At 60.4% G+C, this 55,382-nt stretch carries 52 protein-coding genes and 3 tRNA genes (2 of these 55 only partly in view); 22 read left to right on the forward strand and 33 right to left on the reverse strand.

Annotated features, from left to right (window positions below; translation table 11 throughout):
• Nucleotides 1–480 carry the 5' portion of a helix-turn-helix transcriptional regulator gene (locus Q1A63_RS20865; RefSeq protein ID WP_298975998.1) on the reverse strand. Its footprint begins 318 nt before the window's first position, so the window shows 480 of its 798 coding nt (coding positions 1–480); the start codon lies at nucleotides 478–480; its stop codon lies beyond the left edge, outside the window.
• A 267-nt stretch (nucleotides 481–747) separates the two neighbouring features.
• Between Q1A63_RS20865 and Q1A63_RS20870 the strand changes: the two genes are divergently transcribed.
• On the forward strand, nucleotides 748–1,092 hold the full coding sequence (locus Q1A63_RS20870; protein ID WP_298975997.1) for a hypothetical protein: 345 nt from the start codon (nucleotides 748–750) through the stop codon (nucleotides 1,090–1,092).
• A 7-nt stretch (nucleotides 1,093–1,099) separates the two neighbouring features.
• On the opposite strand, the gene ilvN is transcribed toward Q1A63_RS20870, so the two are convergent.
• The 5 genes from ilvN to Q1A63_RS20895 form a co-directional block, all read right to left on the reverse strand.
• The gene (gene ilvN, locus Q1A63_RS20875; protein ID WP_298975995.1) at nucleotides 1,100–1,660 is read right to left on the reverse strand and encodes an acetolactate synthase small subunit; all 561 of its coding nucleotides are present in this window, start codon (nucleotides 1,658–1,660) and stop codon (nucleotides 1,100–1,102) included.
• A 72-nt stretch (nucleotides 1,661–1,732) separates the two neighbouring features.
• Entirely contained in the window at nucleotides 1,733–3,484 is a 1,752-nt protein-coding gene (locus tag Q1A63_RS20880; RefSeq protein ID WP_298975994.1) for an acetolactate synthase 3 large subunit, read from the reverse strand.
• 327 nt (nucleotides 3,485–3,811) lie between these two features.
• Nucleotides 3,812–4,531, reverse strand: coding sequence for a methyl-accepting chemotaxis protein (locus tag Q1A63_RS20885; RefSeq protein WP_298975993.1), 720 nt, complete (start codon nucleotides 4,529–4,531; stop codon nucleotides 3,812–3,814).
• Between the two features lie 113 nt (nucleotides 4,532–4,644).
• Nucleotides 4,645–5,292 (reverse strand): response regulator transcription factor, encoded by a 648-nt coding sequence (locus Q1A63_RS20890; protein WP_298975991.1) that lies wholly within the window; start codon nucleotides 5,290–5,292, stop codon nucleotides 4,645–4,647.
• Nucleotides 5,289–6,716 carry a cache domain-containing protein gene (locus Q1A63_RS20895; RefSeq protein WP_298975989.1) on the reverse strand — a complete coding sequence of 476 codons (1,428 nt, stop codon included), beginning with the start codon at nucleotides 6,714–6,716 and terminating at the stop codon, nucleotides 5,289–5,291. Before Q1A63_RS20895 ends, Q1A63_RS20890 begins: the two co-directional genes overlap by 4 nt.
• Before the next feature lie 251 nt (nucleotides 6,717–6,967).
• On the opposite strand from Q1A63_RS20895, the gene Q1A63_RS20900 reads away from it, so the two are divergent.
• The 3 genes from Q1A63_RS20900 to Q1A63_RS20910 all read left to right on the forward strand — a co-directional run bounded on the left by Q1A63_RS20900 (nucleotide 6,968) and on the right by Q1A63_RS20910 (nucleotide 11,514).
• A complete protein-coding gene (locus Q1A63_RS20900; protein WP_298975987.1) occupies nucleotides 6,968–8,056 on the forward strand; it encodes a TRAP transporter substrate-binding protein in 1,089 nt (362 codons plus the stop codon).
• 128 nt (nucleotides 8,057–8,184) lie between these two features.
• Nucleotides 8,185–9,117 (forward strand): TRAP transporter small permease subunit, encoded by a 933-nt coding sequence (locus tag Q1A63_RS20905; protein WP_298975985.1) that lies wholly within the window; start codon nucleotides 8,185–8,187, stop codon nucleotides 9,115–9,117.
• 42 nt (nucleotides 9,118–9,159) lie between these two features.
• Nucleotides 9,160–11,514: a TRAP transporter large permease subunit gene (locus tag Q1A63_RS20910; RefSeq protein WP_298975983.1), complete on the forward strand. Its 2,355-nt coding sequence runs from the start codon at nucleotides 9,160–9,162 to the stop codon at nucleotides 11,512–11,514.
• Nucleotides 11,515–11,626: 112 nt separating this feature from the next.
• Here the strand turns inward: Q1A63_RS20910 and Q1A63_RS20915 are convergent, their stop codons facing one another.
• The 4 genes from Q1A63_RS20915 to Q1A63_RS20930 form a co-directional block, all read right to left on the reverse strand.
• On the reverse strand, nucleotides 11,627–12,019 hold the full coding sequence (locus tag Q1A63_RS20915) for a GFA family protein (RefSeq protein ID WP_298975982.1): 393 nt from the start codon (nucleotides 12,017–12,019) through the stop codon (nucleotides 11,627–11,629).
• A gap of 130 nt (nucleotides 12,020–12,149) precedes the next feature.
• Nucleotides 12,150–12,968, reverse strand: a complete 819-nt coding sequence (locus Q1A63_RS20920; RefSeq protein ID WP_298975981.1) for an arginyltransferase — start codon at nucleotides 12,966–12,968, stop codon at nucleotides 12,150–12,152.
• Between the two features lie 77 nt (nucleotides 12,969–13,045).
• Entirely contained in the window at nucleotides 13,046–13,480 is a 435-nt protein-coding gene (locus Q1A63_RS20925) for an RDD family protein (protein WP_299632431.1), read from the reverse strand.
• A gap of 58 nt (nucleotides 13,481–13,538) precedes the next feature.
• On the reverse strand, nucleotides 13,539–13,955 hold the full coding sequence (locus Q1A63_RS20930) for a DUF2852 domain-containing protein (RefSeq protein WP_298975978.1): 417 nt from the start codon (nucleotides 13,953–13,955) through the stop codon (nucleotides 13,539–13,541).
• Nucleotides 13,956–14,218: 263 nt separating this feature from the next.
• Here Q1A63_RS20930 and Q1A63_RS20935 point away from each other — a divergent pair, with 263 nt between their 5' ends.
• The 5 genes from Q1A63_RS20935 to Q1A63_RS20955 all read left to right on the forward strand — a co-directional run bounded on the left by Q1A63_RS20935 (nucleotide 14,219) and on the right by Q1A63_RS20955 (nucleotide 19,884).
• Nucleotides 14,219–17,008 (forward strand): glutamine-synthetase adenylyltransferase, encoded by a 2,790-nt coding sequence (locus Q1A63_RS20935; protein WP_299632432.1) that lies wholly within the window; start codon nucleotides 14,219–14,221, stop codon nucleotides 17,006–17,008.
• Nucleotides 17,005–17,274 carry a hypothetical protein gene (locus Q1A63_RS20940; RefSeq protein WP_298975976.1) on the forward strand — a complete coding sequence of 90 codons (270 nt, stop codon included), beginning with the start codon at nucleotides 17,005–17,007 and terminating at the stop codon, nucleotides 17,272–17,274. The genes Q1A63_RS20935 and Q1A63_RS20940 overlap by 4 nt, the downstream gene beginning before the upstream one ends.
• 123 nt (nucleotides 17,275–17,397) lie before the next feature.
• On the forward strand, nucleotides 17,398–18,072 hold the full coding sequence (locus Q1A63_RS20945) for a DUF6778 family protein (protein WP_298975975.1): 675 nt from the start codon (nucleotides 17,398–17,400) through the stop codon (nucleotides 18,070–18,072).
• A 39-nt stretch (nucleotides 18,073–18,111) separates the two neighbouring features.
• Nucleotides 18,112–19,335 (forward strand): RSP_2647 family RNA methyltransferase, encoded by a 1,224-nt coding sequence (locus Q1A63_RS20950; protein WP_298975973.1) that lies wholly within the window; start codon nucleotides 18,112–18,114, stop codon nucleotides 19,333–19,335.
• A gap of 3 nt (nucleotides 19,336–19,338) precedes the next feature.
• Nucleotides 19,339–19,884 (forward strand): RSP_2648 family PIN domain-containing protein, encoded by a 546-nt coding sequence (locus Q1A63_RS20955; protein ID WP_299632434.1) that lies wholly within the window; start codon nucleotides 19,339–19,341, stop codon nucleotides 19,882–19,884.
• Nucleotides 19,885–19,888: 4 nt separating this feature from the next.
• On the opposite strand, the gene Q1A63_RS20960 is transcribed toward Q1A63_RS20955, so the two are convergent.
• The 6 genes from Q1A63_RS20960 to Q1A63_RS20985 form a co-directional block, all read right to left on the reverse strand.
• A complete protein-coding gene (locus Q1A63_RS20960) occupies nucleotides 19,889–20,578 on the reverse strand; it encodes a M48 family metallopeptidase (RefSeq protein ID WP_298975970.1) in 690 nt (229 codons plus the stop codon).
• Between the two features lie 90 nt (nucleotides 20,579–20,668).
• Nucleotides 20,669–21,856: a VWA domain-containing protein gene (locus tag Q1A63_RS20965; protein WP_298975968.1), complete on the reverse strand. Its 1,188-nt coding sequence runs from the start codon at nucleotides 21,854–21,856 to the stop codon at nucleotides 20,669–20,671.
• A 9-nt stretch (nucleotides 21,857–21,865) separates the two neighbouring features.
• The gene (locus Q1A63_RS20970; RefSeq protein ID WP_298975967.1) at nucleotides 21,866–22,033 is read right to left on the reverse strand and encodes an apolipoprotein acyltransferase; all 168 of its coding nucleotides are present in this window, start codon (nucleotides 22,031–22,033) and stop codon (nucleotides 21,866–21,868) included.
• 52 nt (nucleotides 22,034–22,085) lie between these two features.
• Complete coding sequence (locus tag Q1A63_RS20975) at nucleotides 22,086–23,450, reverse strand: DUF2927 domain-containing protein (RefSeq protein WP_298975966.1); 1,365 nt, start codon at nucleotides 23,448–23,450, stop codon at nucleotides 22,086–22,088.
• On the reverse strand, nucleotides 23,447–23,902 hold the full coding sequence (locus Q1A63_RS20980) for a GNAT family N-acetyltransferase (protein ID WP_298975965.1): 456 nt from the start codon (nucleotides 23,900–23,902) through the stop codon (nucleotides 23,447–23,449). The genes Q1A63_RS20975 and Q1A63_RS20980 overlap by 4 nt, the downstream gene beginning before the upstream one ends.
• 119 nt (nucleotides 23,903–24,021) lie before the next feature.
• Nucleotides 24,022–24,861, reverse strand: a complete 840-nt coding sequence (locus Q1A63_RS20985) for a MoxR family ATPase (protein WP_298975963.1) — start codon at nucleotides 24,859–24,861, stop codon at nucleotides 24,022–24,024.
• Nucleotides 24,862–25,030: 169 nt separating this feature from the next.
• Between Q1A63_RS20985 and dksA the strand changes: the two genes are divergently transcribed.
• Both dksA and Q1A63_RS20995 read left to right on the forward strand, forming a co-directional pair.
• Nucleotides 25,031–25,453: an RNA polymerase-binding protein DksA gene (dksA, locus tag Q1A63_RS20990; RefSeq protein ID WP_298975960.1), complete on the forward strand. Its 423-nt coding sequence runs from the start codon at nucleotides 25,031–25,033 to the stop codon at nucleotides 25,451–25,453.
• A gap of 76 nt (nucleotides 25,454–25,529) precedes the next feature.
• Complete coding sequence (locus Q1A63_RS20995) at nucleotides 25,530–26,678, forward strand: FAD-dependent monooxygenase (RefSeq protein ID WP_298975958.1); 1,149 nt, start codon at nucleotides 25,530–25,532, stop codon at nucleotides 26,676–26,678.
• Between the two features lie 89 nt (nucleotides 26,679–26,767).
• Here Q1A63_RS20995 and Q1A63_RS21000 read toward each other — a convergent pair whose 3' ends face one another.
• From Q1A63_RS21000 to rocF, 3 genes are read right to left on the reverse strand one after another with little or no spacing between them, the layout of a single operon-like run.
• Nucleotides 26,768–27,817: an ornithine cyclodeaminase gene (locus Q1A63_RS21000; protein ID WP_299632436.1), complete on the reverse strand. Its 1,050-nt coding sequence runs from the start codon at nucleotides 27,815–27,817 to the stop codon at nucleotides 26,768–26,770.
• Nucleotide 27,818: 1 nt separating this feature from the next.
• The gene (gene ctlX / locus Q1A63_RS21005; RefSeq protein ID WP_298976079.1) at nucleotides 27,819–28,742 is read right to left on the reverse strand and encodes a citrulline utilization hydrolase CtlX; all 924 of its coding nucleotides are present in this window, start codon (nucleotides 28,740–28,742) and stop codon (nucleotides 27,819–27,821) included.
• Nucleotides 28,742–29,662: an arginase gene (gene rocF / locus Q1A63_RS21010; protein ID WP_298975953.1), complete on the reverse strand. Its 921-nt coding sequence runs from the start codon at nucleotides 29,660–29,662 to the stop codon at nucleotides 28,742–28,744. Before rocF ends, ctlX begins: the two co-directional genes overlap by 1 nt.
• A gap of 110 nt (nucleotides 29,663–29,772) precedes the next feature.
• Between rocF and Q1A63_RS21015 the strand changes: the two genes are divergently transcribed.
• Nucleotides 29,773–30,198: an Lrp/AsnC family transcriptional regulator gene (locus Q1A63_RS21015; RefSeq protein ID WP_298975951.1), complete on the forward strand. Its 426-nt coding sequence runs from the start codon at nucleotides 29,773–29,775 to the stop codon at nucleotides 30,196–30,198.
• Here the strand turns inward: Q1A63_RS21015 and Q1A63_RS21020 are convergent.
• Both Q1A63_RS21020 and Q1A63_RS21025 read right to left on the reverse strand, forming a co-directional pair.
• The gene (locus tag Q1A63_RS21020; protein ID WP_298975948.1) at nucleotides 30,195–30,653 is read right to left on the reverse strand and encodes a disulfide bond formation protein B; all 459 of its coding nucleotides are present in this window, start codon (nucleotides 30,651–30,653) and stop codon (nucleotides 30,195–30,197) included. The genes Q1A63_RS21015 and Q1A63_RS21020 overlap by 4 nt on opposite strands.
• Nucleotides 30,650–31,228 (reverse strand): YqaA family protein, encoded by a 579-nt coding sequence (locus Q1A63_RS21025; protein ID WP_298975944.1) that lies wholly within the window; start codon nucleotides 31,226–31,228, stop codon nucleotides 30,650–30,652. The genes Q1A63_RS21020 and Q1A63_RS21025 overlap by 4 nt, the downstream gene beginning before the upstream one ends.
• A gap of 132 nt (nucleotides 31,229–31,360) precedes the next feature.
• On the opposite strand from Q1A63_RS21025, the gene Q1A63_RS21030 reads away from it, so the two are divergent.
• Both Q1A63_RS21030 and Q1A63_RS21035 read left to right on the forward strand, forming a co-directional pair.
• Nucleotides 31,361–31,444: transfer RNA gene (locus Q1A63_RS21030), tRNA-Leu, on the forward strand.
• A 625-nt stretch (nucleotides 31,445–32,069) separates the two neighbouring features.
• Nucleotides 32,070–33,851 carry a Hint domain-containing protein gene (locus Q1A63_RS21035; RefSeq protein ID WP_299632437.1) on the forward strand — a complete coding sequence of 594 codons (1,782 nt, stop codon included), beginning with the start codon at nucleotides 32,070–32,072 and terminating at the stop codon, nucleotides 33,849–33,851.
• Nucleotides 33,852–33,953: 102 nt separating this feature from the next.
• Here the strand turns inward: Q1A63_RS21035 and Q1A63_RS21040 are convergent, their stop codons facing one another.
• Together Q1A63_RS21040 and Q1A63_RS21045 are read right to left on the reverse strand one after the other, a co-directional pair.
• Nucleotides 33,954–34,574: a nucleotidyltransferase family protein gene (locus Q1A63_RS21040; protein ID WP_298975941.1), complete on the reverse strand. Its 621-nt coding sequence runs from the start codon at nucleotides 34,572–34,574 to the stop codon at nucleotides 33,954–33,956.
• A gap of 41 nt (nucleotides 34,575–34,615) precedes the next feature.
• On the reverse strand, nucleotides 34,616–37,033 hold the full coding sequence (locus tag Q1A63_RS21045) for an FAD-dependent oxidoreductase (RefSeq protein WP_299632438.1): 2,418 nt from the start codon (nucleotides 37,031–37,033) through the stop codon (nucleotides 34,616–34,618).
• Between the two features lie 307 nt (nucleotides 37,034–37,340).
• Here Q1A63_RS21045 and Q1A63_RS21050 point away from each other — a divergent pair, with 307 nt between their 5' ends.
• Nucleotides 37,341–39,761: an FAD-dependent oxidoreductase gene (locus tag Q1A63_RS21050; protein WP_298975938.1), complete on the forward strand. Its 2,421-nt coding sequence runs from the start codon at nucleotides 37,341–37,343 to the stop codon at nucleotides 39,759–39,761.
• A gap of 101 nt (nucleotides 39,762–39,862) precedes the next feature.
• Here Q1A63_RS21050 and Q1A63_RS21055 read toward each other — a convergent pair.
• Nucleotides 39,863–39,937 (reverse strand) — tRNA-Asn (locus Q1A63_RS21055).
• Between the two features lie 80 nt (nucleotides 39,938–40,017).
• Nucleotides 40,018–40,929: an MBL fold metallo-hydrolase gene (locus tag Q1A63_RS21060; protein ID WP_298975659.1), complete on the reverse strand. Its 912-nt coding sequence runs from the start codon at nucleotides 40,927–40,929 to the stop codon at nucleotides 40,018–40,020.
• 48 nt (nucleotides 40,930–40,977) lie between these two features.
• On the opposite strand from Q1A63_RS21060, the gene Q1A63_RS21065 reads away from it, so the two are divergent.
• Complete coding sequence (locus Q1A63_RS21065; protein WP_299409381.1) at nucleotides 40,978–42,303, forward strand: ATP-binding protein; 1,326 nt, start codon at nucleotides 40,978–40,980, stop codon at nucleotides 42,301–42,303.
• Nucleotides 42,304–42,745: 442 nt separating this feature from the next.
• On the opposite strand, the gene Q1A63_RS21070 is transcribed toward Q1A63_RS21065, so the two are convergent.
• Nucleotides 42,746–42,822: transfer RNA gene (locus tag Q1A63_RS21070), tRNA-Ile, on the reverse strand.
• 131 nt (nucleotides 42,823–42,953) lie between these two features.
• Between Q1A63_RS21070 and purM the strand changes: the two genes are divergently transcribed.
• The 3 genes from purM to rnd all read left to right on the forward strand — a co-directional run bounded on the left by purM (nucleotide 42,954) and on the right by rnd (nucleotide 45,845).
• Nucleotides 42,954–44,000 (forward strand): phosphoribosylformylglycinamidine cyclo-ligase, encoded by a 1,047-nt coding sequence (gene purM, locus Q1A63_RS21075; RefSeq protein WP_299632439.1) that lies wholly within the window; start codon nucleotides 42,954–42,956, stop codon nucleotides 43,998–44,000.
• Nucleotides 43,997–44,590, forward strand: a complete 594-nt coding sequence (purN, locus tag Q1A63_RS21080) for a phosphoribosylglycinamide formyltransferase (RefSeq protein ID WP_298975654.1) — start codon at nucleotides 43,997–43,999, stop codon at nucleotides 44,588–44,590. The genes purM and purN overlap by 4 nt, the downstream gene beginning before the upstream one ends.
• Before the next feature lie 94 nt (nucleotides 44,591–44,684).
• A complete protein-coding gene (gene rnd, locus Q1A63_RS21085) occupies nucleotides 44,685–45,845 on the forward strand; it encodes a ribonuclease D (protein ID WP_298975651.1) in 1,161 nt (386 codons plus the stop codon).
• 21 nt (nucleotides 45,846–45,866) lie between these two features.
• Here rnd and Q1A63_RS21090 read toward each other — a convergent pair whose 3' ends face one another.
• Nucleotides 45,867–46,370: a hypothetical protein gene (locus tag Q1A63_RS21090; RefSeq protein ID WP_298975649.1), complete on the reverse strand. Its 504-nt coding sequence runs from the start codon at nucleotides 46,368–46,370 to the stop codon at nucleotides 45,867–45,869.
• 124 nt (nucleotides 46,371–46,494) lie between these two features.
• Here Q1A63_RS21090 and Q1A63_RS21095 point away from each other — a divergent pair, with 124 nt between their 5' ends.
• Nucleotides 46,495–46,905 carry a SufE family protein gene (locus Q1A63_RS21095; RefSeq protein WP_298975646.1) on the forward strand — a complete coding sequence of 137 codons (411 nt, stop codon included), beginning with the start codon at nucleotides 46,495–46,497 and terminating at the stop codon, nucleotides 46,903–46,905.
• Nucleotides 46,906–46,982: 77 nt separating this feature from the next.
• On the opposite strand, the gene Q1A63_RS21100 is transcribed toward Q1A63_RS21095, so the two are convergent.
• The 4 genes from Q1A63_RS21100 to Q1A63_RS21115 form a co-directional block, all read right to left on the reverse strand.
• On the reverse strand, nucleotides 46,983–47,639 hold the full coding sequence (locus Q1A63_RS21100; RefSeq protein ID WP_298975644.1) for a DUF1638 domain-containing protein: 657 nt from the start codon (nucleotides 47,637–47,639) through the stop codon (nucleotides 46,983–46,985).
• Between the two features lie 72 nt (nucleotides 47,640–47,711).
• A complete protein-coding gene (locus tag Q1A63_RS21105) occupies nucleotides 47,712–48,410 on the reverse strand; it encodes a B12-binding domain-containing protein (RefSeq protein WP_298975642.1) in 699 nt (232 codons plus the stop codon).
• A 214-nt stretch (nucleotides 48,411–48,624) separates the two neighbouring features.
• Nucleotides 48,625–51,762: an efflux RND transporter permease subunit gene (locus Q1A63_RS21110; protein ID WP_298975640.1), complete on the reverse strand. Its 3,138-nt coding sequence runs from the start codon at nucleotides 51,760–51,762 to the stop codon at nucleotides 48,625–48,627.
• On the reverse strand, nucleotides 51,762–52,919 hold the full coding sequence (locus Q1A63_RS21115; protein WP_298975638.1) for an efflux RND transporter periplasmic adaptor subunit: 1,158 nt from the start codon (nucleotides 52,917–52,919) through the stop codon (nucleotides 51,762–51,764). Before Q1A63_RS21115 ends, Q1A63_RS21110 begins: the two co-directional genes overlap by 1 nt.
• Nucleotides 52,920–53,000: 81 nt before the next feature.
• On the opposite strand from Q1A63_RS21115, the gene Q1A63_RS21120 reads away from it, so the two are divergent.
• Nucleotides 53,001–53,630, forward strand: a complete 630-nt coding sequence (locus Q1A63_RS21120) for a TetR/AcrR family transcriptional regulator (RefSeq protein ID WP_298975636.1) — start codon at nucleotides 53,001–53,003, stop codon at nucleotides 53,628–53,630.
• Between the two features lie 5 nt (nucleotides 53,631–53,635).
• On the opposite strand, the gene bmt is transcribed toward Q1A63_RS21120, so the two are convergent.
• Together bmt and Q1A63_RS21130 are read right to left on the reverse strand one after the other, a co-directional pair.
• Nucleotides 53,636–54,661, reverse strand: coding sequence for a betaine--homocysteine S-methyltransferase (gene bmt, locus Q1A63_RS21125; protein WP_298975633.1), 1,026 nt, complete (start codon nucleotides 54,659–54,661; stop codon nucleotides 53,636–53,638).
• Nucleotides 54,662–54,816: 155 nt separating this feature from the next.
• Nucleotides 54,817–55,131, reverse strand: a complete 315-nt coding sequence (locus tag Q1A63_RS21130) for a DUF1476 domain-containing protein (protein ID WP_298975631.1) — start codon at nucleotides 55,129–55,131, stop codon at nucleotides 54,817–54,819.
• 156 nt (nucleotides 55,132–55,287) lie between these two features.
• Here Q1A63_RS21130 and purC point away from each other — a divergent pair, with 156 nt between their 5' ends.
• Nucleotides 55,288–55,382, forward strand: the beginning of a protein-coding gene (gene purC / locus Q1A63_RS21135) for a phosphoribosylaminoimidazolesuccinocarboxamide synthase (RefSeq protein ID WP_298975628.1). 667 nt of this gene lie beyond the right edge of the window; the window shows 95 of its 762 coding nt (coding positions 1–95); the start codon lies at nucleotides 55,288–55,290; the stop codon falls past the right edge of the window.

The raw sequence follows: 55,382 nt of genomic DNA on the forward strand, positions 1-55,382 counted from the left end.
CTGTGCGGTGGCGGGGATGCCCTGCATCGCCATGGCGATTTTTGGTTCATACCCGCGCAGAAATGTATTGTCCCCGTCGCGCTTGATCAGCACGACACCCCGCACAAACCGGTCATCCTTGACGAAGCTGCGGCGTGCGAACTGGTAAAATCCGCTGGGCAGGCTGTCTTCGGAAACCGATTGAATGGCCGGGCCCATGAAGTCGCGCAGATACTCGCTGGAAATCGGGCCGGTGTCGCGCGCCACCTGATCGACGGGTTCTAGAAGCACGCGCGCATCAACGGCAAAAAAATCGCACATTCTTGCGAGAACGTCCGGGCGCGGGAAGCTTTCTCCGCTGAGATAGCGATTAAACTGCGTCCGGTTGATCCCCAGATCCCGTGAGAGCGCTGAAATTGAGGGGTAATCAGCAGAGAGTGTTCGCAGGTTGGAGCCAAACATATTGCGCAGTTGCGCTGGGGTTCGGGCGGTCACAGGCATCGTCGTCCTTTTGCCTCGTCGCTGCCGCAGCATATTAAGCAATATGTCGCGAATTAGCCAATGATTTACAGATAGACCACCGTTTTTGATGCTAAATAGCGTCAACAGTAGATCGTATTTGTGTCATTCATAGAGCGGGTCGACACAAATTCCAAGCGTACGGTGCTGATTTTATCATGTGCCGAACCGTTAACTTATTGGTACCAATAGGGGGGCGCGATGTTTGTAGGACCGGCGTGCGAGTAGGACCAGGGATAGGATAAAAATATGATAGGTGTAGTCCTATGGAGCGATGCTTCGGACCGAAAGGCTGTCATCTGGTGTGAAGATCAGGGTGATCTGGCTTTTCTGAATTCAGAAACACAGTTGTTTCAGTCAGATATTTTCTTTGACGCCGGGGATGTTGTCCAGTTTGACGTGGAAATTCAATCCTCTATGAGAACTGTCCACAACCCGCGTCTGGTATTGGAGCGCGCAGGGGCGGGCCTGCCAGAGGCCCTGCGCCGGAGTGCTGCAGCCAGCCACAGCACTGTTCAAACGGCTCAGATCATCCCGTTTGAGCCGCGCAGGGCGGAGACCCAAGTGCAGATGCCGCGCGTCTCTGGGGCCTAAAGCCGCGTTATTCGCCGCGTGACAGGGCCGCCACACCGGTTCTGGCGACATCAGACAGGCCAAGCGGGCGCATCAGATCTGCAAAAGCATCGATCTTGTCCGGCGCGCCGGTGATTTCAAACACGAAGCTTTCCAGCGTGCTGTCCACAACCCGCGCCCGGAAGATATCGGCCAGACGCAGGGCTTCGACACGCTTGTCGCCTGTGCCGCTGACTTTGAACATGGCCAGCTCGCGTTCGACACTTGCCCCTTCAACCGTCAGATCATGGACCTCGTGTACTGTAACGATGCGGCCCAGCTGTGCCTTGATCTGTTCGATCACCTGCGGCGTGCCGGAAGTGACGATGGTGATGCGGCTCAGGTGCCCGGTGTGATCCACCTCTGCCACGGTCAGGCTGTCGATGTTGTAACCGCGGCCGGAAAAGAGGCCGATGACGCGGGCTAGAACCCCGGGTTCGTTTTCGACAAGGACAGCCAAGGTGTGCCGCTCGACCACATCGGAAAAGGTGGGACGCAGGTTATAAGCGGAATGGCTGGTGGCGCCTTTTTTGATTTTGAGCGGGGACATGTTCGAAGCCTTATTGAGTGAGAGAGCGGCGGGGCCGGAAGGGCCCACGCCAGAACGAAACCGGGGTGGTCGTCAGACCATGACCGCGCCATCGGCTTTGATCACGCCTTGTGTCTGCGCCTCGCCCAGCAGCATTTCGTTGTGCGCCTTGCCCGACGGGATCATCGGGAAACAGTTTTCGTGTTTCTCCACCAGACAGTCGAAGATCACCGGGCCATCATAATTGATCATCTCCATGATCGCATCGTCGAGGTCCGCGGGATCGGAGCAAAGGATACCCTTGGCCCCGAAGGCTTCGGCCAGTTTTACGAAATCGGGCAGGGCCTCGGACCAGCTTTGCGAATAGCGCTCGCCGTGCAGCAACTCCTGCCACTGCCGCACCATGCCCAGACGTTCGTTGTTGAGGATGAACTGTTTGACCGGCAGGTTATACTGCACCGCGGTGCCCATTTCCTGCATGTTCATCAGCCAGCTGGCTTCGCCGGCCACGTTGATCACAAGCGCGTCGGGGTGCGCCATTTGTACGCCAATTGATGCGGGGAACCCGTAGCCCATCGTGCCCAGCCCCCCGGAGGTCATCCAGCGGTTGGGGTCCTCAAAGCCCAGGTATTGCGCGGCCCACATCTGGTGCTGGCCCACTTCGGTACAGATGTAGCGGTCGTGTTTCTTGGTCAGTTCCTCCAGACGCACCAGCGCATGTTGAGGTTTGATGGTCTTGCCGGATTGCGTGAACTTCAGACAATCGATGGCCTTCCATTCCTCGATCTGTTGCCACCATTTGGCCAGCGCTTCGGAATTCGTCTTGCGGCCCCGGGATTTCCAGACCTTAAGGATGTCTTCCAGCACATGGCCGACATCCCCCACAATTGGAATATCCGTCTTGATCACCTTGTTGATCGACGACGGATCGATGTCGATATGCGCCTTGATCGATTTCGGGCTGAAGGCATCGATACGCCCGGTGATCCGGTCATCAAACCGTGCGCCGATATTGATCATCAGATCGCAATCATGCATCGCCATATTGGCCTGATAAAGCCCGTGCATCCCCAACATGCCCAGCCAGTTTTCGCCAGAGGCCGGATAAGACCCGAGCCCCATCAGTGTGGAGGTGATCGGAAAGCCGGTGGATTTGACCAATTCGCGCAGCAGCTGGCTCGCCGCGGGTCCGGAATTGATTACACCTCCGCCCGTGTAGAAAACCGGTTTCTTGGCTTTCTCAATCGCGGCCACCAGCTCGGTGATCTCCTCCATATCGCCTTTTACCTTGGGCTGGTAATGAGAGACGGAGGGCTTGGGCTCGGCATAGGTGCCGGTGGCGAACTGAACATCCTTGGGGATGTCCACCAGAACCGGACCGGGGCGGCCTTGCGTCGCGACATGGAAAGCCTCGTGCAGCACGCCAGGCAGCGCATCCGTCTCCTTCACCAGCCAGTTGTGTTTGGTGCAGGGCCGGGTGATGCCAACGGTATCCGCCTCCTGAAACGCATCCGAGCCGATCATGAAGGTCGGCACCTGTCCGGTCAGGACCACAATCGGGATCGAATCCATCAGCGCGTCGGTCAGACCGGTGACCGCATTGGTGGCCCCGGGACCTGAAGTCACCAGCACAACGCCGGGTTTGCCGGTGGCGCGCGCATAGCCTTCGGCGGCATGTACCGCGCCTTGTTCGTGCCGCACCAGAATGTGGCGAATGGCATTTTGCTGGAAGATCTCATCGTAAATGGGTAGGACGGCGCCCCCGGGATAGCCAAAGACGGTGTCCACACCTTGATCGATCAAGGCTTGGACAATCATTTTTGCTCCGGACATCTGCCGTTTCATATCTTTCAACTCCGTATCGGGCCACGTTCTCGGGCCTGTTCTACCGTTTGCGCAAAAAAAAGCCCCCGTTCTAGCGGGGGCGCATGGGTCAGACTATGGTCTACCGTTACCGGCCCATGCGCGTTTTTCCTACAATGACGACTAGCGTGGTCATGGCCTGAGGCTCCTTGATGCTGGCGGGACATTATGGGCGTAGGTTGGGGGCGTCAAGCACCTAGTGCACAAAAAATCTGTCGCACAGATATAATTTTGCGCCATTTACTTGCGCTGTGGTGCATCATCACGAAATTTTCGCAAATTTCGTGGTCTGAAATGCCCGATTCTGGCCTAGTGGGAGGCTTCGATGCTTTCAATGTCCTCACGCGCAGAAAGAGTGAGCTGCTGCACTTCTTCGGCTAGAACCTTGAATTCCTGCGCGATGATCGCCAGCCCTTTGCCCGCTTCACCCGCACGCGAGGCTTCAACCGAGGCGTTGATCGACATGGAGCGGACGTATTTGCCGATCCGTTCCAGCCGGCTCAACCCTTCACCCAGACGTGTCGCGGATTGCATGGCAACTTCCAATTGCTGGCTTCTGCCATTCTCGACCTGGGCCCACACATGGTCCGTCAACCGCGTCACAGCGTCGAAGAATTCTGCCTGTCCCAGTGCGATATAGGACTGCAGGCTTGAGGCCGATACGCCATCCTCACTTTGGGCCGCGGCGGTCAGGGTATCGGTCAAATCGGCCATGCGTCTGATGATGCGCATGTGGTCGTTTTGATCCTGCGCCAGATGCGCCAACCAGAGGCTAAGCTCTTCGGGCAGATCCGAAAAGGTGCTTGTGCCCTGCAGCACTTCGAGCGTGTGGCGCAGCTTTTGCGTTTGCGCCTGCAACGTCGACAGCAGTTCCTCGCGGTTCGCCTCACGCTGTCCGCCCGACAGCAAGCTCACATTCAGGGCAATGCGCACGACCAAAGCGCGCGTTGTCGCAACGCGGTCAATGGCGTCGCGGTAGGGGAGCGCGTCGATGGTTGACGCGCTGGGAACCGAAAGAGAGCGCTGCATGTTCATGCGACCGGTTTAAGAAGCGGCCTTTAAAAAAGACTGAACATTCGGCGTGGTTTTGGTGAAATCTGCAAGCCTGGTCCACGGCAACGAATACCGCGTGACGAGGGCGGCTAAAATCGCGCGCCGGTGCCCTGCAACACCCCATGTTCCAGCGCATATCGGGTCAGTCCTGCGGTGCTGGAAATCCCCAGTTTGCGCTTGATGTTCTTGCGGTGGGTTTCAACTGTCCGCACGGAAATATCCAGCGCCAGTGCCACATCCTTGTTCGACTTACCCTGCGCCAGCTGCAGCAGGATCGTCTGCTCGCGCCCGGTCAGTGCTTCGCGCACGCCATCCGCTTTCGGCTCCAATGACCCGCGCGCACCGGTGCACAGATAGCGCTCCCCGGACATGACCACGTCAATCGCCTGCTTGATCTCATCTGTGGGCACGTCCTTGAGCACATAGCCCATGGCCCCGTGGCTGAGCGCGGAGGAGATGTATTCAGGGCTGTCATGCATCGACAGCACCAGGATTCGCGTGCCGGGGCGTTGTTCCAACACGATCTCGGTTGCCGTGAGCCCGCCCATATCGGGCATGTTGAGGTCCATCAGGATCACATCCGGATCCAGCACATCGAGCTGCTCAATGGCCTCGCGGGCCGCATTGCAGGTGCCGACAACGGTGATGTCATCATAGCTTTCCAGAATGGATTGAATGCCTTCGGCGACCATCGGGTGGTCATCGACGATCAGGACTTTGATGGGAGAGATGGTCATGCGGATACTTTGGCTTGGTGTGGTGTTTCGGGTTCCGGTGGCAGCAGATGCGACAGCGGGACGGTAACTTCGATAATCGTGCCACGGCCCGCGCGCGGGGCGGCGATGATCAGTTCACCTTCAAGCTGCTCCACACGTTCCTGCATGTTGCGCAACCCAAGCCCGCCGCCATGGCCGACGGTGTCATCAGGCATGCCGCGACCGTTGTCTTCGATCCGCAGGGTCGCCCCTTTCTTGTGGCCCCGCAGGTCGATACGCACGTGACTGGCCTGGGCGTGGCGTTCGATATTGGTGAGCGCTTCCTGCGCGATGCGGTAGAGCGCGATCTTGGCCTCGCCATCCAGCCGGTTGCGGAAGACAACCGTGTCAAATTCCGTGGTCATGCCGGTGCGCTCGCTGAAATCATCGGTGAGGGCCTTGACCGCGGGGCCAAGCCCCAGGTCGTCCAGAACACCGGGGCGCAGATCTCGGCTGATGCGGCGCACCTCGGAAATGGCCTCGCCCAGGGTTTCGATGCCCTTGGCCAAGGGCGCCGCGGCCGTCGGATCGCCACGGTCGAGCTTGCGCCGGGCGGTGTCGAGTGCATAGCGCACGCCCACCAGCAGCTGGCTGATGCCATCGTGCAATTCGCGCGCGACGCGGCCGCGTTCCTCTTCCTGGGCGTCCAGCACCCGTTGGGTGAGTTTCTTCAGTTTCGCATCGGCCAGGCGACGCTCGCGAATGTTCAGCACCATGCCGGTCAGGAAAACCGCCAGCAGGGCGGCCAGAGTGATCATCCCGATATAGAAAAACGTCTGCTGGACCCGCTCTTCGACATCTGCGCGCGCAGAGGCGACGGTGGCCAGCACGTCATCGATGAACACGCCTGTGCCCACGGCCCACCGCCAGCTTGGAAAGCTGGTGACATAGGTGATCATCCGCGCCTCTTCCCCGGTGGAGGGTTTCGGCCAGAGGTAGCTGTGATAGCCCGCGCCCGATCGGGCAATGCGGATGATCTCATCGGTGATGGGGGTGCCTTCGCTGTCGGCAAGGCCGGTCCAGTTGCGGTTGATCATCTCGGTCTGGCGCGGGCTGACAAGATTGGTGCCATCATAGTCGTAGACAAAGAAGAACCCTTCGGTCCCATAAATCATGGCCGACAGGATCTGCGCCACTTGATCGCGGGCGTCCTGATCGTCGGGCGCGGCATTGCCATAGATGAAGTAGAACCCGTTGCGCGCCTGCGTGACGTAATTGGCCAGTTCCACCTTCTTGGCTTCCAGCAGCTGTGTCTCCAGCGCCTTGATCTCGCGTTCGGCCAGCATGCGCGACTGATAGGCCACCAGAACGGCAATCGCAGCCACCGCCGCGATCAGCGGAACCGTGGCCACCAGCGACAGCTTTTGCGCGTAACTGGGCCGAAAAAATGCGCCAAACCGTTTCATGACAGTCTGATTACGTTGAAATCAGGGCGAATCAAAGTCTGATCCCGCGACACGCGCGCGGCGAATCCGACCCCGCGCAGTGTTTCAGCGCGAAAACCGGCCAAAAAATATGACCAAAATGGCGTAAATGCCGCTCATCTACGCAGTACTAGGTATTTTCATTGGAGCGCGCATCGCTAGTGTGGCCACACTCGAAACGACCTGCGCGTGATCCATACGACGTGGGCGTCATATTTGGGAGGAGTAACTAAATGGATCGTCGTTCATTCCTGAAGACATCTGCACTGGGCGGTTCCGCCGCCGCCGCCACAACGCTGGCAGCACCCGCATACGCACAAGGCAATCGCGCCCTGACCATGGTCACATCCTGGCCCCGTGGTTTCGCGGTTCTTGATGACGCGGCTACATATTTCGAAGAAATGGTTGGCGCCATGTCCGATGGCACGCTGACCATCGACAAAAAAGCCCCCGGTGAGCTGGTTGGCGCCTTTGAGGTCTTTGACGCGGTATCCTCCGGTCAGGCCGACCTTTATCACTCCGCTGACTACTACTTCATCGGTCAGCACCCGGGCTATGCCTATTTCACCGCTGTTCCCTTTGGCGGCACCGCGCAGGAAGTGACCAACTGGTACCACCACGGCGGCGGCCATGAGCTGCACAACGAGCTGGGCGAAATCTTCAACCTGAAATCCTTCATTGCAGGCAACTCCGGCTCGCAATCCGGTGGCTGGTTCCGCAATGAGATCAACTCCGCGGACGATTTCAACGGTCTGAAGTTCCGGATGCCGGGTCTTGGCGGCAAGGTTCTGGGTGAACTCGGTGCCTCTGTGCAAAACATCCCCGGTGGTGAGCTTTACCAAGCGCTGTCGTCCGGTGCTCTGGACGGTCTGGAATGGGTTGGTCCCTTCGCGGACGAACGCGCCGGTTTCCAGGAAGTGGCGAAGGTTTACTACACGGCGGGCTTCCACGAGCCGGGCTCCGCGCTGGCCTGTGGCGTCAACCTCGACGTCTACAATGACCTGTCGCCCGCGCATCAGGCGATCATCGCCAACGCGGCGATGGCCACCACGCACACCCAGCTGGCCGAAACACTGGCCAACAACGGTGCCGCGCTGGCGCGCCTGCAGGCACAGGGCGTGAAAACGCTGCAATTCCCGGATGATGTCTGGGATGCCTTCGGTGCAGCGTCCAAGAAGGTCATGGACGAGAATATGAACGATGAGCTCTTTGCCAAGATCCGCGCGTCCTTCGAGGAATCACTGGCACAAAGCTCTGACTGGCTGCTGAAATCGGACGGTTTCTACGTGGCACAGCGTAACCGCGTTCTGGCCAACGGCTAAACGCCTTACGAAGCTTCATGAGGGGCCGTTCATGGGTGAATGGCCTCTCATATGAGGAAGAATTCCAACGACCGGACACGGACGACACCTTGGAGCGCTAAAATGCGTACCCCAAGGGAGGGGGACATATGGAAAATGACGTAGACGCAGCAGGCGGTTCGCTATCTGTCATCTTTGACGGGATATTGTGGTTTTTCACGAATATCGGCTTGGCGGTTTACAACTTTTTCTACGCGGTCTCGCATCCCTCCCTCTGGCTGGACTGGTCTGACAAAGAAGCGATCATGCGCTTTGTCTACTACGGCGGTTCGGTGGAATTCTTTTTCGTGGTTTTCACCGCCTTCCTGATCATGTTTGCGGTCGGCCTTTGGCGGAACGACATCATGTGGGGCTACGTCCGCGTGCTCGAAGGTTTCGCCAATACGGTGGGCCGCTTCTTTGCCTGGGCGGGCCTCTTGATGGTCTTGCAACAGATCATCATCGTCTTCATGCAGCGGATCTTCACCCGGCCCGATATTTCCTTTGGCTTCGGCATTCCGCTGCGCTTCGACATCAGCTGGTTTGCCGAAGAACTCAAGCTCTACAACGCCTTGGTTGTCTGTCTCTGCATGGCCTACACCTTCGTGCAGGGCGGCCATGTGCGGGTCGATCTGATCTATTCCGCGGTCAAATTCCGCACCAAGAAGGTGATCGACATGTTCGGCGCCATCTTCTTCATGATGCCGGTTGCGGTACTGATCTGGATGTACGGCTGGTTCTTCATGTGGCGGCACCTGATCGTGCCCAAACCCTCCGCTTCCGACACGCTGGACCGGTTGGTGTTGAAATCCCGGGCGCTGCGCTGGAACGTGGAAACCATCGGTTTTAGCCCCAACGGGTTCAACGGCTATTTCCTGTTCAAGATCCTGCTCTGCGCCTTCACGGCGATGCTCTTCCTGCAGGCGATGGCCATGTTCTACCGCTCCTATCTGGAGTGGAAAGAAGGGCCCGAGAGTGAAGGGAAGTATCTGGACCGTGACAGCCTTGGTGACGGTGAAGAAGCCTATGAGGGCACACACTAATAAGACGCAGCGGAGCACGCAGCGCATGAGGGGACTAAGCCCATGTTTTTCGGTCTAGACGGCGTAGAAGTTGGCCTGATCATCGTTTTCATCTGCCTTTTTGGCGGTATTCTGTCCGGCTTTCCGGTGGCTTTCGCCATCGCCGGGGCAGGGATCATCTCCTTCGGGATCATCGCCGCCCTCGACAGTGCGGGGTTGCTGATCCACCAGGCCATTGACACCGGCAGCGCGGTCTACCGCGATCTGGTGAATTCTGGCGTCAAGGCCGATACGATATCGGTCTTCCGATACCCCGATTTGCCGCGGATCGAAGAGCCCGTTTTCCCCAGAGGTTGGGAAGTTGCCCTGGACCGCAACGTCTCCTTTGTTGTGAACCGGATGAACGAACGGGTGCTGGCGGGCCAGTCCATCGAGACCCTGCTGGCGGTGCTGATGTTCGTGCTGATGGGCATCACGCTGGAACGTTCCAAGATCGCCAACGATCTGCTTACCACGATGGCGCGCGTCTTTGGCCCGCTGCCCGGCGGTCTGGCCGTCTCCATCGTTGTTGTGGGCGCGTTTCTTGCCGCCTCCACCGGGATCGTCGGCGCGACCGTGGTGACCATGGGCCTGCTGGCGCTGCCGACCATGTTGCGCAATGGCTATTCACCGGAGCTGTCGACCGGGGTCATCGCGGCCTCGGGAACGCTGGGGCAGATTATTCCGCCCTCCATCGTGATCGTTCTGCTGGGCACGCTTGCGGGCGACCTCTATTCCGCCGCGCAGGAAAAACGCGCGGTGACGCAGGGCTGTACCGACGCGCTGACCTATCTGGGCGAGCCTGCGGTTCTGTCGGTGGGGACGCTCTTTCAGGCCGCCCTTTTGCCGGGCATCATGCTGGCGCTGCTCTATGCGCTTTACGCCTTTGGCTTTGCGCTGCTGAATCCGGACAAGGCGCCCGCGGTGCCGATGGGCAGCACCAATGCCGAACCCGTCACCCGCAATGAAGCGTTCACATGGTTCCTAGGCGCGCCTTTGGCGATCATCGTCGGCGCGGTGCTGCTGGGCAATCTCGGCGTCATCGGGGATCAGTCCACCAACGTGTCGCGCTACTCCGATATTGGCGAGGGCGCCGCGCTGCGCACCAACGTGAGTGCGGAATGTCAGGCCTCGATGATTGAGCTCCACGGGCAATCCGCCTGGGACGCAGCGGTGGCGCAGCAGACGGCCATCAATGACGCTGGCGGCATCCAGCAATCCGAACGCCTGAGCGAGGAAGAACTGGCGCAGGCCAGGGCGGACAAGATCGCGAATGCGGCCCCAATCGGAACAGGGATCGCCATCATTCTGGTGCTGACATCGCTGTTCCTGACCACGGCGCGGGGCGTGTCGCCCTCCAGCCCGGCGCAGCCCTTGCTGATCGGGGCCGTCGGGGCGGTGTTGATGATCCTTGTCGATATCATCCTCATCGGCCCGGCCACATCATCCGGGGCCATGGTTGCCCTGATGGCGCTGCCCTTCGCGGCGCTGATGTATGGTGTGGTGCATGCCACGAAGATCTGCGCCACGAATGAGCTGATCCGCGTGGTCTTTCCACCGCTGGTGCTGATCGTCGCGGTGCTGGGCTCGATCCTTGGCGGGATCACCAACCCGACTCCTGCCGCCGCGCTCGGGGCCGGTGGGGCGATCATGCTTGCAGCCTACCGCAAACTGAAAGATCAGGACCGCTCCCCCAAGGTGATCATCTGGTCGACGCTGGCGATCATCGTCTGCATCCTGGTGGGCATCAACTTCGACCTGCGCATCAACACCGGTGCGGTCGGCTTCCAAAGCTGGTTTGCCTTCTTTGTCGCCTATGCCGCGTACCTCTACGCGCTCTTTGGTCTGATCTTCTCCTGCTGGATCCTCTATACCTCCGGCGTGCTGAGCCCGGTGGTGCGGGAAACGGCGAAGGTGACCAGCATGGTCTTCACCATCCTGATCGGATCGCAACTGCTGAACCTGGTGGTGATCTCCTTTGGCGGTGAACACTACATCCAGCAGTTCCTGAAATCTTTCGACAATGAATTCACCGTCTTCTTGATCGTGATGCTGGTACTCTTCGTGCTGGGCTTCGTGCTCGATTTCCTGGAAATCATCTACATCGTCATCCCGATTGTGGGGCCGGTCATCTACGGCGGCACCTTTGACCCCAAATGGGTCACCATCATGATCGCCGTGAACCTGCAGACGTCCTTCCTGACGCCGCCCTTTGGCTTTGCACTCTTCTACTTGCGCGGGGTTGCGCCGCGAGAAGTGACCACCGGCCATATCTACCGCGGGATCATCCCCTTCGTGCTGATCCAGGTGGCGGGGCTGGCCCTCCTATGGACCTTCCCGAGCATTGTGACGATCGTCCCGGATCTGATCCCGAACTAATCTGATATGTCGATACATGAAGGAAAAAGGGGGCCGCGTGCCCCCTTTTTCGCGGTTGACCATCGGCAGCCCGGATCAGCAAGCAACAGGGGCCATGTGAGAGAAGCGCGGTCTATTTTGCGCCCACGTCAATATGCCACCACTTGGGGCGTCCGCCCTTGTAGGAATGGGCCAGCGGCATCAGGTCTTTGCGGTTGGCCTTGTCAAAGGTGCCAACCAGCAACGCAACCACCGGGTCATCATCAATCGCGCCCAGAGTACTGCCACAGGTCGGGCAGAACGCGCGGCTGGAATAGTCTGAGGATCGATAGGTCGCGGGCAGGCCACCAGCGCCTGTCCAGGTCACGGCCTCCTTCGGAAATTCGACCCAGACCGCTGTGAGCGCGCCGCTGTGCCGCTGACAGATTTTGCACGAACAGGTATGGGGCTTCAGGGCCGGCGCCCGCGCCTCAAACCGAATGGCGCCGCAAAGGCATCCGCCAAGGTGAACTGTCGCTTTCGCCATACCCCGTACCTCCTGACCTTTTCCAAACTATCAGAAAGACTGGCGAAACGGAGGGCAAAAGACATAGGCGCAATGGCGGGAAAACAGATTTGACGCCGGCGCCTAATTCATCGGCAAAGCGGGCACGCGTCTACTTGGTGGGACGTGTATCAGGCAGGTGAATGTTGGCCACCTGTTCGGCAATCGGATCGGTGGACAGCGGATGCGTATCCGCGCTGAAGTCATCGGGGCTTTTCATTTTCTGCCAGCTCCCGCCGACATAGACCTCAAGCCCGGAAAACTTGGCCTTGTAGCCCATCTTCTGGCTGCCCGGGACCCAGTAACCCAGATAGACGTAAGGCAGGTCCGCTTCCTGTGCGATTTTGATGTGATCGAGGATCATGTAGGTGCCCAGCGACCGTTTGGGGTCATCGGGCGCATAGAAGGAATAGACCATGCTCAGACCATCAGACAGGACATCCGTCAAGCTCACCCCAATCAGCGCGTTGCTGTTTCGGTCGGTGTATTCGACCACGCGGCTGCGGATGGGCGTCTCCTCGATCATTGCGGCGAATTCGAACACATCCATATCCGCCATGCCGCCCTCGGCGTGGCGACTGTCGAGATAGGTACGAAAAAGCTCGTATTGCTCCTCGGAGGCCCAGGGCGAAGTGGCCCGGCGATCCAGATCGTCATTGCGGTTCATCGTCCGGCGCTGGCTGCGCGAGGCGGTGAAGGCACTGACATCGATGCGGGCGCTGAGGCAGGCGGAACATTCCGCGCAAGAGGGCCGGTAGAGCACATTCTGGGACCGGCGGAAGCCCTGTTGGGACAGGCTGTCGTTCAGCTTATCCGCGTTCTCGCCCTGCAACGCTGTAAACAGCTTACGCTCCATGCGCCCGTCCAAATAGGGGCACGGCTGAGGGGCAGTGACATAGAACTGCGGAGCGATGGGCAGCGTATGGCGCATGAGATTCCAGCGGTTATCCGAAACAGGATAACAAGACAGACGCCAGCCGCCAAGACGTAGTTTCCGCTGTGTTAACGCTAGCTTGCGCGACGGTTGACCATCACCGTACCGAGCACGTGATCGCTCAGGCCCTGGCCACGTTCCGTGACCGCCATCAGCACAATCGAAATCAGTTGCAAGGGGAAGAAAGCCCAGCTGACGGTGTAGCCAAAGGTATGGGCAAAAGCGCCACCTGCGTCGAGCCGCGTCCCATCTGCCTGGCGCAATTCAATGGCAAAGAGGCGCATGCCCCAGGTCGCTGATCCATTCGCCAGCGTGATCATCCGATAGACGAATCCAACGATCAGAAAGAGCAGGGGAAAGAAGAAAATACCGGTGAAAGCCGTGAACGGCAGGATCACAAGGCAGGCGAGGAAGGTCAAAACCGCGTCAATGCCCCAGGCGATCAGGCGCTTGAAGGGCACGTCCTTGTAAAAATCCGGTTGGCTGTGGGGGTCGGGCGTGGCGGTCATGATGATCTACTTTGGTGCAATGGGTGACGTGCCGGGGACATTCCCCGGCACAGGTCTTTTAGGCCTCGGCGGTGCCGTTGTCTGCTTTTTCGGCGCGGTCGTTCATGAATTGGTCGAACTCCGCTTTGTCTTTTGCCTCGCGCAGACGCTCCAAGAAGGCTTCGAACTGTTGCTGTTCGTCTTCCAGACGGCGCAGCGTGTCGGCCTTGTAGGCATCAAAGGCGCTGTTGCCGCTGGGGCGCATGGCGCTCATGCCGGTGCGCATCGAGGCGGATTTGCGGCTGCAGGATGTGAACATGCGTTTGCTCCAGATCATGTAAAAGAGAAGGGCGAGACCAATGGGCCAGAAGAAGACAAAGCCAAGGACCATCGCGGCAATCCACGCGCCCTTGCCTTTGGAATCGAGCCATTGTTCAGCGCGGGTGAACCACCCTGGTCGGCTGGTCAGGGGGCTGGTTTGTGTGACGGTCGTCATTGCTGTGCCTTTCAGTTTGGGTTTGCGGGGCCGGGGGTGTCCGGGTATGTGAATGTCTTTCACATTGAATAGATTGGCACTTCTTGCCCAACTTGCAAGGCTTTATGTGAATGTTTTTTACATTAATCTTCTAAAGTGTTTTAATTCAGAATGTTAGGCCGCTATGAACAGAAGCTGATTTAACCGCTGACGTGGGCGTTCTCACGGCCTGAGACCCTCCAACGCCCATTGACCTTGGGTATCCCAGGGGCGAGAACACTGCTATGACACTGGTCGAAATGCTCACGCGCTGTCCACGCGCTCATGATCCGGAACGCGGTGCTGAAGCAGTGGCGTCCCTGCCGACCCTGCAAAAGGAGAGCGTTGACCTGATCCGCGGAACGGCCGGGTCCAGCCCCTATCTTGCCGGCCTGATCACCAAGGAGGCCACGTGGTTGCCAGAGGCGCTGGAGACACCGGAGGCGGCGCTGGCTGCGGAAATCGCTGCTGCCCGCACCGCCCCCTCAGAGGGGATTGCCGGGGCTTTGCGGCGGGGGAAACGCCGTGTGGCATTGCTGACCGCACTTGCGGATCTGGGCGGAGCCTGGCCTCTGGCCAAGGTCACGGGCGCGCTGACCGATTTTGCGGATGCCGCCTGTCACTCAGCCTTGCGCGCCGGGCTGGCGGTGCAGATCAAACGGGGCAAACTGCCGGGCAAAACCGAGGACGATCTGGAAGACGCCGCAGGCATGTGCGTTCTGGCCATGGGCAAGATGGGCGCGGGGGAGCTGAATTACTCCTCTGACATTGATCTCATCTGCCTCTTTGATGAAACCCGCTTCGATCCGGCGGATTTTCACGATGCACGCGCCAGTTTCGTGCGCGCAACACGGGCGATGGCCACCACGCTGAGCGAAATGACCGCGGAAGGCTATGTGTTTCGCACCGATTTGCGCCTGCGGCCCGATCCGGCGGTCACACCGGTCTGCATCGCGATGGAGGCCGCAGAGCGTTATTACGAAAGCCTGGGCCGAACCTGGGAACGCGCGGCCTACATCAAGGCCCGCGTGGCCGCCGGTGACAGCGTTGCGGGCAATCGGTTTCTGCGCGACCTCTCTCCTTTCGTCTGGCGCAAGCATCTCGATTTCGCCGCCATTCAGGACGCCCATGACATGCGCCTTGCCATTCGCGAGCATAAGGGGCTGGGCGGGCCGATCACCTTGCCCGGGCACAACATGAAGCTCGGGCGTGGGGGCATCCGCGAGATCGAGTTTTTCACGCAGACACGGCAGTTGATTGCGGGCGGGCGCGACCCCGATCTGCGTACCCGTGGCACCGTTGAAAGCCTGCAGGCTCTGGCCCAAAAGGGCTGGGTGGAGACAGAGATGGCCGACACATTGGCCGACCACTACACCGCGCATCGCACGGTGGAGCACCGCCTGCAGATGGTGCAGGACGCACAGACCCACAGCCTGCCCAACAGTGACGCGGGTTTTGACCGGCTGGCCTGCCTGATGGACTGCGAGGTTGCGAATCTCAAGGCGGATCTTTCTGAGCGGCTGGCTGCGGTGCATGAGATGACCGAAGGGTTCTTTGCGCCAGCGCAACCTCAGGACCGCACCCCCCATCTGCTGGATGAGGAGATGCTGACACGCTGGCTGAGCTACCCTGCATTGCGCAGCGAGCGCAGCCGCGAAATCTTCCGACGTCTGCGGCCGGACCTGCTGGCCCGCCTGGCGCAATCCTCGCGACCGGAAGAAGCGCTCGTGACCTTTGATGGTTTTCTCAGAGGGTTGCCCGCGGGGGTGCAACTCTTTTCGCTGCTGGAAGCCAACCCGCAGCTGACCGATCTTTTGATCGACGTGACCGGCACCTCCCCGGAACTGGCGCAGTATCTGTCGCGCAATGCCGGGGTGTTCGATGCCGTCATTGCCGGTGATTTCTTCACCGACTGGCCGGGGCAGTCGGGTCTGGAACGCCTGCTGCGCCAGCGATTGGACGCGGAGGCGGATTATGAAGCGCGTCTGGATGCGACGCGCCGGTGGTCAAAGGAATGGCATTTCCGGGTCGGTGTGCATCTGTTGCGCGGTCTGATCACCCCCGCAGCCGCCGCCACGCAATATGCCGACATCGCCCGCGCGGTCCTGAGCGTGCTGTGGCCCCTGGTCATTGACCAGTTTGCCCGTCGCCATGGGCCGCCGCCGGGGCGCGGGGCGGTGGTGCTTGGCATGGGCTCGTTGGGGGCAGGGCACTTGAATGCGGGGTCGGATCTCGATCTCATCGTCATCTACGACCCCTTGGATCACGATATGTCAGAGGGTGAAAAACCGCTCTCAACCCGACCTTATTATGCACGCCTCACCCAGGCGCTGATCACGGCGCTGACCGCCCCGATGGCGCAGGGGCGGCTCTTTGAGGTCGACATGCGCCTGCGGCCTTCGGGCAATCAGGGTCCGGTGGCCACCAGTTGGGCGTCATTCCAGAGCTATCAGGCCGAAGAGGCCTGGGTCTGGGAACATCTGGCGCTGACCCGGGCGACCGTTGTGGCCGGACCGCCCGATCTGGCCGAGGATGTGGAGACGTTCCGCCGGGAGGTGATCGCGCTGCAGCGCATCACGGCGGGCGTGGTCGCCGAGGTGGCACAGATGCGCGCGCGCATTCAGGCGGCGAAACCGCCCACCAGCCTTTGGGATGCGAAAATCGGGCCGGGCCGCCTGCAAGAGATCGAATTGCTCGCACAGGCGGGTGCGTTGTTGCAGGGCGATAGCAGTGGGCAAACGGAGGCAGGCCTGCTGGCCGCTGTCGCATCGGGGCTTTTGGATGACGCACAGGGGCGCGAACTGACGCAGCTGCACGCATTTTATGCCCGTGTGCATCAGGTGGCGCGCCTGCTGTCCGACAAGCCGCTGGACGCTCAGACGCTGGGGCCCGCGGGTCGGTCATTCCTGCTGCGTGCGCTGGAGGAGGAAACCATGCAATGTCTCGAAGATCGGCTTACCGCCTGCTACACCCGCTCCGCCGCCATCCTCGACGCAGCCCTTGCCCTCCCGGACCCGGAGACCGGTGCGCCATGAAGGGGGATGAAAACGATCCAAAAGGCCTGATCCTGGAGGCCTACCGCATCGACGGCATTTCCAAAAGCGAGTGTCGGACGGTGTTTCTGGACTGGGCGCTGAGCCTGCCGGACGGCCAGGATACCGGTCGTGTCCTCAAGGTCCTGGTGCGTCAATATGGGACCGACCATCCGGATCATCCGATGACGGAAGTCATGACCGAGGGCCTTGCCAGCATGGCCACACCTCGCCGGCGTGGCGGCTGGCGGTCCCGACCCAGAAATTAGAGCTTTCACAGAATTATCGTCAGTTTTACCTAAAATTCGTCATAATTCAGCCCCAGTTGATTTCTATATCTTTGCTCGAACCCATCGAGGCGTGCAGAAGTCGCCCCCGTCGAGGAAACCATCATGAAATCGACCAAACTGATCGCGACTTTGTTTTTTGCAGCCATCGTCGCAGGCTGCGCGACAACGGATACCGCCAGCCGCAACACGCCGTTTACCAATCCGGCAGTGGAAGGTGCCGCGCAGCAGAACCTGCTGGACACCTCCGTCAATCCGGCTGTCCAGTCTTACAACGTCAGCACCATCAACGTGGCCGTGCCGCGCACTCTGATCGTGTCTGAAGCCAACAGCTACTATCCTTCAGGCGATATCGTCTGGCGCGGGGACAGCGCAGGGGATCGCCACGCACAGGTCAAGGCCATCTTTGAAGACGCCATGGCACGCGGCACTGCTGGCATGTCCAGGGGCACGCCTGTTGTGCTCGACATTGAAGTCCTGCGCTTTCATGCGCTGACCGAAAAAACCCGCTATACCATTGGCGGCGTGCATTCGATCACCTTCCAGCTGTCTGTGCGCAGTGCGGAAACCGGGCAGCTTTTCGGGGCCCCGCGCGTCGTCAAAGCGGACCTCAAAGGGTTTGGCGGAGAGCGGGCCATTGAAGCCGAACGCCAGGGCCAGACCCAGAAAGTGCGCATCACGGACCATCTTGCGAAGGTGATCCAGGCAGAACTGGCCAGCCCGCAGGGCTACGTCAACCAGCGCCTTGGGCTGGTGCAGGCGATCAACAACGCATTCTGATCTTTCACCCCACGGCAGAACGGATTAGAGGAGGGCGCTATGACAGCGCCCTTTTCCAGTTCCGATGCCGCCCCCAGCGACCTGCCCGTCGTCCGCCTGAAACCAAAGGCCAATGCCCGGGCCATTCGTCATGGGTTCCCTTGGGTCTATGCCAATGAGCTGGTCACCGACCGGCGGACAAAGGCCTTGGCGCCCGGGACATTGGCGCAGCTGCAGGATGATGCGCGCACGCCCATGGGGGTCGTTGCGGTCAATCCGCGCTCCAAGATCATCGCGCGGATGCTCGACCCGAACCCGGACGCAGAAATCGACCAGGGCTGGTTCGAGGTGCGTTTGGCCAAGGCGCTGGCGTCCCGTGAGCGGCTCTTTGATGCGCCGTTCTACCGCCTGATCCATGCCGAAGCGGACGGGCTGCCGGGTGTGGTGATCGATCGCTTTGACACGATCTGTGTGGTCCAGCCCAATGCGGCCTGGGCGGAAGGGCTGCTTGCGCCGCTCACAGCGGCCCTGCAATCGGTCACCGGTGTCCAGACCGTGCTGAAAAACGCCTCTGGCCGGACGCGGGGGCTGGAAGGGCTGGACGACGTCAACGCGGTCCTTATCGGCGCCGCGCCGGATGCGCCGGTGCCTGTGCCGATGAATGGCGCGACCTATATGGCCGATCTGACGGGGGGTCAGAAGACCGGACTGTTTTATGACCAGCGCCCCAATCACGCCTTTGCCGCCGGGCTGTCGCGCGGCGCGCGGGTGTTGGACGTGTTTTCCCATGTTGGCGGCTTTTCTTTGGCAGCGCTTGCGGGCGGTGCAGCACAGGCACTGGCGGTGGATGGATCACAACCGGCGCTTGATCTTGCGCAGTCTGGGGCGCAGGCGATGGAGGTTCAGGACCGTTTTGCCACGAGACAAGGGGACGCTTTTGAGGTGTTGACAGCTCTGCGCGCCGAGGATGCCAGTTTCGATGTGGTGATCTGCGACCCGCCAGCCTTTGCCCCTGCGCGCCCTGCGTTGGAGGCGGGCCTGCGCGCCTATGAGCGCCTCGCGCGATTGGCGGCCCCCTTGGTGGCGGAAAACGGTGTCCTTGGCCTCTGCTCCTGCTCACATGCCGCCGATCTGGCCGCCTTTCGTGCCGCCAGTGTCCGTGGGATCGGTCGCGCGGGGCGCCGGGCGTCCCTGATCCACACCGGGTTTGCCGGACCAGATCACCCGCAACTGCCGCAGCTGGCGGAAAGCGGGTATCTGAAATCCATCTTTTTCCAGCTCTGAGCCATGAAAATCACCATCGACGCCTGTGTGCTCTATCCGACAGTCATGCGCGAAATGGTTGTGGGTGTGGCGCGGATGGGTGCTTTTCAACCGGTCTGGTCCGCCCGCATTCTCGAGGAATGGGCGCGCGCGGCAATCAAACTCGGCCCGACCGGTGAGGCACAGGCACGCAGTGAAATCGCCCTGCTGCGCGCGGCGTGGCCCGAGGCGGAAGCGCCTGCCGTGCCGCATGTCGAAGCACGGCTGTGGCTGCCCGACGAAAATGACATTCACGTCTTCGCCGTTGCCGTGGCCACATCAAGTGATGCGATCATGACGTTGAATGCAAAAGATTTTCCCAAAGGGGTTTTGGCCGAAGAAGGGGTGCAGCGCGTTGATCCCGATAGCATGCTGCACCAGATCTGGCAGGAGATGCCAAATCGGGTTGCAGCGGTCGCGGAACGCGTATTGGACGAGGCGCGCCGGTTGTCCGGGCGCGATTGGGAGATGCGGGCCTTGTTGAAAAAAGCGCGCCTGCCGCGCCTGGCCAAGGCGCTGACCCGGTCCTAGCGGGCTAGTCCTGTGCGACCCATTTGGCTTCCAGCGCTTTCAGGGCGGCAATGCGATCATCGGTCTTGGGATGGCTGAGCAGCCAGGCAGGTGCGGTGCCGCCGTTTTGCTGAGTGAGGGATTCGAGCTTTTCAAAGAGGCTGATCTGCGGGGCGAGACCAATGCCCGCTTTGGTGAGAAGGGCGGCGGCATAGGCGTCCGCCTCATATTCATCTGACCGCGACAGACGGGCGGCGAGCAGCGTGGTGAGCATGCCCGCGATCCAGACGCCAACGCCCGGAATGAAGCGGCCTAGCACCATCGCAAGCGCTGTGCGCAGCGCATTCTGGCCCGAAAAATCGATCATCCGACGGCGCGAGTGGCCCAGTGCCACATGCCCCATTTCATGGGCGATGACGCTGGCCATTTCTTCGTCCGTGACCTCGCCGGATCGGAATTTGTTGTAAAACCCGCGGGTGATGAAAATGCGCCCGTCCGGGGCCGCCAGCCCGTTCACCGGGTCGATTTCGTAGATGTTCACGCGGATGCGCGGCAGATCAAGGGCTGCCGCCATGCGGTCCATGAGCGCCTTGAGCTTGGCGTCGGCCAATTCGGTCGAGCGCGCATCGAGCTCGCGGGCCGTGCGCCAGGCGGAAAACCGGTACATCGCGAGGCCGTAGAGGATGGCCAGAAGGATCGGAGTGAATTTGATCATGGTCATGATATGGGGGAGTAGGACGCGCGCGGCAAGTTTCGGAGCCTCCGGCGGGGATATTTTTTGCCAGAAGAAGTGGTGCCGTGGTCGCTAGCGGGTGAGGGCGCGCATGCCACGAGACAGACCTTCGAGTGTCATTGGCACCATGGCGTCTTCGCCGATGACCTCCTGTATCATCGCGATGGACTGGGTGTAGGACCAGTATTTCTCCGGTACCGGGTTGATCCAGAGGGTGGAAGGCCACTGCTCGCGCACGCGTGTGAGCCAGGTGGCCCCGCTCTCTGCGTTCCAGTGCTCAGAGGCGCCGCCCGGATAGGCAACCTCATAGGGCGACATCGACGCATCCCCGACAAAGATGCATTTATAGTCGGGTCCGTAGGTGCGCAGCACGTCGTGTGTGGGGATCTGTGCGTCCCAGCGGCGGCGGTTATCCCGCCAGACACCCTCGTAGAGGCAATTGTGGAAGTAGTAATATTCCATATGCTTGAATTCAGCGCGGGCGGCGGAAAAGAGTTCTTCCACCACCTTAACATGTGGATCCATTGACCCGCCGACATCGAGAAACAATAGCACCTTGACCGCATTGCGCCGCTCGGGCCGGGTTTTCACATCAAGATACCCGTGTTCCGCCGTCGCGCGGATGGTGCCGTTGAGATCGAGCTCTTCATTGGCGCCGTCGCGCGCCCACCGGCGCAGGCGTTTGAGCGCGACCTTGATGTTGCGGGTGCCGAGCTCAACCGTGTCGTCCAGGTTCTTGAACTCGCGCTTGTCCCAAACCTTGGTGGCGCGCTGATGCCGCGAGCGATCCTGCCCGATCCGCACGCCTTCGGGGTTGTAGCCATAAGCGCCGAAGGGCGACGTGCCTGCTGTGCCAATCCACTTGTTGCCCCCCTGGTGACGGCCCTTTTGCTCCTCAAGGCGCTTCTTCAGCGTTTCCATGAGTTTATCAAAGCCACCTAAAGCTTCGATTTCAGCGCGCTCTTCCTCTGTGAGGTGCTTTTCGGCCATTTTCTGCAGCCAGTCGCCGGGGATTTCCACAGCCTCCAGCACATCCTGCGCGGTGATGTTCTCCAACCCGGAAAAGGCCGCGGCAAAGGCGCGGTCGAACTTGTCGATGTTGCGTTCGTCTTTGACCAGGGTCACCCGCGCGAGATAGTAAAACGCCTCAATGTCATAGGTGGCCAGTCCTGCCTGCATGGCTTCGAGAAATGACAGGAACTCCCGCAGGGAGACAGGCAATCCGTTTCTTCGCAGCGCATCAAAAAAGGGCAGGAACATGGGAGAAGGTTATACGACCATGCGGTGCACGACCACTGTGACGATCATGCCGACAACAACAAAGGCCATGGCGTAGCCCGCGGCATATTGCGCGATGTCCTTGCGGTTGCCCTTGCGCCGCGCCGCGGTGACGCCCCCGACAATTGCGCCCAAAATGGCAGCAGCTATGACGATCATCCGTTCCCTCGTACTTCATATCCCGGCGGCGAGGCGTGAGGCCAAACGCCGGTCAGACAGGTGTTTTTAAAGGGTTGAGCGCGGAGATTTCGCGTATCTTGGCCCGCACCGCCCAATCCGCGCCGAACCCGTATCGCGCCCATCCCAGACTGTCCAGTCTGACGGTGCGTGCTTCATCGTCGCGCCCTGCAAGGCTCAGGGCTTCGGCGCGCAGCAATTGCAGCGTCGCCAGCAGGGCCGCATTTTGCGATGTGCGCGCGATGTCGATGTTGGGCTCAATGAGCCGCAGGGCCTGGTCAGCATTGCCATCTGCAATCTCATAGGCCGCCAATTGCGTGGCGACATAGGCACGGTGCAATCGGGTGCTAGAGGACTGCGCGTAAAACCGATCAGCGATGGTATATTCGCGTTTCGCTGCTGCCGGGTCGCCGGCCTGCAACAATCGGGCCTTGGCATAATGGGCGAAGGCGCGGCGGTTGTCCGTCCAGCCGCGTGCGGTGGCGATGCGCACCGCGGTTTCCGTGGCCCGTCGGCGTGTGCTGCGATTGGCCCCGGGACCAAGAGCGGTTTGAATGGCGCTGCTCCACTCCTGCGGGGTTCTGTCGGGGCGCGGTCGCGGCCCGGTCTGACCCCTGGGGTTGATCCGCGCAAAGATCGCGGGCAGGCGTCGGACCACCGCGTCGCGCGACATACCCGACTTCAGCTCAGGCGCGTAGGTCGCGCGTAGGATCAGCATGTCGAAATTGGTCAGGACCGTATGTACATTGTCATCGTTGAACACGGAATTGGGCAAGCGGTAGAGGTCGTTGAGCGGCCCAAGCGCCTGCGCCAGTTCTTCATGCAGACAATCACGCACTTCCTGCGGGCTGACATCGCTGGGCACGATGATGGCGAGACGCTTACGTGTCTGCAGCAAGGCCCAGTTGGTGCGCGGACTGCGACGCGCAGAGCGGAATTCGCTCAACGAACTGACGTTCGGGGCCACAAAACAGGCCGCTTGTGGCAGCACCCGGCGAATCGCGGCGCGCGGCACCGACTGAATGGTGATGTTCGCACCCGGTGAAGTGGTGGTGGTGATGGCAATGCCCGCCTCATTGCGCAGCCGGATCAAGAGCGCGCTCAGATCGCCTTCCAATGTCGGTGGCGGCGCGCCGTTGACACGCAGGGTGATCGGCCCTTCAAACCTGGTCAGCACCGGCAGCTGCCGACCGCTTTCCATCTCAAAAGAGAGATCGATGAAATCCCGGACAAGGTCGGCATTTGCGACTGCGGGGCGTCGGATGTCAGCGCGCCCGAAGGTTTTCATCGGCGGCAGGCTGCTATCGGCAATCACAGCGCGCGAGGGGATGCCACCTTGCGAGATCGGCACGCAGGCATTCAACACCATGATCAGGGGCAGAACCAAACGGCGCTTCATCGGCGGGTATATTTGATGAAGGGCGTCTTGGTGCCAATGCGATCGTATAATTTGCGGGCGGTTTCGTTAGAGTCCTGCGTCAGCCAGTAGACACCCGGTGCCCCTGCGGCATCGGCTGCCGCATAGACCCCTTCGATCAGCGCGCGCCCAACGCCTTTGCCGCGCAGGGCAGGGTCCGCATAGAGATCCTGCAGGTAGCAGACGTTTTCCTCCGACCAGCCATGACGGTGGTAAACATAATGGGCCAGCCCAACGAGCGTGCCGTCAACTTCGGCGACCAGACAGTTGAAATCCTGCGGGTCGTCCCCCAGTAATCTGTTGAAATAAAGATCAAAAATCTCTGCGGGACGCGTGGTTTCGTAAAAGGCGAGATACGCCGTCCACATCTCTGACCACTGCGGTTTGTCAGACGCCCGCAAGGGACGCACGACAACGCTTACACGGTTTGCCATCTTATAGTGCCTGCCTAAATGCCTCTGTCCGCGATCTTTGCGCCGCGGATCTTTTTCAGCTTAGTCGTTAAAAACCTCTTAAGGCAAGCGTTTGGTCGCTGTGGTGTTCTGCGCGCCTGTCACCGACCGCTGCGCGCGAGAAAAGCCAGGCGCTCAAACAGGTGCACGTCCTGTTCGTTTTTGAGCAATGCCCCGTGCAGTTTGGGCAATGCGCTGGCGCCCGATGCCTTGAGGTCTTCGGCGCTCAGATCTTCGGCCAGCAACAGCTTGAGCCAATCCAGAACCTCCGAGGTGGAGGGTTTTTTCTTCAGGCCGGTCTGTTCGCGGATTTCATAGAATTGGGTGAGGGCGGTTGTGAGCAGCGCATCCTTGATGCCCGGGAAATGCACCTCGACAATCTGGCGCAGGGTCTCGATCTCGGGAAAACGGATGTAGTGAAAGAAGCAGCGGCGCAGAAAGGCGTCAGGCAGTTCCTTTTCGTTGTTCGATGTGATGATCACCACGGGGCGGTGCCGCGCCTTGATGGTCTCACCGGTCTCGTAGACAAAGAATTCCATCTTATCGAGTTCCTGCAGCAGATCGTTGGGAAACTCGATGTCGGCCTTGTCAATCTCATCGATCAGCAACACCACCTTTTGGTCGGCCTCAAAGGCCTCCCAGAGCTTGCCCTTGCGGATGTAGTTTTTCACGTCGTGCACACGTTCGTCACCCAACTGGCTGTCGCGCAACCGGCTGACCGCGTCGTATTCATAAAGGCCCTGCTGCGCCCGCGTGGTCGATTTGATGTTCCATTCGATCATCGGCAGATCCAGCGCCTTGCTCACCTGCCGCGCCAGTTCGGTTTTGCCCGTTCCAGGCTCCCCCTTCACCAAAAGCGGACGCTCAAGCGTGACAGCGGCATTCACCGCGACCGTCAGGTCGTCCGTGGCGATGTATTCGGCGGTTCCCTGGAATTTCATTCTTGTGTCAACCCTTTGCGCGATGAAATCTTGTTTCGCTTTTAGCCGGAATTCTTCAGCTTTGTGTAGTGACAATTGTAAGGACGTGGGGTAGATCGTGGCGCATGGGGGCACTTGGCCTGAGGACAAGTAGCGAATGACAGACGTTAGCCATGTTGAGGGGAAGCAAATGAAACAGGAACTGTTTCTGCCGGATGATTATCGTCCGGCTGAGGACGAACCGTTCATGAATGAACGACAAGTTGAGTATTTCCGACGCAAACTGTTGAACTGGCGCTCCGAGCTTCTCGCAGGCAGCCGGGACACCATCGAGGGTCTGCAAGACGGAACCCGCAACATTCCTGACGTCGCGGACCGCGCCTCCGAGGAAACCGATCGGGCGCTGGAGCTGCGTACCCGGGATCGTCAGCGCAAATTGGTCAGCAAAATCGACGGTGCCCTGCGCCGCATTGAAGAAGGCGAATTTGGCTATTGCTCGGTGACGGGCGAGCCGATCTCGTTGAAACGGCTGGACGCGCGTCCCATCGCCACGATGAGCCTTGAAGCGCAGGAGCGTCATGAGCGCCGCGAAAAGGTGCACCGCGACGATTGATCCCGCGCGCGTGAGACGAAAAGAGTTTAAAAGCGTCGGAGCCCGGGCTTCGGCGCTTTTGTTTTGAGGGAGCGTGATGATCAGAAACGCAATCGTCATTGGGGCAGGGATCGGCGGATTGGCCTGCGCCACGGCGCTGGCGCGCAAGGGGGTCGCGGTGACCCTGTTGGAACAGGCGCCGGAAATCGCGGAAGTCGGGGCCGGTTTGCAGGTCAGCCCAAACGGGTTGGCGGTGCTGCGGGCCCTGGGCGTGGAAGACGCGCTGGTGCGCAGCGGTGCAGTGACCGCGCAGGCGGTGGTTCTGGCAGATTACAAGCAAGGCGCCGAGGTTGCGCGTCTGGATCTGACCCGGTTGCAGCACCAACGCTATCTTTTTGTGCACCGGCATGCACTGATTTCGATCCTGCTGCAGGCCGCGCGGCAGGCGAATGTGACCTTGGAAACGGGTCAGAAGGTTGTTTCGGTGACGCAGGGCGATCTGCCAAGCGTCACATTTGCGGATGGCCGCACGGCGCGGGCGGAACGGGTGATCTGTGCGGATGGGGTGCACTCCATTGGGCGCCAGACGGTGTCGCCGGGCCCGGAAGCGCAGTTTACCGGGCAGGTCGCCTGGCGCGCGACGGTGCCAACTCAAGGCGCCAAACCGGAGGCGCGGGTCACGATGGCCCCCGGGCGTCATCTGGTCAGCTATCCCATCAGCGGTGGTCGTCTGATGAACATCGTGGCGGTGCAGGAGCGCGATGTCTGGGCGGCGGAAGGCTGGCATCACTCGGATGATCCCGACGCCCTGCGCCGCGCCTTTGCCGGTTTTGGGGGGCCGGTCGCGCCCTTGCTGGAGCAGGTGTTCGAGGTGAACCTATGGGGTCTCTTTCGCCATCCCGTGGTGGAGACATGGACCTCTGGCAACGTCGCCCTGCTGGGGGATGCCGCACATCCGACGCTGCCGTTTCTGGCGCAGGGGGCCAATCTGGCGCTAGAGGATGCCTGGGTCCTGGCCGAGTGTCTGGCCGGAGATCAGCCAGAGGACAGTTATCAGGCCTTGCGCAAAGACCGCGCGACACAAGTGATTGCAGCCGCCGGCAGTAATGCCTGGAAATATCACCTGCCGGCGGGTCCGCTCAGAACCTTGGCGCATCTGGGCTTGTCTGTTGCAAGCCGCTGTGCGCCCGGCATGATGATGCGCCAGTTCGACTGGATTTACAGCCATGACGTCACCAAGCGCTGATCTATGATCCAGCGGCGTGTGGCTGCGCCACACACGCCATTCTTTTGGTTTTGGGCGCACCCAAAACGGCCCATGCGGTTGGGTCTGGCTCAGCGGGACCGCTGCAGCATGCCGAAAAGGTCACGGGGATCGTCCGGATCGGCCAGCAGGTCCAGCGGGTGGAAAAGCTGTGTCGTCTCGATCTGGTCCCGCACGTAGCGCAGGGCACTGAAGTCCTCGATGGCAAAGCCCACGGAATCAAACAAGGTGATCTGCTTGTCAGACGTGCGCCCCTCCGCCTGACCAGTCATGACCTGCCAGATTTCGGTGACGGGATGCGTGTCGTCCAGTTGCTGGATTTCACCCTCGATACGGGTCTGTTCGGGGTATTCCACAAAGATGTCCGCGCGGTGCAGGATCGCCGAGGCAAGCTCCGTTTTGCCCGGGCAGTCACCGCCAATCGCATTGATGTGCACACCGGCGCCCACCATGTTGTCGGTCAGGATCGTCGCATATTGCTTATCCGCGGTGCAGGTGGTGATGATCTGCGCGCCCAGGATCGCCTCTTCGGCGGTGGTGCAGGGCGTGACCACCAGTCCCAGATCCGCAAGGTTGGCCGCACATTTTTCAGTGGCCTGCGCATCGGCGTCAAACAGGCGAACCTCGTTGATCCCGCAGATGGCTTTCATCGCGAGGCTCTGGAATTCCGATTGGGCGCCATTTCCGATCATCGCCATGGTTGTTGCCCCTTTGGGCGCTAGCATGCGGGCGACAAGGGCGGATGTGGCCGCCGTCCGCATCGCCGTCAGCATGGTCATTTCCGACAGCAGGACCGGATAGCCGGTGCCCACATCCGCAAGCAACCCAAAGGCGGTGACCGTCTGCAAGCCCTCCGAGGTATTCTTGGGGTGGCCGTTGACGTATTTGAACCCGTAGACCTCCCCGTCCGAGGTTGGCATCAGCTCGATCACCCCTTCCGCGGAATGGCTGGCGACGCGGGGTGTTTTGTCGAAGAGCTGCCAGCGCTTGAAATCCGCTTCGATGTAATCGGCAAGACCGCGCAGCATGTCTTCGATGCCGATGTGGTGGATCAGCTGCATCATGTGATCAACGGAGACGAAGGGCACAAGCGCCTTGTCGGAGGGGGCCATATTGGTCATGTCAGACACCTTTGCGAGGGCGGCGGGACAGGTGCAAACCAGCAATCATGCAGCGCACCGACCCTCCGGCCGTTTCGAGAGTGGGAATGGAGAGCGGTAGCAGCCGTGCGTGGGTTTCGATGCGGGCGACCTGATCGGCGCTCAGCGCAGCACGGGCACGCGCAGAAAGTGCTAGGATCGCACCGTCTTTGCCGGTCAGCTCAATCGCGTTTCCAGCGAATTCAGCGATCTGATGGGCGGAAAGGGCAATTACATCCCGGCCGGTTTCTTCCAGCCGCCGTTGCACCGTCGCACGGCGCTCCGGATCGGTGATCATCTCGAGCCCGACCATGGCAAAACGGGTGCCAACGGCCATCAGAACATTGGTGTGGTAGACGGGACGTCCCGCACCATCTACCGCGTCAAAGGCGATGGGTTCAAAATTAAAATGCGTGCAGAAGCGCTCCAGCAGGACCGGATCGGCGCGGTGGGATCGTGCCACAAATGCCAGCCGACCGATGTGATCCAGCACCATGGCACCCGTACCTTCGAGGGCCAGACCGTCATGCTCCAAGCCGGAGTAATCAATGACATCCTGCACGCGATAATCCCGTTTGAGCAGATCGATCACATCCCACCGCCGCTCCCGACGCCGGTTTTCAGCATACATCGGGTAGACGGCGACGTGGCCACCCGCGTGGGTGGAAAACCAGTTGTTGGGAAAAACGCTGTCGGGCGTGTGGGTGCTGTCATCGTCAAAAACCTGCACCGAGATGCCATGCGCGCGCAGCTGATCCACCACGCGGTCGAATTCTGCGCGCGCTGCGGCGGATACATTTCCGGCGCTTGTGGTTTGAAAGGCATTATCGCCCTGGGTTTCCGGGTTTGAGCGAAAGTGATGGGGGCGGATCATCACTACATCGGTGGGCGCTTGCATCTGCATGATCAAAAGGCCCGGGTTGGACGGTCAAAGACACGGCGGCCCAGGGCAGAGGCCGCAAGATCCACCATCACCTGCGCCGTGCGTCCGCGTTCATCCAGATAGGGGTTCAACTCCACCAGATCGAGCGAGGTCATCAACCCGCTGTCATGCAGCATCTCCATCACCAGATGCCCTTCGCGGATCGTGGCGCCCCCCGGCACGGTGGTGCCCACGGCGGGCGCGGCGGAGGGGTCGAGAAAATCGACGTCCAGCGAGACGTGCAGCAGGCCGTTGGCGGCGGTCACACGCTCAAGGAAAGCGGTCAGCGGTTTGGCAATGCCGGTCTCGTCAATCTCGCGCATGTCCACGCGCTGGATCGTGGTCTCCTGCAGGGCCGCGCGTTCCGCGCTGTCCACGGAGCGCAGGCCAATGATGGCGATGTTATCCTGCGGTAACGGGGATTGAATGTCAGGGAAACCGTCAAAATCCGGACGCCCGGTGACGTATCCCAACGGGGTGCCATGCAGGTTGCCGCTGTCGGTTGTTTCGGGCGTGTGAAAATCGCTATGGGCGTCCAGCCACAGCACAAAGAGCGGGCGGTTTACGGTTTGGGCATGTCGCATCGCCCCCAGAACGGTACCCAGCGACAGGGAATGATCGCCGCCCAGGAAAATCGGCAGGCCGTCTTTCAGCCCCGCCTCTGACGCCTCTGCCAGGGCAGTGGTCCAGGCGATTGTCTCTTCACGCGCGTGGATCTTGGGATGCGATTTTGGCGCGAAAGGGGCGGGTGTGACATTGCCGCGATCTTCAAGCGTGTGACCAAGGTCCGACAGCGCTTCGGCGAGCCCGGCGGTGCGGTAAGCATCAGGGCCCATCAAACAGCCACGCCGACGCTTGCCGCTGTCAACGGGCGCACCAATGAGAATACAGGCCTGATGGGTCATAACTACCTCTGCGATTTGGGGTTGAAGAGAAAATACTGATCACTTCGGGGTGTTCACAAGCACTCAATTTGTACGTATTGTTCTCATGACAACCAAAATGGGCATATGATATGGACGAAATGGATAGGCGACTGATCGGGGCGCTCAGGCATAACGCGCGGGCGTCGCTGTCAGAGCTTGCGTCGCTTTTGGGGCTGACGCGGGCCACAGTGCGGACGCGTCTGACCAAATTGCAAGACCGCGGTGACATCCTCGGCTTTTCGGTGGTGATGAAAGAGGATGGGCTGACCGATCCGGTGCGGGGTCTGATGATGATCGCGATCGAGGGACGCGGGACGGATCGAATCATTCGGCAGTTGGGGGGGATGCCAGAGCTGCGTCGGGTTTATTCGACCAACGGCCGCTGGGATGTGATCGTCGAGATTGGCACCGCGACACTGGAAGAATTGGACAGTGTGCTGGCGCGGGTCCGCCGCCTGGACGGGGTGACCGCAAGCGAGACCAGCCTGCTGTTGAGCACGCGGAAGGCCAGCTAGGCGCGCTTGAAGGCCATCAGCCAAAAGGCAACGAGAGAGAAGGAAATGAGCGCGTTCCACCCGGCCATGCTGATCCCGGCAAACTGCCATGCAATCTCATCACAGCGCACCAGCGGCGCGCTGAGGATCTGATCGAGCAATTCATCAGCGCTGATGCCGCCGACCGGACCGGCTGAGCAGGAGGTGGGGCCTTGCCACCACCCTTGCTCGACGCCCGCGTGATAGACGCCGATGGCGCCGGTGGCAAAGGCCGCGAGCGCGCCGAGAAGGATCAACAGATCGCTGCGCAGGCGCAGGGCGATCAGACCAATTCCAACGGCAATCACATGGGGATAGCGTTGCCAGATGCACATCTTGCAGGGGGGCAGGCCGCCCAGATGCTGAAAGGCAAAGGCGCCGAGCAGAAGCGCCAGGGAGCCAAAACTAGCCGCCGCTATCGCTTGCGTCCGGTTCACAGGTACTTCAGGGCCGCAAATCCGCCGACCAGCAATACGATGAAAAGGGTGAACATCAGCCCCAGACGACGCTCGATGAAATCGCGGATCGGCGCGCCGAATTTCCACAGCAAAAACGCCACCAGGAAAAACCGCAGGCCGCGCGCCAGGATGGAGGTCGCGATGAAGGTGCCCAGTGGCATCGCGGTCCAGCCAGACATGATCGTGATGACCTTATAGGGGAAGGGTGTCACGCCCGCGGTCAGAACCGCCCAGAAGCCAAGATTGTTGAACCGGGTGCTGAAGGCCGCCATGGCATCGTCCTTGCCCAGGCTCTCAAGGATGGGTTTGCCGATGGTCTCAAAGGCGAAGGCCCCGATGGCATAGCCCAAGATGCCCCCCAGCACCGAAAACACCAGGGCAACGCCCGCAATCAGCCAGGCGCGCGACGGGCGTGCGATGATCATCGGGATCATCAGGATGTCGGGCGGGATGGGAAAAACCGAACTCTCAATAAAGCTGATAAAGGCGAGAACCCACAAAGCACGCGGGTGATCCACCATGCTCAAGGTCCAGTCGTAGAGTTTGCGCAACATGAGAGAAATCGTTCCAGATAAAGACTTGGCTTGGCAGACCACGAGATCGGGAGTGGGTCAAGCAGATCACCGCATGTTTCGCGAAAATCCTCTTGCCCGGGGCGCGGTCACGGGGTAAGTCGCTCATGTTGTGCCCAAGTGGCGGAATGGTAGACGCAGGGGATTCAAAATCCCCCGCCGCGAGGCGTGCCGGTTCGAGTCCGGCCTTGGGTACCACAGCACAGCATTGCTCGTATATCGGGAAAATCTCTCATAACTTCAACGCTGTAGCGACTGCAGCGTACGATTCGCGATGATCATACATCGTGCGCGCGATGGCATCAGTGTTGCGTATATTGGAACATTGTTCATTTTTTTGCGAAGAAGAAGGCCACAAAATGGCGAAATGATGCCGCTATGCGCTGCGTGGCCGGTGTTTCCGATTTGGGAACATGTGGCCGCGAGGCAATTGCCTGAATTTTGTGCAGGGTCTTCCAACTAGCCGGTTTAAAAGCAGATTTTGGCGGCGCGGTTTTCATCGCTCGGAAACGATCCTGAGAAACGGCGCCTTTCCCGGCCTCCAGTGAGATCCGAACCACCGGCGCCGCCTCATTTCTGATGTTTTTATGACAATTTTCCCTTTGTCGACCTGATCTGCAGCCCTAAAACGAATGTCATGCTTTTTGACGGGGTCCTCATTACCGGCCCTGCAGGCACTTTGTCAGGCTGGGACGAGCCTGAGGGGGGAAGTGCGAAAAGCGACGCGATGATCGAGCACCCCGTGTGCTTGCTGGTTAATGAGTGAAGAGATGTGTACGCCAGCAGATTTGCCAAGATCTGCTGACGGGTAAAAGGGAAGAGCATGTCTGAAAGCGGAAGGGACCCGAATGCTGCCAGCTTGATTGGCTTTTGGGACTTTGCAGAGGGGCGCGAAAATGACGACACCGGGATTGCAGACGGTATCGCTCAGAACGGTCATCTGTTCGGGGATGCAGAGGCGGACGATGGGCAGCTCGAACTGGACGGCCACAAGGACTACTTTTCGACCAAAGGCCCCGATGCCCCTTTCGATCTGACCGAAGGCACGATTGCGGTGCGGTTCACGCAAGAGGATCAGTCTGGCCGATCAAGCGATATTCTGATCAATCGCGGCGAATACAACGATCGCATGCAGGACGGGTATTTCGCACTCGGGGTCACCGGCGACGGTCGCGTCACTGTCACGCATTTCTCGCAAGATGGCGAACTGCGGCTGAAGACGCAAAGGCACCTCTTTTCTGAAGATGACGAGGTGGTGGTGACCTACGGCTGGTCCGCTGATCAGGGCGGCACACTACGCGTCGAAAACCTGACCCGACATACCGAGACCAGTTTCGATTTCGACACCACCGGCCTGACACTGATCACTCGGGATGACGATGGCGAGAATTTCACTTTCGGCGCGCGCGAGACACGCGAAAACAGCTACGGCAAATTCTTCGAGGGCGAGATTGATTATGTGGCCGTTTATGACCGCGACATCATCAACAACCCCGTGGTGCCCGATGGCATTGTGTCCGGCACGGATGCTGACGATCTGATCAACCTTGATTATCTGGGGGATCCTGAGGGCGACCGCATCGACGCGGGTGACGCGATCATTGCAGGTGAGGGGCCTGACGACGATATCGTATATGCGGGCGCAGGCGATGACATCGTTTTTGCCTTGGACGGGGATGATGAAATCTATGCAGGTGCGGGATCGGACGTCGTTGAGGGCGGCAAGGGCAATGACCTGCTGTCGGGTGGCGAAGATGGGGGCGCGGATACCTTGCTGGGGGGCGATGACCGCGACACGTTCCGCGACCTGAGCGCCGGGGATTTCATTGATGGTGGCGATGGTGGCGACGACTTCGATACGCTGGACCTGACCGGATCGGCGGCGGGCGGCACATCGACGCTGACATTTACCTCCGATGATCGCGAAGACGGCGTGGTCACGTTTTTCAACGCCGATGGCGTGTCCACCGGCCAGCTGGTTTTCGAGGACATTGAAAACATCGTCGGGGGGCCGACGCCGATTTGCTTTACCCCCGGCACGCTGATTGCCACGGCGGACGGGCAGCGCCCTGTTGAGGATCTGCGCCCCGGTGACCGGGTGATCACCCGCGACAACGGCATTCAGGAGATCAGCTGGAAAGGCGCGCGCGGCCTGACCGGAACCGAGTTGGCGCGTCACGCACATTTGAGACCGATCAAGATCAGCCAAGGGGCCCTGGGTGGCGGCCTGCCGGAGCGGGATATGCTGCTCAGCCCGAACCACCGTGTGCTTGTGTCGAGCGACAAGACGGTGCTCTATTTCGAAGAGAGCGAAGTGTTGGTTGCCGCAAAACATCTGACGGGATTGCCGGGCATTCAGACGGCACATGTGCCCTGGACGACCTACATCCATTTCATGTTCACGCAGCACGAAGTGGTTTTGTCGGATGGGGTCTGGACGGAGAGCTTTCAGCCCGGCGACTATAGTCTGGCAGGCATTGGCAACGCGCAGCGCACCGAACTGGAGCACCTCTTTCCCCAATTGAAAACCGCTGAAGGGGTGGCCTCCTACCAGGCCGCGCGGCGGTCGCTCAAGCAGCACGAAGCGCGATTGCTGAATAAGTAGCGCGACATCACACCAAAGAATATGCAGCCTCTGCGCCGGATCGATCCGGTGCGGAGATCGAAAACGGGAGGGATCACCCTCCCGTTTTTGGTGTTTCGGCGGTCAGCCTGTCTGCCGCGCCCGCCACGCGGCCCATTCTTCGGGCGTGTCCAAATCCATGCGTGCCCGATGGCCTGTCAGCGGCACCAGCCTGACGTTGTTCCCCGCCGCTTTCACGACGCTGCGCCCGCCACTGTCGCCAGAGATCGTTTTGAGCGCGTCGAAAAGCCGGGCGGAAAACACGATGGGATGCCCGGCTTTGCCCGCTTGCGTCGCACCGCGCCAGATCAGCACATCTGAGTCCAGATCCACGGCGGCCATGACCTGCCTTAGATCATCCTCAGTCAATTCCGGCAAATCCCCAAGCAGGAGCATCGCCGCAGGCGCACCCTCAGGCAGGGCGGCGATTGCAGTTCGGATACTGGCGTTCATGCCTTCGGCGGCATCTTCGACCGGGATCCGATTAACGCCAAGCGCATCAAGGCATTGATACCTGGGGTGGGGTCGCGGCGGCAGCGCCACCAGCACCGGCCCTTGCGTCACATCACATGCCATACTGGCCTGCCTGCGCAGCAAGGGCATGCCATCCACCAGTTCCAGAAGCTTGTCTGCACCGCGCATGCGCTTGGACTGCCCGGCGGCAAGCACGATAACGGGCAGATCGGGAGGCGCCGGTGCGGTCATACGTGAAGCATAGCGCAATGAAGGTGGGATAGATAGCGTTCTCAGCCGCGCATGCGTGTCCCGTCAGGGTCAAACAGGGGCTCCGTAATCACCCGTGCCGACCGCATTTGACCCAAAACCTCGATCTCGACATCTGGGGCTTCCGCCACGCGATCTATCGGCAGAAAACCCATCGCAATGGATTTGCCTGAGTGGTGCGAATAGCCACCTGAGGTGCAAAATCCGACCACGGTGCCATCCAGCCAGATCGGCTCATATCCATGCACATCGGCATCCGCCGCATCGACCTCAAAGGCCACCAATTGACGCGCGGGTCCCTTTGTGCGTTCTGCCTCCGCCGCCGCGCGGCCGATGAAATCCGCATTCTTTTTGAAACTGATGAACCGCTCCAGCCCCGTCTCGGCGGCGGTGTAATCAGGGGAAAATTCCGCCATCCAGCTGCCGAAAAACTTGTCCAGCCGCAGCGACATCATGGCCCGCATGCCAAAAGGCGTGATGCTAAAATCCTGACCCGCCCCCCAGAGCGTATGCCAAAGGCTGCGCTGATCCATCGGGTCGCAGTAAATCTCGAACCCCAGATCGCCGGTGTAGCTGACCCGTTGGACAATGCAATCGGCGCTGCCCACGGTCATGCGGCGCACATCGAGGAATTTCATATCGCTGATGTCACTGCGGGTGGTCGCCGCCAGCAGATCGCGGGCGTGGGGTCCGGCGATCTGAAAACCTGTGCGCTGATCACTGATATTACAAAGGCTTACGCCTTCTTCCTGATGTTGCAGGAACCAGCGGAAGTGGAAGGCCTGACTGCCATAGGAGGCGGTCAGTTGAAAATGGTCCTCCGCCAGGCAGGAGATGGTAAAATCGCCGATGAGCTTGCCCTTGAGGGACAGCATCGGGCTGAGGCTCAACCGTCCGGGCGCAGGCACACGGCCCGCCATGATACGGTCCAGCCAGGCGCGCGCGCGCGGGCCGGTCACGCCGTATTTGCCGAAGTTCTGCAATTCGTTGATGCCCACCGCGGCGCGCACCGCCTTGACCTCGCGCGCCGTCGCCTCAAAGGCGTCGGAGCGTCGAAACGATGGTGTCTCGTATGTCGGCTCGTCACCCTGCGCAAAATAGTTCGGCACCTCCAGGCCAAACTGCTGCCCCCAGACCGCGCCCATGTCAGAGAAGATGTCATACATCGGGGTGGTGCGATGCGGCCGGGCGGCGGGCAGTTCTTCGTTGGGGTAGGCGACGGAAAACCGTTTCTGATAGTTTTCGATCACTTTTGGCAGCGTATAGCCGGGCGTGATCCAATCGCCAAACCGCGCCACATCCATCGCCATGGTATCGCGTTCGGTTTCGCCCTCGACCATCCATTGCGCCAGCATCAGGCCGACCCCGCCACCCTGGCTGAACCCGGCCATGACCCCGCAGGCCGACCAATAGTTGCGCATGCCCGGCACCGGCCCGACCAGCGGGTTGCCGTCCGGAGCAAAGGTGAAGGGCCCGTGGATCACGTTTTTCACGCCCACACGTTCCAGATCAGGAAAGCGTTTGTAGGCGAAATCTATGCTGGCTTCGATCTTGTCGAAATCATCGGGCAGAAGGTCCTGACCGAAGGCCCAGGATGTGCCGTCAACCGCCCAGGGCCGGCAGGGTTGCTCATAAAACCCGATGCACAGGCCACGACCTTCCTGCCGCAAATAGCTCTCGCCCGCAGGGTCCATCACATGCGGATGCTCGCGGCCCTCGGCCATCATCTCCGCGATCATCGGGACCTCTTCGGTCACCAGATACTGATGCTCCATCGGGTGCAGCGGAAAATAGACCCCCGCCATCGCGCCCACCTCCCGGGCCCAGAGCCCACCGGCGTTTACCACATGTTCGGCGTGGATCGTGCCCTTATCGGTCACCACATCCCAGCTGCCGTCGGGGCGCTGATTGGTCTCGCGCACCATGCAATGGGTCTCGATGGTCGCACCCCCCATGCGCGCGGCCTTGGCATAAGCGTGGGTGGTGCCGGAGGGGTCGAGGTGCCCGTCCAGCGGATCATAAAGCGCGCCGATGATGCCGTCGGTATTGGTCACAGGCGCAATGTTCCGGATCTCTTCCGGCCCGACGATCTCGGTCTCCAACCCCATGAAACGGTGCTTGGCGCGCTCAGCCAGCAACATGTCGAAGCGGTCCTGATTGTCCGCCAGCGTCACGCCCCCCACGTGATGCAGCCCGCAGGACATGCCGGTGATCTCCTCCAATTCCTTATAGAGCCGGATGGTATAACCTTGCAGTGCGGCCATGTTGGTGTCGCCATTCAAGGTATGAAACCCGCCCGCCGCGTGCCAGGTGGAGCCGGAGGTCAGCTCGGACCGTTCCAGCAGCATGACGTCCGACCACCCCAGTTTGGTCAGGTGATAGAGCACGGACGCGCCGACAACGCCTCCGCCGATGATGGCACCGCGGGTGGTGGTTTTCATGGAGATCTCCGATCAGATATTGGCTGGATGATCTTCCGACGCATCAGCTCTCGCTGGTCTGAAAACGACAGATTTTGCCGCTTAGTGAAGCTTGAAGACCGCGCCGCGGAAACGGCAAATTCAGGCCGGAAGCAGGCATCGCGCGCAGCTTTCATGCGCTGCCAGCCCAATGTTGCAGGCAGTCACTTGTTCTTCACAGGACAAAAGCCCTTGTACGCGCGCGACGGATTATGTCGCCAATGCGCAATCGCCCTGTGGACGCCCGCGCCAGTATGCAGGGCAGAACACTCAAACAGGACCCTTCCTCATGCGCACCCATGCTCAGGCCGTTGTCATCGGAGGCGGCGTTATCGGCTGCTCAATCCTCTACCACCTGACAAAATTGGGCTGGACCGACGTGGTTTTGTTGGAACGGGACGAGCTGACCTCCGGCTCCACCTGGCATGCCGCCGCGAACATTCACGGGCTGCACGACAGCACCAACATCAGCCGCATTCAGCACTATACGATGAACCTTTACAACGGTCTGGAAGCAGAGACCGGCCAAAGCTGTGGCGTGTTTCAGCCCGGGTCACTTTATCTGGCGCAGACTGTTGAGCGGGAGCATCAGCTGCGGCTGCAGGCGGCCAAGGCGAAGCTTTACGGGATGAACTTCCATGAGGTCGACCGCGATGAGGCCGAGCGGTTGCACCCGCTGGTGAATTTCGACGGCATTCGCTGTATCATGTGGGAGCCGGATGGCGGTAATGTGGACCCGTCCGGGGTGACCAATGCCTACGCCGCGGGCGCGCGGGCTGCGGGCGCGGAAATCATTCGGTTCTGCCCGGTAACGGGGACAGAGCAGCAGCCCGACGGCACATGGATCGTGCGCACGCCCAAGGGCGATATTGCCACCGAATGGGTGGTTAACGCCGCAGGTCTCTGGGGGCGTGAAGTGGCCGCCCTCGCGGGGATCACCCTGCCGTTGCAACCTACCGAGCACCAGTATTTCGTGACCGAGACAATTGCGGAAATCGACGCCTTGGACCGACGCTTGCCGTCCGTCGCAGACCGGGACGGCGAATACTACCTGCGGCAAGAGGGCAAGGGCCTTCTGGTCGGGGCTTATGAGAAGAACCTGCGGTTCTGGGCCGAGGAGGGCACGCCGCAAGGCTTCGGGCATGAGCTTTTCGCCGATGATCTGGAGCGGATCGAAGACAATATGATGCGCGCCATCGAGCGCGTGCCTGCGGTGGGCGAGGCGGGCATCAAGCGAGTGATCAACGGGCCGATGATCTGGTCGCCGGACAGCAATGTGCTCTTTGGCCCGGTGCCGGAGCTATCGAATTATTTCTGCTGCAACGGGATCATCCCGGGGTTTTCACAATCAGGCGGCATGGGCCTGCTGGCCGCCGATTGGATCATCACCGGGGAGACGCGATATGACATGTTCGCCTGGGATGTGGCACGTTTTGGTGACTGGGCCGATGCGGCCTTCACCAAGGCGCGGGTGGGTGACCAATACGCCAATCGGTTCAAGATCCATTTCCCCAACGAGGAAAGGTCCGCGGGTCGCCCGATGCGCAAACGCCCCGCCTATGACATTCAGAAAGGCCTCGGCGCGGTGTTCGGTCTGAACTACGGGTGGGAGCACCCGCTGTGGTACGCGGAGATGCCGGGCACCGAAGATACCGATGGGTTCACCCGCCAGAACTGGTGGGGTCCCGTAGGTCAGGAGTGCAGAATGCTGCGAGAGAATGCGGGTATCATCGATATTTCCAACTTTGCAAAATATCGGTGCAAGGGGCCGGGCGCTGAGAGCTGGTTGAACGCGGTCTTTGCCAACACCATGCCCAAATCTGTCGGGCGTTCCTGCCTGACACCGCTGATTGGCAAGCGCGGCGGGATCGCCGGTGATTTCACCGTCACGCGGTTGGCGGAGGATGAATTCTGGATCATCGGATCCGGTATGGCCGAACGCTACCACCAGCGCTTTTTCAAAGCGGTGCCGCTGCCCGGGGGCACCACATTCGAGAGCAAAACCGACGAGTTCTGCGGTTTCAACGTTGCAGGCCCCAGATCGCGCGACATGCTGCAGCGCCTGACAAATACCTCCCTTGCGACCGAAGACTTCCCCTTCATGGCCAGCAAGTGGATCGAGTTGAGCGGGATCCGGGTACTGGCGCTGCGCGTGTCCTTCACCGGCGATCTCGGGTGGGAGCTGCACTGTGCCACGCCAGATCAGGCGCGATTGCTGGAGGTGCTGTTGCAGGCCGGACAAGAGGTTGGCGCGGGTCCGGTTGGATCACGGGCGCTGATGAGCCTGCGGGTCGAGAAAGGATATGGCTCCTGGAGCCGCGAGTATTCGCCCGAATACTGGCCGCAGGAGGTGGGCCTCGATCGATTGTGCAAGATGGACAAGGATTTCCTGAACAAGGAGGCCGTCGCTGCAACGCTTGCCAAGGAGCCACGGGAACATCTGGTGCTGCTCGAACTCGATGCCGCGCAGACCGATGCCTCCAATGCAGACGCGACCGGCGGCGAGCCGATTTTCAAGAATGGGGAAGGGGTCGGGCGCGTGACCTCTGGCACTTTTGGCTACACCGTCGGCAAAAGCCTGGCATTGGGGTATGTCAAAGGCGCTGTGCTGGGTGATCATGTTGATATCATGGTTTTGGGAAAACCCCATGGCGCGAAAATCCTGCACGAACCACCGTTTGATCCGACGGGCAAGCGCCTGCGCGCCTAGGTGCGATTTGCTGAGCGGCGTTAGGATGTGACCTGGAGCTGGTTTCCACAAGCACCGGCACATCATGCGAATGGCAGGTAAGAATAACAAATCGGGAAATTTGGCTCCGGCGGTAGGGATCGAACCTACGACCAATTGATTAACAGTCAACTGCTCTACCGCTGAGCTACGCCGGAACGGTCTGGGCGATATAGCAGCGGCAATTTGTGTCGTCCAGAGGATTTTGCAGGAAATCCGATAATTGCTGCATCAAATGCTATTTCAATCTGAACAAGGCTTCGGCGCTCAGTTTTCCGATCACCTCAACCGAACCTTTCCCTTTGAGATCAATGAGATGCGCCAGAACATTTCGAGCGGCGGCATTCATCAATCTGTCGGGCGTGTCGGTATAGATGATGCGTGCCAGACTATGCGCGTCAGCATCACCTCCCTGTAACGCCTCAAGGATAGCGGCCTCGCGCGATTTGCGATGCGCGATCAACCATGCCAGCCGTGCTTCGGGGTTCGAAATCATCTCTCCATGACCGGGAAAGAAGGCTTGCCACCCGCGCATCTGAAGGCGGGCACAGGACGCCATGAAATCGGTCAGATCACCGTCCGGAGGGGACACCAGCGAACTGGCCCATCCCATCACATGGTCCGCGGTAAAACAGTGATCATTCCACCCCAGACAGATGTGATTGCCGATGTGTCCGGGGGTATGGATGACGTCCAACTGCCAATCGGCTGCATGGATCACATCGCCATCCTTGACCTCCACATCCGGCGCGAAATTGATGTCGATCCCTTCGCCACCGCCCACCAGACCCGTCCGCGCCAGGGCTTGCATGATCTCGGACCGGCCCGCATAGGCAGGACCAAACGCATAGGTTTCTGCACCCGTCGCCTTTTGCAGCGCGCCCGCCAATGGTGAATGGTCCAGATGCGCATGGGTCACGATGATATGCGTGATCTTCTGACCGGGTTCCAGAGCGCCAAGGATCGCGTCCAGATGCGCCACACTCTGCGGTCCGGGATCGATCACGGCAATCTCGGATGTGCCCAAAAGATAGGTATTGGTGCCACGATAGGTCATCGGCGAGGGGTTCGGGGCCACGATCCGGCGCAAACCGGGCAGCAGCGGCTCCGGAGCGCCGATCACCGGGTTGAAATCATCTGGCGGCTGCATGGCCATTCGCTCTTTCTAATGGGCAGGGGCGTCGCTAGGGTTTAGCCCATGTCGTTCGTCTGGCTCAAACATTATATGCCGCGCAGCCTCTATGCGCGGGCGGTCCTCATCCTGCTGTTGCCGGTTGTTTTCCTGCAATTGGTTGTCACCGTGCTGTTCCTGACGCGCCACTTTGAGGACGTCACACAGCAGATGACAGATACGGTGGCGCGTGAATTGCGGCTGGTTCTTTCGATCATCGGGGGGGCGCCTGACAGAGGGTCCATTGGCACCGCCGTCATCCAATCCGCCTCGCAACTGGCGATCACGGTGGTGCCCGTCACCCGAGCCCAGGTGCCGCAAGAACAAATGCGAGAGTGGTACGATTTTTCGGGCCGCGTGATTGTGCGCCGCCTGCCCAGTCAGATCCCTCAGATCATCAGCGTTGATCTGACTGAAAACCGGCGGGTGCATGTCTATGCGGAAACAAGGTACGGACCCGCGAAGATCAGCTTCGACCGCCGTCGCATCTCGGCCGCAAACCCGCACCAACTCTTTGTGAACATGCTGTTTTTCGGCGGTCTCATCACCGTGATCGCGATCCTCTATCTGCGCAACCAATTGCGTCCGATTAAGCGCCTGGCGCGGGCTGCCGAGGCTTTTGGCCGTGGCCGCCACGAGCCGTACTCTCCCGCCGGTGCTGTTGAGGTACGCGCCGCAGGCAATGCGTTTTTGGACATGCGGACCCGGATTGAACGGCAGATCGAACAACGCACGCTGATGCTCTCGGGGGTCAGCCATGATCTGCGCACGCCCCTGACGCGGATGCGGCTGAGCCTGTCGATGCTGGAAGATGACGAGCGGCAACTGCTGGAGCAGGATGTCGATGACATGCAGGACATGCTCGATGCCTTCCTGAACTTCGTAAAAACCGCCGGTGAGGGCGAAACTGAGCCGGTTGATCCGCATGAGTTGGTGGAAAGTGCGGTGGAAAGTGCCCGCAGGGCGGGGCGCAATGTAAAGCTGATGCCATCGGAAGGAGATGGCACCGGGACTGTAACGCTGAACCGGCTGGCCATGCGGCGCGCCCTGGACAATCTGATTTCCAACGCGGTGCGCTACGGCGCGATGGCGGAGGTTTCGGTTCTGTTCACTGAGAAAACACTGCGCATCCGGGTGGAAGATGATGGCCCGGGCATCCCTGAGGACCGTCGGGTGGAGGCAACACGTCCCTTCACGCGGCTGGATCCAGCGCGCAATCAGGATAAGGGTGGCGGCGTCGGCTTGGGATTGGCCATTGCCACCGACATTGCGCGTGCCCACGGGGGGGTGCTCCGGCTGAGCAGCTCGGTCCGGCTGGGCGGTCTCAGAGCAGATATCGTGATTGCGCGGTAATCTGGCCGGCGCGCCCTGAATAGAAAGCAATGCATGACATCCGCGCGTGATCCTACCCGATGTCTGGAGACATCATCGTCTTGCCGGAGGTTTCAACGGTGATTCCAGACCGGCGCGGGGCAGCGCAGTGTGTCTGAGCCGGCAAGGCATATGAGAGGCCAGAAAAATTGACCACGCCCAAACGCCTGCCAAACTCAACTCGGTAAAAGAGGGGGCAACCCCAACACTTAACTCGTTACAAAAATCTACACACTGCGCCGTTGCCCCCGCGCCGACTGCATGGAAGAGAATTAGCACAAATTTTACGAAACATGTTTGCTTTCTGCAAAATTGGTAAATGCGAAAAATCAATAAAGAGAGACGGTTACCGATCTTGGTTAGTGTGGCGGGCACTTTTGTGGGACGGATCGCACGGGCGATCTGATGCGGTGAAAAGTGATTATGGTAGGCCCGGCAGGACTTGAACCCGCAACCAAAGCGTTATGAGCGCTCTGCTCTAACCAGTTGAGCTACAGGCCCGCCATAAGCCTGTGGGTAAGCTGCGCGGATGGCGGCGTCAAGTGGTCGTTGGCACCGGTGGCAGGCGTTGCATGCGGGCTGCGAATGCTCTAACCCGCCATCAATATATTTGTCGCGCGGGGGACCGGACCATGACACTGCCCAAAAACGGGATCACCTATGCGGACGCAGGGGTCGATATCGACGCCGGAAACGCGCTGGTGGAGAGAATCAAGCCTGCGGCCAAGCGCACAAACAGGTCTGGTGTCATGGCGGGTCTGGGTGGGTTTGGCGCACTCTTTGACCTCAAGGATGCAGGCTATCACGACCCTATTCTGGTGGCGGCTACGGATGGGGTCGGCACCAAACTGCGGATTGCCATCGATACTGGCCATGTGGATGGCGTTGGCGTCGATCTGGTGGCCATGTGTGTCAACGATCTGGTGTGTCAGGGGGCTGAGCCGCTGTTTTTCCTCGACTATTTTGCTACGGGCGCGCTGAAAACCGAAAAGGCCGCGCGCATCATAGAGGGGATCGCTCTGGGGTGTGAGCGGGCCGGTTGCGCGCTGATCGGTGGCGAAACCGCCGAGATGCCGGGCATGTATCCTGCCGGGGATTTCGATCTGGCGGGTTTTTCCGTGGGCGCGATGGAGCGGGGGCAGGATTTGCCTGCGGAGGTTGCGGCTGGGGATGTGCTGCTGGGTCTTGCCTCGGACGGGGTGCATTCCAACGGCTACAGCCTGGTGCGCAAGCTGGTGGCGCTTTCCGGGTTGGGGTGGGAGGACAAATGCCCCTGGTCCCAACAGTCGCTGGGCGCGGAACTGCTCACCCCCACACGTCTTTTTGTGAAACCCGCGCTGGCCGCGATCCAGTCCGGCGGCGTGCATGCCCTGGCACATATCACCGGCGGCGGGCTGACGGAAAACCTGCCACGCGTTCTGCCGGAAGGGCTGGGTGCGGAAATTGATCTCTCAACTTGGCTGCTGCCGGATGTTTTTAGCTGGATGGCACAGACCGGTGGGATGTCAGAGGCGGAAATGCTGAAAACCTTCAACTGCGGGATTGGCATGATCCTTGCGGTTTCTCCTGACCGCGCCGATGCGCTGACCGCCCTGCTGGCGGAGCACGGTGAGGACGTCACCCGCGTCGGGTCCGTGACGGAAACAGCCGGGGTTCACTATCAGGGCGCGCTTTTGTGAGCAAACGCGTTGCGATTTTCATCTCGGGCGGCGGGTCGAACATGCTCAAGCTGCTGGAGAGCATGACCGGAGATCACCCTGCGCGGCCTTGCGTGGTGTTGTCGAACGATCCAATGGCGCGCGGGCTGGAGCTGGCCGAAGCGCGCGGCGTGCCGACAGAGGTGGTACGGCATGAACCGTTCAAGGGCGACAGGGTGGCGTTTGAGCACGCGATTTCCGGCGCCATCGCCCCTCACGCGCCCGATGTCATTTGCCTCGCAGGCTTCATGCGCAAGCTGACCGAAAGCTTTGTGGATCCCTGGCGCGGCAAGATGCTGAACATTCATCCCTCCTTATTGCCCAAATACCGGGGTCTCAACACCCACGCGCGCGCTCTTGCAGCCGGCGACTCTGTGCACGGCTGCACGGTCCATCAGGTCACGCCACAACTGGATGACGGCCCCATTCTTGGCCAGGCGCAGGTTCCGGTCTTGGCAGAGGATACCGTGGACAGTCTTGCGGCGCGTGTATTGGCGCAGGAACACCTGCTTTACCCCGCGGTGCTGCGCCGTTTTGCGGCAGGGGACCACCGCCCGATCCTGTTGCGTTAAGGCTTCGTTCAGGGTTCTGGTCAAAGCTGTGGGGGTCGTGTAACAGTTTAAAACCTGGGTATCACCGACACCATAAAGAAAAAGAAACGCCCGAATGAAAACACTCACCACGACTGAGGAGCTGGCCGCTTTTTGCACGGAAGCGGCGGGCCACGACTATGTGACGGTCGATACCGAATTTCTGCGCGAACGCACGTATTATTCCAAGCTCTGTCTGATCCAACTGGCGATGCCTGGAGAAGACGACAGCACAGCGGTTCTGGTCGATCCGCTCTCGGACGGGCTCTCGCTGGAGCCGCTTTACGATCTCTTTCGCGACACCTCGGTGGTCAAGGTGTTCCACGCCGCCCGTCAGGATCTGGAGATTTTTTACGTTGACGCCCAGGTCTTTCCCGAGCCACTTTTCGACACGCAGGTTGCCGCGATGGTCTGTGGTTTCGGTGAGCAGGTGGGCTATGAAACGCTGGTGCGGCGCATTGCCAAAAAGCCGCTCGACAAGACGTCGCGCTTTACCGATTGGTCGCGCAGGCCGCTCACGGAAGCGCAAAAGACCTACGCGCTGGCAGATGTAACGCATCTGCGCGACATCTACGAGTATCTCGCAAAGAAGCTGCAGGAAACCGAACGCAGCCGCTGGGTGAACGAAGAACTGACGGTGCTGACCAGCGCGGATACCTATGTCGTCACGCCGCATGAGGCCTGGCGCCGGGTCAAAACCCGCACGAATTCACCGAAATTCCTGGCTATTGTGCGGGAGCTTGCAGCCTTTCGCGAAAGCTTTGCGCAGGAGCGCAACATCCCGCGCAACCGTGTGTTCAAGGATGACGCCTTGGTGGAGCTGGCCTCCAACAAACCCAAGAACAACGAAGAGCTGGGCCGGGCGCGCCTCTTGCTGCGGGAAGCGCGGCGGGGTGATATTGCCGAGGGCATCTTGAAGGCCGTGGCCGCAGGTGTGGCCTGTTCGCCGGATCAGATGCCCCAACCCGACCGGTCGCGGGACAAGTTGCAGGTCAACCCCGCCCTGGCGGATTTGTTGCGCGTGCTGCTGAAAGCCAAGACCGAAAGTGCTGGTGTTGCCGCGAAACTCATTGCGCCCGCCTCAGATCTGGATGCGATTGCGGCGGGGCTGCGCGACGTGCCGGCACTGGCCGGGTGGCGCAAAGAGGTTTTTGGCGCGGATGCGCTGCGGCTTTGTGATGGGAAGATCGCTTTGGCCGCAGATGGGTCGGACGTGCGCATCGTCACACTCGACTGAAACTGACCTTCGTCTCAGAAGTTACCGGCGAGATTGAAGCGCGTTGCGCGCGGCTTCCACGCGGATCGTGCGCACGTCGCGCAGCGTCTGGTCAGTCACCTTGCGCGCGACGTTGACCTCCCGCGATGCAGGCGTGCCTGCGCCGGTATTTGGCCCGCGCAGCCCTTCAAGACGGTAAGTGAGCACCCCGTCGACGGCCTGCTCATCTTCTTCTGCAGGGGTCAGCTGCACCGAATGAACGCCTTGCACTGCGGCCACACCGGTTGCGCGGATGATCGCGCCGCCGGGCACACGTTCCACGACAAGTTCGCTGATGCTGTCAATGGGCTGGCCGTTATAGACCACTTCATTGTTGCGCGAGTCGAAGATGCCCGTGCGTTCCGGGATCAGCGGGTTTGTGTTTGCGGAAGCTGCTGTTGTCGGGGCCGCTTCGCCGCGGCCAAACCAGTTGAACGGGTTGAGACGGGTGCCACAAGCAGATACGACAAGTGTGGAGATCAAAAGGGCGGAAACTGTCTTGTGCATCGGGCCTGCCATGAATTCTTGTTTGCTCTGAACTACCCCATCTCAGGCCACTTGAAAAGCGTCAAGGCGGGCTGGACCTTTGTCCTCACGCGCCTTACCTCAAGGACGAGAAATGAGGGACCCCATGGCGCAAGCAGCTTTCGAAGAATTGGTTGAAGATTTCGAGTTCCTGGAGGAGTGGGAAGATCGCTACCGTCTCGTGATCGAGGAGGGAAAAGCGATGGACCCGTTGGCAGATGCTTTGAAAGTGCCGGCCACCAAGGTGGATGGCTGCGCCAGTCAGGTTTGGCTGCATGCGACGATTGAGGGGGAGACTCTGCACTTTGACGGTGAAAGCGATGCGATGATCGTGAACGGCCTCATTGCGATCTTAAGAAAGCTCTATAATGGGCTGACGTTAAAGGATGTTTTGGCCGTTGATGCGCGCGCTGAAATGGGTCGGTTAGGGTTGAACGATCACCTGTCGGCGCAGCGCTCGAACGGGTTGCGGGCGATGATCGAACGCATCCGCTCTCTGGCTGCTGCCGCCGCGTGACTCCAAGGCGGCGTCTGCGACGCCACACTATGCTTTAAAATTCCTGACGGAATTTCGACGGGTGGCCCATGTTATGATTATCGCGCGGGTCGGTCTGCAACCCCAGCCAACGCTGTGGCGAGATCCCCATATCCGGTAAAGCGCCGTTCAAACTCGAGGCCGAGGAAATCCGCACAGGTTTTTGCCTTTTCAGTCAACGCCGGGTCATCGGTCTGGGCCTGATAGACAAGTTTTTCGTAGTTGCCAAAATACATGTCGCGCAGGTCGGGGTGGCGATCAAGACCCATCGGCTTGACCACAAAGGCATCGAATTGGCGCACCAGAAAGTCAGTGAGATAGAAGGTGGTGAATTCGGTCTCACTCTGTTTGGCGAAGCGGTCATTGCCCTCGAAGAAGGAATAGCAATGCGGCCCGGCGATCATTTCCACGCCTAGTTCATCGCAGGCGGCCTGCAAGAGGCCCCCTGTGCCGCAATCGGCGTAAACGACGAAAATCTGATCGTAGGCGCCACGGTGCTTGGCAACGGCGTCGCGCACAGCCTGGGTGATTTTTTCGGGATAGAGGTGGTATTTGGCGGGCAGGCAGGTCAGGTCCAGGTGGGACCAGCCGTTTGCCGCTTTCAGGTCGAGAATTTCGCGCGCCAAGGCACCACAGGCGATCAGAAGCACCTTGCCGGACTGCTGCGCGAGCGGCAGGCCGCGTTCCGTCAGCTTGGTGTCGTTCAGCTCTGGCATGCTCACCCTTCACAAAAACGGCCTGCGCCGGTTTCCCGACAAGAGAGGCCGCTCAATCCGGTTGTGCGGGTGTCAGGCGGATTTCTGATTGTGCTTGCGACCGACCCATTCCTTTGCCGTCTCAACCGCCACGGCGGCATCCCGGCAATAAGCGTCCGCACCGATGGCCCGACCAAACTCTTCATTCAACGGTGCGCCGCCAACGAGCACGATATAATCATCGCGGATGCCCTGTTCCACCATCGTGTCGATCACGACCTTCATGTAAGGCATGGTGGTGGTCAGCAGCGCGGACATGCCCAGAATGTCAGGGCCTTCTTTTTCCATCGCTTCGAGGTAGGACTCAACGGCGTTGTTGATCCCCAGATCGACCACTTCGAAGCCGGCACCTTCCATCATCATGCCCACGAGGTTCTTGCCGATGTCATGAATGTCACCTTTGACGGTGCCGATTACCATTTTGCCCACGCGGGGCGCGCCCGTTTCCGCCAGCAGCGGCTTCAGAATGCCCATGCCGCCCTTCATGGCGTTTGCGGCGAGCAACACTTCAGGCACAAACAGAATACCGTCGCGGAAATCCGCGCCCACGATGGTCATGCCGCCAACGAGCGCCTTGGTCAGGATGTCGTAGGGGGCCCATCCGCGTTCCAGCAGAATCTCCACACCTTCGATGATTTCCTCTTTGAGGCCATCGTAGAGGTCGTCAAACATCTGCTGGACAAGTTCTTCGTCGTCCAGTTCTGACAGGATGATATCGTCTTCGTCCGACATTGGCTTTCCTTTATTGCCGCACCAGAAAGCGGGGGCGTGGTCTCTGATCCCTTTTGACAGAACGTCCGCACCGGACTTTTCAAATTGCGACACGAAGGAAACAATGTGCGACGCTGTGACGCTATTTTTATCGCAAATACAGGTGACTGTACAAGCTTTTGGAGCGCCTCTGGAGGCGAAACCTTTTCATAATGATATACAGTTTTATCCGCAGTTATTCGGCGGCCTGCACCAGGATGAGCGGGCTTTGCTCTTTGGTTTTCGGTGCTTTGCGGCGCCATTTTCGCGCATAGAGCAGCGCAAACATGGGCGGTGTGAAGTAGAACGACACCACCGTGGAGAGCAGGACACCCCCCGCCACGGACATCGCGAAGGGCGGCCAGAACCCGCCCCCGGCGAGGATCAGGGGCAGGAAGCCACCAAATGTCGTGATCGTGGTGCTGACGATGTGACGGCTCGACCCCATCAGAACATCGACCATCGCATCCGCGTTCCCCGACCGCGCGCCGGGATCATCGCGCAGGCCGGTCATGATGATGATGGCTGCGTTGATCGACACGCCGATGGAGCCGATCACGCCGATGATCGCGTTGATGCCAAAGGGATATTGGAAGATCGCCAGTGCCAGGATGCTCAGGCCCGCGGAGAGCACGCTGACCACCAGCGCGATGGCGGAGAGGCGGAAGGAATTGAACGTCATGACAATGGCCGCGATGGACAGCGTCACGATCAGGCCCAGAGACGCCAGCAGATTGCCCAGGGTTTCCGACCGCGCATCGCTGTCGCCGCCAATCTCCAGACGGTACCCGGCAGGCAACGTGAACCCTTCGGCGTCAAGCGCCTGCTGCACCTGTACCAGGGCTTCTTCGGGCAGGACATCACGCAGGATAAAGGCCTGGATGGTGTTCACCCGCTCGGCATTGCGCCGGGTGATGATGGGCTCGCTGGGGGTCAGAGAGATATCGGCGATGGCAGAGAGCGGCACGCCGGGGAAGGTGCCGTTGCGGGATTGTGCGGCGGCATCAGGGGGCAGAATCGTCATGTCGGCAATCGCCGTCAGATCCCCGCGTGTCGCATCGCCGAAGCGCACCCGCACGGGCAATTCTTCTGGACCTTCGAGCAGCGATCCACCGGCAACCCCTTCGAGCCCGGCTTCGAGCTGCCGCGCGATGCTGGAAAGCTCAAACCCCAACTGGCGCGCCTTGGCCTCATCCACATCAATGCTGACCTCCGGCGCACCGGTGGTCACGGTGCCGCGCGTGAGCGTAACCGCATCGACATTGGCGATGACGCGGCGCATCTCGGCACCGGTTTCCCGCAGGGTCGCAAGGTCCGGCCCCACAAGCCGCAGTTCAACCGGGGCATCCACGGGCGGGCCCTGCACCAGCCCGCGCACCAGAACCTGTGCCTCGGGCGCTGCTGCGCCAATGTCGCGTTCAAGCCTCGCAATCAGGGTTTCGGTGGCTTCGGGGGAGGTGGTTGTGACCAGCGCTTCGGCAAACCGCGAGGCATTATCGCGCCCACCGGCCATGTTGTAATAGAACGCCGGTGCGGATTTACCGATGACCCAGGAGACCTGTTTCGTCTCCGGCGCCTCCCGCAGCAGGGCATCCAGCCTATCGACCACCGTGGCGGTTTGCCCGATGGCGGCACCGGGCCGCAAGTCCACTTCGATGTGGAACTGGTCACGGTCAACACCGGGAAAGAACTGTGCGGTCAGCAGCGGCATCGACATGAACCCCAGCACCGGCAGCACCAGCGAAAAGGCGACCGACTTCACCGGATTGCCGACAGCCCAGCGGAGCGTTCCGGCAAAGGCGCGTGACAGGCTGCGGATTTTCAAACCGCTGGCAAGGAGGCCGGTGTTACCTGCCGCTGGCATCGCCCATCCGGCAATGGCGGGGGTCAGGGTCACGGCGATCACGAAGGACCACATCAACATGGTCACCACCGCGATGGCGATGGAACCGACGAAATCGCCCGCCGGTCCGGGCAGCAGGATCATCGGCGTAAAGGACAATGCGGTTGTGACCGTGGAGGCAAAAAGCGGGGCGAAGAGCCGGCGCACGGCCCCTCGGACCGCCGCGATCCGCGTCTGCCCCCGGGCCACGCGCTGTCCCACCTCATCGGTCATGACTATCCCGGCATCGACCAGCAGACCCAGCGCCACGATCAGGCCGGTCACGGACATCTGGTGGATGGCCAGGCCGATCACATTCATCGTGGCCAGCGTCGCCAGCGACACCAGCGGCAGGATCAGGGCCACGATCATAGCGGCGCGTACGCCCATTGTGATCAGCAATACGCTCACCACCAGCGCCACGCCGATGGCCATATTACCGCCCACTTCGGCCAGACGCTCCGCGGTGTAGCGGCTTTGATCAAAGATCAGCTCGGCGGTGATGCTGGCGGGCGCATCCGCCTGAAATCGCGCGAGGGCGGCGGTCACGCGCTCCATCCAGACATCGACCTGCAAGCCGTCTTCCAGCTTGGCAGCGACCAATACGGCAGGCGCGCCATTGTGTATGGCTTCTTCGGCAAGGGGCAGGCGGGGCCCGCGGCTGATCCGAGCGATGTCCGCGATGCGAGTGACTTGACCATCCGCGCCTTCGCGCACGATCATCTCGCGCACCCGTTCAAGCGCTGTGATGTCGCCCGCGATGTCGATGATCAGCTCGTTGTCGAGGCTGCGCACGCGCCCGGCCTGGCCCTTGCTGTCGGCGCGTGCGATGGCGGCGGAGACATCATCTGCGGTCAGGCCAAGTGCTGCGGATTTTATGGGATCGAGCGTGACCAGCACTTCTTCTTCGGGGCTGCCAAAGGTTTCGACCTGCTTGGTCCCGGACAGCGAGCGCAAATCATCTGCAAGGCTTTCCGCATAGCGCCCCATGATGGTCAGCGGCACGTCGGCGTGATCGGCCGAGAGCGCTATGATCGCGCCGAAGGTACCCGCCCCATCGGACGAAAACTCAGGCGTCGGGACACCCGCGGGAAACTCGGCCTCCGCATCGCCCAGAGCGTCGCGGATTTCGGACCAGACCTGCTCGATGCGTTCATCACCCAGGGTGTCCAACAGATCCACCTGCACGATGGAAATGCCGGTGGCGGAGGTTGAATTGATTTCATCGACTTCCGGGATCTCCCGCAGGACCTCTTCGATCTCGGCGGTGACGAGGGTTTCAACACGCGCGGGGTCGGCGCCGGGGTAGGGCGTGGTGATGGTGGCAAAAAGATTGGTGATCGTGGGGTCTTCCTGCCGCCCGATGGCCAGCAGGGACGACAGGCCCGCCGCGATGATCACCAACAGGGCAAGGGCGACAACGCGTGGTTCGCGAAACGTGAGCGTTTCCATCAGCCTGCCTCACCGGCGAGTTGCACCCTCTGGCCGGTGACCACGCGGTGGGGGCCGTCGGTGATGTATCTGGTGCCCTCGGGGAAGGTGCCGCGCACATAAGCCCGCTGTGCATCCGAGAAGAGCACTTCGACGGCTTCACTCTCGACCATTGGCGTTTCGGTCTCAGGCACGGTCATCAGGCGCCAAAGCCCGCGCGGTGCATCCTGAAGCGCTGCCAGCGGCACCCAGGCGCCTGTTTCCAGAACCTTTTGTTCCAGCACCAGCGTGCCCGTATCCCGCAAGGGGGGCAAATCGCTTTCCGCGAAATTGAGCAAAACGGTGCGGGTGCGTGTGGCGCTGTCCAGCTCGGGCAGCACAGAGTCGAGTGTCAGCGGATAGCGTCGCCCGTCAAAGAGCGCGTAGAGCTCTGTGCCTTGCGACAACGCATCGACCATGTCGGGCGTCAGCCCCACCCGAAACTGCTGCCCGCCGCTTTCGACCAGGGAAAAGATCGGCTCGCCGGCGCCCACCGTGCCGCCGGTGTCGACCAGGCGCGAGGATATCGTCGCGGCGAAGGGAGCTCGAAGCTCCGATTTTTCAAGCTGCAGTGCCACGGAAACCAGACTGGCATCGATCTCCGCGATCCGCGCCTCCAGCTCTGCCAGCAGCAGCGCCACATTGTCGACGGCCTGAGAGGAGGCAAACCCGCGCTCGCGCAGTTCCGTCTGACGATCGGTGGTGCGGCGGGCCAGTTCCGCCTGTGCTTCGAGGGCGCGCCGGGAGGCTTGCAGCCGCGCCTCTTCGGCCTCAATGAGGCGCGTGTCCAACCGCGCAACCAACGTGCCGGGTGTGACGGTATCACCCTCGTCCAAGGCCAGATGCGCGACCGTCCCGCCTTGCTCAAAGGCCATCGTGGTGCGTTGTGCCGCCTGGATCTGTCCCGGGAACCGCCGCGCAACCGTATACCCGTTTTCCAAGGTCAGCAGCGCTGTGGAAACCGGCATGGGCGCGGTGGCTTCAGGGGCTGTCACCTCAGCCGCGCGCCCCGCGAGCACGTTTTGGCCCAGGACCATCAGGCCGATTGCAAGGCCGATCATCAAAAGGGTGAAGACGAGCGTGATCCCTTGTCGTATCATGCGACGCCAAAGGGGTATTTGCGGAATTGTGGTCGCCATCGTGCAAAGCCTCACTTGCGAAGTAAGTATCGCTTACATATGTTATAGGCTCTAACTTAATCAAGCGCAAAGGAGCGTTTTTTGTCAGATTCTTCCCCAGAGGTGCAGGACCGGCGCACGACATATCACCACGGCGACCTGCGCGGGCAGCTGCTTTCGGTTGTGCGTGAACTCGTGGAACTCCATGGTCCTGAAGGGTTTTCTGTCGCCGAAGCTGCACGTCGGGCAGGGGTCAGCACCGCAGCACCCTACAAGCATTTCAAGGATCGGACGGATTTGCTGAATGCGCTGGTCTCGGATGCGATGGACCGTCTGGCGATGCATATGGCACGCGAACGCGACCTGTTTCCGGTCGGATCATATGAGGCCATCGCGGGAATCGGCAGAGCGTACATCACCTTTGCCAAGACCGAGCCGGGCATTTTCCGGCTGATGTTCGGGCTGACCGAGGGTCAGGAAGACGACGATTGCTTGCAAAAGAAAGGGATGATTTGCAGGGAAATTGTCGAGAAAGCCTGCGCGGATTGCCTGGGCAAGGACGCCTCGACCCAAGCCGTGACCCTCGCGGCCTATATTCTATGGACCAGCGTGCACGGCCACGCGTTTCTGAGCATCGACAACAAGAACAAGGCCGAAGCGCAGGAACTGGACGATTGGGATTTTTTGATGACCGTCACGCGGGGCATTCTTGAGGCCTCGTTGCGACGCTGATCCGGTCAGCTCGCTGCAGCGCGCCGCCGACGGGAGGTGCGGCGTGCCGGGGCGGCATCCTCGCCGGTGCCATCGCTTTGCGACGAAAACCCACCCAGACGATCCACGATTTCTTCCAGCGACGGCGGGTGATCCAGCGTGCGGGTATCCAGCGCCTCGCGCATATGGCGCAGGTGTTCCGGCATCGTGCCGCAGCACCCGCCAATGATCTTTGCGCCACAGGCCCGCGCCATCACCGCATAATCCGCCATCAATTCCGGTGTGCCATCATAATGAATGTGACCATCGACGTATTTCGGAATGCCCGCATTGCCTTTGGCAATCACCGGGCGTTCGGGGCCTTGGGCGGCGAACCCCAGAATGGTGCGCAGCAAATCGGACGCGCCGGTGCCGCAATTGGCGCCAAAGGCCAGCGGTGCGTGATCCCCCAGATCGTCCACCAGTTTGACCATATCGGCGCTGGTCAGGCCCATCATCGTGCGTCCGGCGGTGTCAAAGCTCATGGTGCCCGCCCAGTCCAGCCCGGCCAGCGAAAACCCCTCAGCCGCGGCGCGGTATTCCTCGGGCGCGCTGATCGTTTCCAACCAGCCGATGTCGGCCCCGCCTGATTTCAACCCGTCGGCGGCCTCATGAAACATCTCAACCGCCAAAGCGTGGCTCAGCGTGCCAACCGGTTCCATGATCTCGCCGGTCGGACCAACAGAGCCCGCGACAATCACCGGGCGGCCTGCGGTATCCGCAACATCACGGGCGATTTCAGCAGAGACGCGCGCCAGCTCATGGGTGCGCTTTTCCGCGTTGTGCAGTTTCAGACGCGAGGCATTGGCGCCAAAGGAATTGGTCAGGAACAGATCACTGCCCGCCTCCACAGCGCCCGAATAAAGCGCCTTGATCTTCTGCGGCTCATCCGTGTTCCACAATTCCGGCGCATCGCCAGACATCAGCCCCATATTGAACAGGTTCGTGCCTGTCGCCCCATCGGCAAGCAGGGTGCCCTTGGCGTTGAGCAATTCGATCATGGGATTTGTCATGGAGGCCTCACTGGGTACAACAATGCATGCTGTGTCACGAAGGCATCTTCAAAGCAAACTCATAAAATTCATCTTGGTTATGAGTTTGCTAGAGGTTTGGTCGCAGGTCCCGGGGCGAAAACATCGCAGACCCGGGAAATGCGTGGTCGGAAGGCTCAGACCTCCTGCATGATCTGGGATTTGGCTTCGACCATCAGTTCACGCATTTTCGCGCGGATGGTGGCCTCATCAGCCCTGCTGCCGAGGTCCCCGGAAACTTTGCGGTAAACATCTTCGTCGCCAGCCTCTTCAAAATCGGATTTCACGACCTCTTTGGCATATTCTGTTGCATCATCCCCTGATTTACCCAACAAATCCGCAGCCCAGAGGCCAAGAAGTTTGTTGCGCCGCGCTTCGGCCTTAAATTGCATCTCTGCATCATGCGCGTATTTGTTTTCAAAGGCATTTTCGCGATCATCGAAAGTTGTCATGGGCGGGTCTCCTGTTGAACGTAAGGGGCTGACTTTTGATATGCGGGTTCGGATCGCTTTGCGCAAGGGCCGTTGGCTTGCAGCGGCAGGGGCCTTGCACTAAGAGGGGCGCATCATAGGTCGCAAATGCTGCGGCACGACTGCGAAAGGACGCCAATGGCCCGGCGCAAGAAAATCTACGAAGGCAAAGCGAAAATCCTGTACGAAGGCCCCGAGCCCGGCACCATCGTTCAATATTTCAAAGACGACGC

It is taken from the genome of uncultured Roseobacter sp., from assembly GCF_947499265.1.
In the GTDB taxonomy this organism is placed as follows: Bacteria; Pseudomonadota; Alphaproteobacteria; order Rhodobacterales; family Rhodobacteraceae; genus Roseobacter.

What these genes read in the sequence shown, in the direction of transcription:
- Q1A63_RS20870 (WP_298975997.1), top strand. Translation starts at nt 748, where the DNA reads ATGATAGGTGTAGTCCTATGGAGCGATGCTTCGGACCGAAAGGCTGTC.
- ilvN (WP_298975995.1), bottom strand. Translation starts at nt 1,660, where the DNA reads ATGTCCCCGCTCAAAATCAAAAAAGGCGCCACCAGCCATTCCGCTTAT.
- Q1A63_RS20880 (WP_298975994.1), bottom strand. Translation starts at nt 3,484, where the DNA reads ATGAAACGGCAGATGTCCGGAGCAAAAATGATTGTCCAAGCCTTGATC.
- Q1A63_RS20885 (WP_298975993.1), bottom strand. Translation starts at nt 4,531, where the DNA reads ATGCAGCGCTCTCTTTCGGTTCCCAGCGCGTCAACCATCGACGCGCTC.
- Q1A63_RS20890 (WP_298975991.1), bottom strand. Translation starts at nt 5,292, where the DNA reads ATGACCATCTCTCCCATCAAAGTCCTGATCGTCGATGACCACCCGATG.
- Q1A63_RS20895 (WP_298975989.1), bottom strand. Translation starts at nt 6,716, where the DNA reads ATGAAACGGTTTGGCGCATTTTTTCGGCCCAGTTACGCGCAAAAGCTG.
- Q1A63_RS20900 (WP_298975987.1), top strand. Translation starts at nt 6,968, where the DNA reads ATGGATCGTCGTTCATTCCTGAAGACATCTGCACTGGGCGGTTCCGCC.
- Q1A63_RS20905 (WP_298975985.1), top strand. Translation starts at nt 8,185, where the DNA reads ATGGAAAATGACGTAGACGCAGCAGGCGGTTCGCTATCTGTCATCTTT.
- Q1A63_RS20910 (WP_298975983.1), top strand. Translation starts at nt 9,160, where the DNA reads ATGTTTTTCGGTCTAGACGGCGTAGAAGTTGGCCTGATCATCGTTTTC.
- Q1A63_RS20915 (WP_298975982.1), bottom strand. Translation starts at nt 12,019, where the DNA reads ATGGCGAAAGCGACAGTTCACCTTGGCGGATGCCTTTGCGGCGCCATT.
- Q1A63_RS20920 (WP_298975981.1), bottom strand. Translation starts at nt 12,968, where the DNA reads ATGCGCCATACGCTGCCCATCGCTCCGCAGTTCTATGTCACTGCCCCT.
- Q1A63_RS20925 (WP_299632431.1), bottom strand. Translation starts at nt 13,480, where the DNA reads ATGACCGCCACGCCCGACCCCCACAGCCAACCGGATTTTTACAAGGAC.
- Q1A63_RS20930 (WP_298975978.1), bottom strand. Translation starts at nt 13,955, where the DNA reads ATGACGACCGTCACACAAACCAGCCCCCTGACCAGCCGACCAGGGTGG.
- Q1A63_RS20935 (WP_299632432.1), top strand. Translation starts at nt 14,219, where the DNA reads ATGACACTGGTCGAAATGCTCACGCGCTGTCCACGCGCTCATGATCCG.
- Q1A63_RS20940 (WP_298975976.1), top strand. Translation starts at nt 17,005, where the DNA reads ATGAAGGGGGATGAAAACGATCCAAAAGGCCTGATCCTGGAGGCCTAC.
- Q1A63_RS20945 (WP_298975975.1), top strand. Translation starts at nt 17,398, where the DNA reads ATGAAATCGACCAAACTGATCGCGACTTTGTTTTTTGCAGCCATCGTC.
- Q1A63_RS20950 (WP_298975973.1), top strand. Translation starts at nt 18,112, where the DNA reads ATGACAGCGCCCTTTTCCAGTTCCGATGCCGCCCCCAGCGACCTGCCC.
- Q1A63_RS20955 (WP_299632434.1), top strand. Translation starts at nt 19,339, where the DNA reads ATGAAAATCACCATCGACGCCTGTGTGCTCTATCCGACAGTCATGCGC.
- Q1A63_RS20960 (WP_298975970.1), bottom strand. Translation starts at nt 20,578, where the DNA reads ATGATCAAATTCACTCCGATCCTTCTGGCCATCCTCTACGGCCTCGCG.
- Q1A63_RS20965 (WP_298975968.1), bottom strand. Translation starts at nt 21,856, where the DNA reads ATGTTCCTGCCCTTTTTTGATGCGCTGCGAAGAAACGGATTGCCTGTC.
- Q1A63_RS20970 (WP_298975967.1), bottom strand. Translation starts at nt 22,033, where the DNA reads ATGATCGTCATAGCTGCTGCCATTTTGGGCGCAATTGTCGGGGGCGTC.
- Q1A63_RS20975 (WP_298975966.1), bottom strand. Translation starts at nt 23,450, where the DNA reads ATGAAGCGCCGTTTGGTTCTGCCCCTGATCATGGTGTTGAATGCCTGC.
- Q1A63_RS20980 (WP_298975965.1), bottom strand. Translation starts at nt 23,902, where the DNA reads ATGGCAAACCGTGTAAGCGTTGTCGTGCGTCCCTTGCGGGCGTCTGAC.
- Q1A63_RS20985 (WP_298975963.1), bottom strand. Translation starts at nt 24,861, where the DNA reads ATGAAATTCCAGGGAACCGCCGAATACATCGCCACGGACGACCTGACG.
- dksA (WP_298975960.1), top strand. Translation starts at nt 25,031, where the DNA reads ATGAAACAGGAACTGTTTCTGCCGGATGATTATCGTCCGGCTGAGGAC.
- Q1A63_RS20995 (WP_298975958.1), top strand. Translation starts at nt 25,530, where the DNA reads ATGATCAGAAACGCAATCGTCATTGGGGCAGGGATCGGCGGATTGGCC.
- Q1A63_RS21000 (WP_299632436.1), bottom strand. Translation starts at nt 27,817, where the DNA reads ATGACCAATATGGCCCCCTCCGACAAGGCGCTTGTGCCCTTCGTCTCC.
- rocF (WP_298975953.1), bottom strand. Translation starts at nt 29,662, where the DNA reads ATGACCCATCAGGCCTGTATTCTCATTGGTGCGCCCGTTGACAGCGGC.
- Q1A63_RS21015 (WP_298975951.1), top strand. Translation starts at nt 29,773, where the DNA reads ATGGACGAAATGGATAGGCGACTGATCGGGGCGCTCAGGCATAACGCG.
- Q1A63_RS21025 (WP_298975944.1), bottom strand. Translation starts at nt 31,228, where the DNA reads ATGTTGCGCAAACTCTACGACTGGACCTTGAGCATGGTGGATCACCCG.
- Q1A63_RS21035 (WP_299632437.1), top strand. Translation starts at nt 32,070, where the DNA reads ATGTCTGAAAGCGGAAGGGACCCGAATGCTGCCAGCTTGATTGGCTTT.
- Q1A63_RS21040 (WP_298975941.1), bottom strand. Translation starts at nt 34,574, where the DNA reads ATGACCGCACCGGCGCCTCCCGATCTGCCCGTTATCGTGCTTGCCGCC.
- Q1A63_RS21045 (WP_299632438.1), bottom strand. Translation starts at nt 37,033, where the DNA reads ATGAAAACCACCACCCGCGGTGCCATCATCGGCGGAGGCGTTGTCGGC.
- Q1A63_RS21050 (WP_298975938.1), top strand. Translation starts at nt 37,341, where the DNA reads ATGCGCACCCATGCTCAGGCCGTTGTCATCGGAGGCGGCGTTATCGGC.
- Q1A63_RS21060 (WP_298975659.1), bottom strand. Translation starts at nt 40,929, where the DNA reads ATGCAGCCGCCAGATGATTTCAACCCGGTGATCGGCGCTCCGGAGCCG.
- Q1A63_RS21065 (WP_299409381.1), top strand. Translation starts at nt 40,978, where the DNA reads ATGTCGTTCGTCTGGCTCAAACATTATATGCCGCGCAGCCTCTATGCG.
- purM (WP_299632439.1), top strand. Translation starts at nt 42,954, where the DNA reads ATGACACTGCCCAAAAACGGGATCACCTATGCGGACGCAGGGGTCGAT.
- rnd (WP_298975651.1), top strand. Translation starts at nt 44,685, where the DNA reads ATGAAAACACTCACCACGACTGAGGAGCTGGCCGCTTTTTGCACGGAA.
- Q1A63_RS21090 (WP_298975649.1), bottom strand. Translation starts at nt 46,370, where the DNA reads ATGCACAAGACAGTTTCCGCCCTTTTGATCTCCACACTTGTCGTATCT.
- Q1A63_RS21095 (WP_298975646.1), top strand. Translation starts at nt 46,495, where the DNA reads ATGGCGCAAGCAGCTTTCGAAGAATTGGTTGAAGATTTCGAGTTCCTG.
- Q1A63_RS21100 (WP_298975644.1), bottom strand. Translation starts at nt 47,639, where the DNA reads ATGCCAGAGCTGAACGACACCAAGCTGACGGAACGCGGCCTGCCGCTC.
- Q1A63_RS21105 (WP_298975642.1), bottom strand. Translation starts at nt 48,410, where the DNA reads ATGTCGGACGAAGACGATATCATCCTGTCAGAACTGGACGACGAAGAA.
- Q1A63_RS21110 (WP_298975640.1), bottom strand. Translation starts at nt 51,762, where the DNA reads ATGGAAACGCTCACGTTTCGCGAACCACGCGTTGTCGCCCTTGCCCTG.
- Q1A63_RS21115 (WP_298975638.1), bottom strand. Translation starts at nt 52,919, where the DNA reads ATGGCGACCACAATTCCGCAAATACCCCTTTGGCGTCGCATGATACGA.
- bmt (WP_298975633.1), bottom strand. Translation starts at nt 54,661, where the DNA reads ATGACAAATCCCATGATCGAATTGCTCAACGCCAAGGGCACCCTGCTT.
- Q1A63_RS21130 (WP_298975631.1), bottom strand. Translation starts at nt 55,131, where the DNA reads ATGACAACTTTCGATGATCGCGAAAATGCCTTTGAAAACAAATACGCG.